The 55,773-nt window shown below is 69.4% G+C and carries 53 protein-coding genes (1 of these 53 only partly in view); 21 read left to right on the top strand and 32 right to left on the bottom strand.

From position 1 onward, the window contains the following. Window positions 1-143: the 5' portion of a hypothetical protein gene (locus tag J8J14_RS17940; protein WP_209380918.1), read on the bottom strand. It extends 208 nt beyond the left edge of the window; the window shows 143 of its 351 coding nt (coding positions 1-143); it begins with the start codon at window positions 141-143; the stop codon falls past the left edge of the window. A 107-nt stretch (window positions 144-250) separates the two neighbouring features. Here J8J14_RS17940 and J8J14_RS17935 point away from each other — a divergent pair, with 107 nt between their 5' ends. Continuing rightward, window positions 251-469: a hypothetical protein gene (locus tag J8J14_RS17935; RefSeq protein WP_209380963.1), complete on the top strand. Its 219-nt coding sequence runs from the start codon at window positions 251-253 to the stop codon at window positions 467-469. On the opposite strand, the gene terL is transcribed toward J8J14_RS17935, so the two are convergent. From terL to J8J14_RS17880, 11 genes are all read right to left on the bottom strand, one after another. Continuing rightward, complete coding sequence (gene terL, locus J8J14_RS17930) at window positions 466-1,908, bottom strand: phage terminase large subunit (protein WP_209380917.1); 1,443 nt, start codon at window positions 1,906-1,908, stop codon at window positions 466-468. The genes J8J14_RS17935 and terL overlap by 4 nt on opposite strands. Then, the gene (locus J8J14_RS17925; RefSeq protein ID WP_209380916.1) at window positions 1,892-2,203 is read right to left on the bottom strand and encodes a hypothetical protein; all 312 of its coding nucleotides are present in this window, start codon (window positions 2,201-2,203) and stop codon (window positions 1,892-1,894) included. The genes terL and J8J14_RS17925 overlap by 17 nt, the downstream gene beginning before the upstream one ends. Then, window positions 2,200-4,482: a hydrolase gene (locus J8J14_RS17920; protein ID WP_209380915.1), complete on the bottom strand. Its 2,283-nt coding sequence runs from the start codon at window positions 4,480-4,482 to the stop codon at window positions 2,200-2,202. The genes J8J14_RS17925 and J8J14_RS17920 overlap by 4 nt, the downstream gene beginning before the upstream one ends. A 36-nt stretch (window positions 4,483-4,518) precedes the next feature. Further along, window positions 4,519-4,959 carry a hypothetical protein gene (locus J8J14_RS17915; protein ID WP_209380914.1) on the bottom strand — a complete coding sequence of 147 codons (441 nt, stop codon included), beginning with the start codon at window positions 4,957-4,959 and terminating at the stop codon, window positions 4,519-4,521. Continuing rightward, a complete protein-coding gene (locus J8J14_RS17910) occupies window positions 4,959-6,839 on the bottom strand; it encodes a hypothetical protein (protein ID WP_209380913.1) in 1,881 nt (626 codons plus the stop codon). The genes J8J14_RS17915 and J8J14_RS17910 overlap by 1 nt, the downstream gene beginning before the upstream one ends. Window positions 6,840-6,843: 4 nt before the next feature. Further along, complete coding sequence (locus J8J14_RS17905) at window positions 6,844-7,410, bottom strand: hypothetical protein (protein ID WP_209380912.1); 567 nt, start codon at window positions 7,408-7,410, stop codon at window positions 6,844-6,846. A gap of 256 nt (window positions 7,411-7,666) precedes the next feature. After that, window positions 7,667-8,500 (bottom strand): phage capsid protein, encoded by an 834-nt coding sequence (locus tag J8J14_RS17900; RefSeq protein ID WP_209380911.1) that lies wholly within the window; start codon window positions 8,498-8,500, stop codon window positions 7,667-7,669. 430 nt (window positions 8,501-8,930) lie between these two features. Further along, a complete protein-coding gene (locus J8J14_RS17895) occupies window positions 8,931-9,674 on the bottom strand; it encodes a capsid assembly protein (RefSeq protein WP_209380910.1) in 744 nt (247 codons plus the stop codon). Then, window positions 9,671-11,110 carry a portal protein gene (locus J8J14_RS17890; protein WP_209380909.1) on the bottom strand — a complete coding sequence of 480 codons (1,440 nt, stop codon included), beginning with the start codon at window positions 11,108-11,110 and terminating at the stop codon, window positions 9,671-9,673. Before J8J14_RS17890 ends, J8J14_RS17895 begins: the two co-directional genes overlap by 4 nt. A gap of 190 nt (window positions 11,111-11,300) precedes the next feature. Continuing rightward, on the bottom strand, window positions 11,301-11,819 hold the full coding sequence (locus J8J14_RS17885) for a hypothetical protein (RefSeq protein WP_245215923.1): 519 nt from the start codon (window positions 11,817-11,819) through the stop codon (window positions 11,301-11,303). A 14-nt stretch (window positions 11,820-11,833) separates the two neighbouring features. Further along, window positions 11,834-12,280, bottom strand: coding sequence for a hypothetical protein (locus J8J14_RS17880; RefSeq protein ID WP_209380908.1), 447 nt, complete (start codon window positions 12,278-12,280; stop codon window positions 11,834-11,836). Window positions 12,281-12,404: 124 nt separating this feature from the next. Between J8J14_RS17880 and J8J14_RS17875 the strand changes: the two genes are divergently transcribed. Then, on the top strand, window positions 12,405-13,040 hold the full coding sequence (locus J8J14_RS17875) for a S24 family peptidase (protein WP_209380907.1): 636 nt from the start codon (window positions 12,405-12,407) through the stop codon (window positions 13,038-13,040). A 9-nt stretch (window positions 13,041-13,049) separates the two neighbouring features. On the opposite strand, the gene J8J14_RS17870 is transcribed toward J8J14_RS17875, so the two are convergent. Both J8J14_RS17870 and J8J14_RS17865 read right to left on the bottom strand, forming a co-directional pair. Then, window positions 13,050-14,984, bottom strand: a complete 1,935-nt coding sequence (locus J8J14_RS17870) for a phosphatidylglycerol lysyltransferase domain-containing protein (protein WP_209380906.1) — start codon at window positions 14,982-14,984, stop codon at window positions 13,050-13,052. Then, window positions 14,981-16,612, bottom strand: a complete 1,632-nt coding sequence (locus J8J14_RS17865) for a lysine--tRNA ligase (RefSeq protein ID WP_209380961.1) — start codon at window positions 16,610-16,612, stop codon at window positions 14,981-14,983. Before J8J14_RS17865 ends, J8J14_RS17870 begins: the two co-directional genes overlap by 4 nt. A 217-nt stretch (window positions 16,613-16,829) precedes the next feature. Here J8J14_RS17865 and J8J14_RS17860 point away from each other — a divergent pair, with 217 nt between their 5' ends. Further along, complete coding sequence (locus J8J14_RS17860; RefSeq protein WP_209380905.1) at window positions 16,830-17,837, top strand: aspartate-semialdehyde dehydrogenase; 1,008 nt, start codon at window positions 16,830-16,832, stop codon at window positions 17,835-17,837. A 120-nt stretch (window positions 17,838-17,957) separates the two neighbouring features. Here J8J14_RS17860 and J8J14_RS17855 read toward each other — a convergent pair whose 3' ends face one another. Then, entirely contained in the window at window positions 17,958-19,457 is a 1,500-nt protein-coding gene (locus tag J8J14_RS17855; protein ID WP_209380904.1) for a catalase, read from the bottom strand. 171 nt (window positions 19,458-19,628) lie between these two features. Continuing rightward, window positions 19,629-20,726, bottom strand: a complete 1,098-nt coding sequence (gene fbaA, locus J8J14_RS17850) for a class II fructose-bisphosphate aldolase (RefSeq protein WP_209380903.1) — start codon at window positions 20,724-20,726, stop codon at window positions 19,629-19,631. Window positions 20,727-20,873: 147 nt separating this feature from the next. Between fbaA and J8J14_RS17845 the strand changes: the two genes are divergently transcribed. Both J8J14_RS17845 and J8J14_RS17840 read left to right on the top strand, forming a co-directional pair. After that, the gene (locus J8J14_RS17845) at window positions 20,874-23,696 is read left to right on the top strand and encodes an ATP-dependent DNA helicase (protein WP_209380902.1); all 2,823 of its coding nucleotides are present in this window, start codon (window positions 20,874-20,876) and stop codon (window positions 23,694-23,696) included. A 50-nt stretch (window positions 23,697-23,746) separates the two neighbouring features. Next, window positions 23,747-24,187 (top strand): tellurite resistance TerB family protein, encoded by a 441-nt coding sequence (locus J8J14_RS17840; protein WP_209380901.1) that lies wholly within the window; start codon window positions 23,747-23,749, stop codon window positions 24,185-24,187. Window positions 24,188-24,508: 321 nt separating this feature from the next. Here the strand turns inward: J8J14_RS17840 and J8J14_RS17835 are convergent, their stop codons facing one another. Continuing rightward, the gene (locus J8J14_RS17835; protein WP_209380900.1) at window positions 24,509-24,676 is read right to left on the bottom strand and encodes a hypothetical protein; all 168 of its coding nucleotides are present in this window, start codon (window positions 24,674-24,676) and stop codon (window positions 24,509-24,511) included. A gap of 235 nt (window positions 24,677-24,911) precedes the next feature. On the opposite strand from J8J14_RS17835, the gene J8J14_RS17830 reads away from it, so the two are divergent. After that, window positions 24,912-25,409, top strand: coding sequence for a hypothetical protein (locus J8J14_RS17830; protein ID WP_209380899.1), 498 nt, complete (start codon window positions 24,912-24,914; stop codon window positions 25,407-25,409). A gap of 48 nt (window positions 25,410-25,457) precedes the next feature. Here the strand turns inward: J8J14_RS17830 and J8J14_RS17825 are convergent, their stop codons facing one another. From J8J14_RS17825 to groES, 3 genes are all read right to left on the bottom strand, one after another. Further along, entirely contained in the window at window positions 25,458-25,667 is a 210-nt protein-coding gene (locus tag J8J14_RS17825; RefSeq protein ID WP_209380898.1) for a cold-shock protein, read from the bottom strand. A gap of 97 nt (window positions 25,668-25,764) precedes the next feature. Then, on the bottom strand, window positions 25,765-27,411 hold the full coding sequence (gene groL / locus J8J14_RS17820; RefSeq protein WP_209380897.1) for a chaperonin GroEL: 1,647 nt from the start codon (window positions 27,409-27,411) through the stop codon (window positions 25,765-25,767). Window positions 27,412-27,462: 51 nt separating this feature from the next. After that, a complete protein-coding gene (groES, locus tag J8J14_RS17815) occupies window positions 27,463-27,762 on the bottom strand; it encodes a co-chaperone GroES (protein ID WP_073137048.1) in 300 nt (99 codons plus the stop codon). A gap of 268 nt (window positions 27,763-28,030) precedes the next feature. On the opposite strand from groES, the gene J8J14_RS17810 reads away from it, so the two are divergent. Further along, a complete protein-coding gene (locus tag J8J14_RS17810) occupies window positions 28,031-28,306 on the top strand; it encodes a Usg-like family protein (protein ID WP_209380896.1) in 276 nt (91 codons plus the stop codon). Between the two features lie 79 nt (window positions 28,307-28,385). Here the strand turns inward: J8J14_RS17810 and J8J14_RS17805 are convergent, their stop codons facing one another. The 3 genes from J8J14_RS17805 to J8J14_RS17795 are packed head-to-tail and all read right to left on the bottom strand — an operon-like array spanning window position 28,386 to window position 30,836. After that, window positions 28,386-29,318, bottom strand: coding sequence for an AEC family transporter (locus J8J14_RS17805; protein ID WP_209380895.1), 933 nt, complete (start codon window positions 29,316-29,318; stop codon window positions 28,386-28,388). Between the two features lie 4 nt (window positions 29,319-29,322). Then, complete coding sequence (gene gmk, locus J8J14_RS17800) at window positions 29,323-29,946, bottom strand: guanylate kinase (RefSeq protein WP_209380894.1); 624 nt, start codon at window positions 29,944-29,946, stop codon at window positions 29,323-29,325. Continuing rightward, window positions 29,943-30,836: a YicC/YloC family endoribonuclease gene (locus J8J14_RS17795; RefSeq protein ID WP_209380893.1), complete on the bottom strand. Its 894-nt coding sequence runs from the start codon at window positions 30,834-30,836 to the stop codon at window positions 29,943-29,945. The genes gmk and J8J14_RS17795 overlap by 4 nt, the downstream gene beginning before the upstream one ends. 30 nt (window positions 30,837-30,866) lie before the next feature. On the opposite strand from J8J14_RS17795, the gene J8J14_RS17790 reads away from it, so the two are divergent. Further along, entirely contained in the window at window positions 30,867-31,691 is an 825-nt protein-coding gene (locus J8J14_RS17790; RefSeq protein ID WP_209380892.1) for an SDR family NAD(P)-dependent oxidoreductase, read from the top strand. Here J8J14_RS17790 and J8J14_RS17785 read toward each other — a convergent pair. After that, complete coding sequence (locus tag J8J14_RS17785; RefSeq protein ID WP_209380891.1) at window positions 31,630-32,448, bottom strand: TerC family protein; 819 nt, start codon at window positions 32,446-32,448, stop codon at window positions 31,630-31,632. The two genes, J8J14_RS17790 and J8J14_RS17785, sit on opposite strands and share 62 nt — an antisense overlap. A 174-nt stretch (window positions 32,449-32,622) precedes the next feature. Here J8J14_RS17785 and rutA point away from each other — a divergent pair, with 174 nt between their 5' ends. After that, window positions 32,623-33,708, top strand: coding sequence for a pyrimidine utilization protein A (gene rutA, locus J8J14_RS17780; RefSeq protein WP_209380890.1), 1,086 nt, complete (start codon window positions 32,623-32,625; stop codon window positions 33,706-33,708). A gap of 73 nt (window positions 33,709-33,781) precedes the next feature. Here the strand turns inward: rutA and J8J14_RS17775 are convergent, their stop codons facing one another. The 8 genes from J8J14_RS17775 to J8J14_RS17740 all read right to left on the bottom strand — a co-directional run bounded on the left by J8J14_RS17775 (window position 33,782) and on the right by J8J14_RS17740 (window position 40,199). Further along, window positions 33,782-34,678, bottom strand: a complete 897-nt coding sequence (locus J8J14_RS17775; protein WP_209380889.1) for a DMT family transporter — start codon at window positions 34,676-34,678, stop codon at window positions 33,782-33,784. Window positions 34,679-34,697: 19 nt separating this feature from the next. Further along, on the bottom strand, window positions 34,698-35,699 hold the full coding sequence (gene mltG, locus J8J14_RS17770) for an endolytic transglycosylase MltG (RefSeq protein WP_209380888.1): 1,002 nt from the start codon (window positions 35,697-35,699) through the stop codon (window positions 34,698-34,700). Between the two features lie 80 nt (window positions 35,700-35,779). Beyond that, complete coding sequence (gene fabF / locus J8J14_RS17765; protein WP_408896276.1) at window positions 35,780-37,090, bottom strand: beta-ketoacyl-ACP synthase II; 1,311 nt, start codon at window positions 37,088-37,090, stop codon at window positions 35,780-35,782. A gap of 124 nt (window positions 37,091-37,214) precedes the next feature. Next, window positions 37,215-37,454: an acyl carrier protein gene (locus tag J8J14_RS17760; protein ID WP_043830727.1), complete on the bottom strand. Its 240-nt coding sequence runs from the start codon at window positions 37,452-37,454 to the stop codon at window positions 37,215-37,217. A gap of 196 nt (window positions 37,455-37,650) precedes the next feature. Beyond that, complete coding sequence (gene fabG, locus J8J14_RS17755; RefSeq protein WP_209380886.1) at window positions 37,651-38,388, bottom strand: 3-oxoacyl-[acyl-carrier-protein] reductase; 738 nt, start codon at window positions 38,386-38,388, stop codon at window positions 37,651-37,653. Then, on the bottom strand, window positions 38,388-38,834 hold the full coding sequence (locus J8J14_RS17750; protein WP_245215922.1) for a GNAT family N-acetyltransferase: 447 nt from the start codon (window positions 38,832-38,834) through the stop codon (window positions 38,388-38,390). Before J8J14_RS17750 ends, fabG begins: the two co-directional genes overlap by 1 nt. A 20-nt stretch (window positions 38,835-38,854) precedes the next feature. Then, window positions 38,855-39,814, bottom strand: coding sequence for an ACP S-malonyltransferase (fabD, locus tag J8J14_RS17745; protein WP_209380885.1), 960 nt, complete (start codon window positions 39,812-39,814; stop codon window positions 38,855-38,857). Window positions 39,815-39,914: 100 nt separating this feature from the next. Beyond that, the gene (locus tag J8J14_RS17740) at window positions 39,915-40,199 is read right to left on the bottom strand and encodes a hypothetical protein (protein WP_245215921.1); all 285 of its coding nucleotides are present in this window, start codon (window positions 40,197-40,199) and stop codon (window positions 39,915-39,917) included. Between the two features lie 251 nt (window positions 40,200-40,450). On the opposite strand from J8J14_RS17740, the gene J8J14_RS17735 reads away from it, so the two are divergent. The 12 genes from J8J14_RS17735 to J8J14_RS17680 form a co-directional block, all read left to right on the top strand. Then, window positions 40,451-42,673, top strand: coding sequence for a TonB-dependent receptor (locus tag J8J14_RS17735; RefSeq protein WP_209380884.1), 2,223 nt, complete (start codon window positions 40,451-40,453; stop codon window positions 42,671-42,673). An 85-nt stretch (window positions 42,674-42,758) separates the two neighbouring features. Continuing rightward, window positions 42,759-43,442: a Fe2+-dependent dioxygenase gene (locus tag J8J14_RS17730; protein WP_209380883.1), complete on the top strand. Its 684-nt coding sequence runs from the start codon at window positions 42,759-42,761 to the stop codon at window positions 43,440-43,442. Between the two features lie 165 nt (window positions 43,443-43,607). Continuing rightward, the gene (gene rpsF / locus J8J14_RS17725; RefSeq protein ID WP_209380882.1) at window positions 43,608-44,078 is read left to right on the top strand and encodes a 30S ribosomal protein S6; all 471 of its coding nucleotides are present in this window, start codon (window positions 43,608-43,610) and stop codon (window positions 44,076-44,078) included. Window positions 44,079-44,084: 6 nt separating this feature from the next. Then, window positions 44,085-44,363 carry a 30S ribosomal protein S18 gene (rpsR, locus tag J8J14_RS17720; RefSeq protein WP_209380881.1) on the top strand — a complete coding sequence of 93 codons (279 nt, stop codon included), beginning with the start codon at window positions 44,085-44,087 and terminating at the stop codon, window positions 44,361-44,363. 16 nt (window positions 44,364-44,379) lie between these two features. Next, window positions 44,380-44,946 (top strand): 50S ribosomal protein L9, encoded by a 567-nt coding sequence (gene rplI, locus J8J14_RS17715; RefSeq protein WP_209380880.1) that lies wholly within the window; start codon window positions 44,380-44,382, stop codon window positions 44,944-44,946. 154 nt (window positions 44,947-45,100) lie between these two features. Further along, on the top strand, window positions 45,101-46,381 hold the full coding sequence (locus J8J14_RS17710; RefSeq protein WP_245215920.1) for an SAM-dependent methyltransferase: 1,281 nt from the start codon (window positions 45,101-45,103) through the stop codon (window positions 46,379-46,381). A gap of 16 nt (window positions 46,382-46,397) precedes the next feature. Next, window positions 46,398-47,930 (top strand): replicative DNA helicase, encoded by a 1,533-nt coding sequence (locus tag J8J14_RS17705; RefSeq protein ID WP_209380879.1) that lies wholly within the window; start codon window positions 46,398-46,400, stop codon window positions 47,928-47,930. Beyond that, complete coding sequence (alr, locus tag J8J14_RS17700; protein ID WP_209380878.1) at window positions 47,923-48,996, top strand: alanine racemase; 1,074 nt, start codon at window positions 47,923-47,925, stop codon at window positions 48,994-48,996. The genes J8J14_RS17705 and alr overlap by 8 nt, the downstream gene beginning before the upstream one ends. A gap of 56 nt (window positions 48,997-49,052) precedes the next feature. After that, the gene (locus J8J14_RS17695; protein ID WP_456307527.1) at window positions 49,053-49,832 is read left to right on the top strand and encodes an MlaE family ABC transporter permease; all 780 of its coding nucleotides are present in this window, start codon (window positions 49,053-49,055) and stop codon (window positions 49,830-49,832) included. Then, entirely contained in the window at window positions 49,829-50,611 is a 783-nt protein-coding gene (locus J8J14_RS17690) for an ABC transporter ATP-binding protein (RefSeq protein ID WP_209380877.1), read from the top strand. Before J8J14_RS17695 ends, J8J14_RS17690 begins: the two co-directional genes overlap by 4 nt. 203 nt (window positions 50,612-50,814) lie before the next feature. Further along, a complete protein-coding gene (locus J8J14_RS17685; protein ID WP_209380876.1) occupies window positions 50,815-52,404 on the top strand; it encodes a hypothetical protein in 1,590 nt (529 codons plus the stop codon). Window positions 52,405-52,983: 579 nt separating this feature from the next. Continuing rightward, a partial coding sequence (locus J8J14_RS17680; RefSeq protein ID WP_342452484.1) for an Ig-like domain-containing protein occupies window positions 52,984-55,773 on the top strand: 2,790 nt, incomplete at its 3' end.

Raw genomic sequence — 55,773 nt, 5'->3', positions numbered from 1 at the left:
TGGGAAAGGTCCTGCAGCGGCACGCCATCCGGCGCCTGCGCGATGCTGCGGCGGAGGGAGTGAAGCATCCAGACAAGGATGGCCATCAGCGGGGTTTCCACCGCCGCGGCGATCCAGTGCGGCTCAGGGGGAAAGGACAGCATGGGTCCTCCTTCGGGGAAGGCGCCGGGTTGCGGGGTGGCGCGGGGTTGATCGCGCGGGCTGGCACCCCGACTTGCCGGGGCACCATGAGGGATGCATTGAGCGGCTGATGTGGAACGAGCCCTATCTTGAGACCTGCTGCCGGGCAGCGCTGCACCGGCTGTTCCTGACGCATGGCGGCACCCGCCCGGCGGGGTTGCCGGACGAGCCCTGCCTGCGCCGCCTCTGCACCATGGGCTTCGCGGATGAGGTCTCGCCCGGGCGCTTCGCCATGACCGCTGACGGGGCAAGGCGCCATGCGAGCGAGGTGCTGAAGAAGGCGGCCTAGCCGCGCCAGGACATCCCGCGCGGCGCCGGAGGAAGGGCGGGCAGCCGCACCGGCTCGGCCAGCAGGCAGCCCGCCACCGCGTCCAGCGCATCGTCCCGCACGCCGTCCGAGCCCGGCTTCCATTCCGCCATCTCGCGGGGGAAGGCGGTGCGGAACACGGCCTCATGCGCGTGCAGGCGGCGCGCGGCCATCACCGGGTCCAGCGCCCCGAGGATACGCTCCTGCTTCGCCCTGTGGCTCGCATGCTCCACCACCGTGCAGGCGGCGCCGGCGCGGGCCATCTCCCGCCGGAGCAGGGGTGGCAGGAACTTGCCGATGCCGTTCGTCTCCACCCGCACCACGGGCAGCAGCAGGTCCTTCGCGATGGCCGCGACGCGGCGGCATTGCTGCGTGGCCGGGTCGGGCTCCCCATCCGGGTCCTGGGTGATGTAGGCGAGGCGGTGGAGGTAGTGGTTCCCCTCCCCATCCGCGAAGGTGGCGGCAAGGACGCTGGAGTCACCCTGCCCCGGCCTCCCATAGGCCGGGTCCCAGAACCCGCCGCCGGAGACGAGGCGGCGCCCGAGCAGGGAGAGGATGGGACGGCCATTCGCCTCCCGGTAATCCGGCTCCTCTCCGTACCGGACGATGAGCGCGGGATCGAGCCGCGCGGTGCCGGAGGAGGCGCATTCCAGCATCATCTGCCGCCGGAACGGCAGCGGCCCCACGCGGTCCCGCAGTGTCTGGATGGCCTCGCGCGGGAAGCGCTCCGGCCAGGCGCTGCGCCCGACGGGGTTGAGCAGCGGGATGCGAAGGCGCCGGTAGCCGGCAAGGAAGGCACCCTCCGCCTCGGCCGGGGCATAGAGGCTTTCGGCGCAATGCGGCGTGCCGACATAGAGGATGGTGCCGCCAGGGGTGAGGATGAACTCGCATTCCCCCAGGCGCTCGCGTAGCTCCTCCCGCTTGCCCGGCGTGTCGCAATTCCCGGCCACCTCCACGTCGTCGCAGATGATCAGCTCCGCCCGCGCGCCTGTGACATTGCCGGTAATGCCCTGGGCGAGCATGGAGGGCTCGCGGATCGCGCCCGCGCGTCTCACCGTGAAGCGATCGGAGGCCCAGCTCTCGTCGCCGCCGAGAAGATGGCGGCAGAGCGGGTGGCGTTCGACGATGCGGCGCACGGTCGCCACCATGCGCGCGGCCAGGCTGTGATCCGCCGCCAGCACGAGGATCCGCAGTTCCGGCTGCACCGAGAGCCGCCAGGCGCACCAGAGCCCGACCAGCGTGGACTTGCCGCAGCCGCGGAAGGCCATCAGCAGCAGGCGCCGGTCTCGGCCCGCATGCCGCGCCATGAGCCATCGCGCGATGCGGCGATGCACGCCGGGGGTGTTCACGCCGGCGCGCAGGTTCCAGGCATAGAGGAATTCCAGGAAATCGTGCTCCGTCGCCTCAGGCGGTGTCGTCATCCTCCGTGTTCTCCTCGCCGTTTTGGTCTTCCTGTTCGGCCAAGCGGATGGAGCGCCGCGCCTCGGCGAGCAGCGTGCCCGTTTCGGCCGCCGCCTCCGGCTCCGCGCTGCCGCGGTTCAGCTTCATCAGGTGCTCCAGATGCGCGAGCGCCGCGCGAGCCGCCGCGTGGTGGGCGGTGAAGGCCTTCGGATCCTCATGCGTCCCCGGGGCGGGGCCGCGCGCGACGAAGGCCTCGTAATCCGCCACCACCTTGCGGATGGCGCGGCGCAGCTCCTCGGGCGAGAGCGGCGTCACGACTTCACCGCCCGCACGCGCACCGTGCCGGCATTGAGGTCCACCGCCGCGCCGCTGCGGTTCCAGGCCGTCACCGTCACCACATCCTGCGCGCCCACCTGGGCGAGGAAGATGAGGCCGGAGGTGGAAAGGCTGAAAGCCGCCTGCACGAAGTCCCCGGGCCGCACGCCGGGGCATGGCACGTTCAGCTGCGCCGACCCTCCCGCCGCGATGGAGGGGGGATCCCAGGCCATTTCGGCCTTCAGCTCCCGCACGCCATGCGGCAGCTCCGGCGTGCCATAGAGCACGGCCGGACTCTGCGAGGGATCGCAGGCCAGGCGCATGCTGCGCAGCTCGTAATCCGTGCCGATCCGCGCCACGCCGATGATGGCGGTCTGCACCTGCGGGGCCAGCCGCACCACCTGCAGCCGGGTGAGATTCGCGTCGTTGCTGTCCGCATTGCCCTGCCACCAACGTGGCCCGGCGGCATAGGTGAGCGACATGCCGGAGGCCCGCACCATCTCCCCCTCGGCCGGGGTCAGCAGCACGCCGCCGGCACCGAAGCACTGGACCACCATGCGCGGGTCATCGGCATCCACCGCCAGGGCGAACTCCTTGCAGCGGCGCGCATCCACCACGAAGCCGAGGCCGCGCCCCCCTGTCAGCATCACGCCACGGTCCGTCAGAACGTAGCTGTCCAGCGCGGGGAAGGCGAAATGCGGGATCTGCGTGGGCGTGCCGCTGACATTGGTGGAAAGGCATGCCAGCTTCTCGAAGCCCGTCTCGGTGGCGTTCCAGCGGATCGCCGCGGCCCGCAGGTTGGGAACCTCTGCAAGGCTGCGCGTGAATTCGCGGTGCGCCGCGCCCTGGTGCAGCGCCCGCACGATGCTCCCCACGCGGGTGGAGGTTCCCGTGTAGTCGATCTCGATCCCATAGCCCTGGCTGGCCCAGGCCACCTCATAGACATGGTCCTGCGCCCCGGCGGTATGGCGGGCGACATAGGGGTCGCAGCCCTCCATCCGCATTCCGCGCGCGAGGATGGCGCGCGAGTTCACCTGAACCAGGAAGGGAATGCCGTCTATCGCCCTGTCGCGCGACTGCAGCTCGAAGGCGGGCCCGTCGAAGACATGCCGGTTATGCGCCACATAGGCGCCTGGCGCGGCGGAGAATCGGATGCCGTAGCGGTCCTTCTCCGGATAGGTGGCCAGGGAATGCGCGAAATGGCCGCCGTGATAGCGGACCGAGGTGTTCCACCCCGCCGCGCTTGCCGTGCGGATGTCCAGCCCATAGCGGTTATCCACGATGCGGCCGAGATGGAGAACGCTGTCCTCGAAGCCGCGCTCCACGCCCAGGGTCTGCACGCCGATGGTGAACATCTCCACCTGGCGTATCTCGATCAGCGCGGAATCCTGGTTCCGGATGAGAATGCCGATGTCCCGCTCATCCTCCCAGGAGGAGATGGCGGCGCGCAGCACGCGCAGGCCCTGGTAGATCTTGGCGCGATTGCGGATGGCCGCCCCATCGCCCAGTGTCAGCGCCGCCTCTCCGCCCGGCCCGGCATAGAGGATGGCGCCGCGCATGGAGAGGCCCGCCGCCGCCCCCGGCAGTGTCAGCGGAATGGTGGAGCGGAAGGTCCCCTCCCCGATGTCCAGGAACTTGCCTGAAGCGGCTGCCGCATTCATGGCGGCCTGCAGGGCCGGCCCGTCATCCGCCACGCCATCGCCGGCCGCGCCGAAATCCCGCGCCGAAAGGCGCTCGGCCAGCTTGTCCTCCACGGTGCGCGGAACGCCGCCGGGAAATGGCGCGGACAGGGTTGCTTCCCCGCGGGAGAAGACGGCCACATTCCCCAGGCTGTCGAAGCCCAGAAGCCGGTTCGCGCGTGCCGGGCGCGGCGGCAGCACGAATTGTCCGCCCACCTCTCCAGGCCCCTGGCGCAGCGCGCCGCCTGCATCCTCGCGCAGCTCCTGCAACGCGGCCATCTGCCGGTCCAGCTCGTCATTCAGCGTGTTCGCGCGCAGCACCCCATTGGGCTGGTAGTCGGTGACGCGCTCCATCACCAGCCGGCGGCGCAGCACCAGCCTGGCACCGGCTGCGGGCGGCAGGGCGAAGGTGACGATGCCGCCATCCGACCGCCCCGCGCCCGAGACGGCAAAGCCGCTCGCCAGGCGCAGCCCATCGACATGGACCTCGATGTCCTCGGCCGCGAAGACGGGAAAGGGATAGACGAAGGCGGTCTGCGCGCCATCGGCCACGTATTGCACGCGCGGCGCGACGTCGCCGATGCGGATATGCTCGGCCATGGGATTCTCCGGTTCTGCCGCAGGGGCGTGTTCAGCTCAGTCCAGAAGGCTTTTCACGGCGCCACCGAGGCTGCGCCCCGCGCTCACCCAGTTCCGCGCGGAACCATCCTGGTCGAGCAGGGATCTGCGGTTGGCCGTGAGCCGCGCCGAGTAGGTGGCGTCATCCGCCTCCTGCGCCTGCCGCGCGGCGCTGCGGAGCCCGGCGGAGAAGGCCGCGCCCGATCCATCCTCCGGGTTCACGCCGCCAGCCGCCAGCCGCGTGCGCGCGGCGGCGATCCCGCGTTCGAGCGCCCGCTGCCGCTCGGCGCGGGCCTGCGCGGACTGGGCGCCGAGGATCTGCTCCTGCGCTTCCTGCCGCAGCAGCGTGTTCTGCTGCTGGATCGCGGCGTTCCTCTTCTGCCGCTGCGCCTCGGTCACCTGCGAGTAGATGGAGGCGCCGGTGGCGGCGAGCGTCACGACGGGGGCAAGCTGCGCCATCAGTCGGTCGTCCTCGTTTCGGTTGTCACGGAAAGCAGAGTGAAGGCCAGCGGCGCGTCGCCCTCGATCCGCCAGAGCGGCGCGAGGGAATTCCGCCTCCATCCCAGGCCGCGCAGGGTCACGTCACCGGTGAAGAGGGGCGGCGCGGCGTCGAGCATGGGCGTGTCCAGCCGCCGGAAGGGCACGGGCCGCGAGCCCCGGCCGGTATCGACCGAGAGCGCACCCGTCTCCAGCAGGCGGAAGGTGATGGCCACCAGCCGCACCGGCCCCATGCGCGCGCCGGTGCCGGTAGAGGTTTCCGGCGGCATCGGCTCCACGACATGGGTGAAAGGCAGCCCGGCCTGCACGGCGCCCGCGGGCGCATCGAGAGTGACGACACCCCCCAGCACCACCGCCCGATCCCGCGGCGCCCCATCCGCGAGAAGCGCGACCGCGCGCCCCTCCAGGTGATCCAGCCCGGACCAGGCAAGGCCATCCGCGCTGCCATGCGCCGGCACGGCCGCATCCAGCCGCAGCGCATCGTCGAAACGCTCCAGCCGGAAACGCCCGCCGCGCTCCACCACCGCATAGACAGTGCCTTCCATCTCCGCGAGGGAGTGGAAGGCGCCGTCGGTCTCCTGCCGGGTCCAGCCGGTTACAGCCTCGGCACGGTAGATGGTCAGCGTGGCCAGGCTGCCATCCTGCATGGCCAGATGCAGCAGGCGGCGCCGGGAATCATAGGCCATGGACACCGGCGCCCGCATCAGGTGCCGCGCCACCAGCGCCAGGTCCTCGGCCTGATAGGCCTGCTGGAGATCGGTGTAGGAGAATTCGTGCACCGCGCGCCCGGACCGGGCCACGAAGACCGTCGATCCATCCACATCCAGGGGCGGCACACTGCGCTCCACCGGAGAACCCACCCGGGTCTGCCGCGTCACCTGGATCGAGGAGGGCGTCAGCGGGTCGCCACTGACCATCCATTCCGCACCGGAGGTGAAGACCTGCAGGTGCCGCCCGGCGAAGACGGCGCGGATCGCGTTCAGCTGGTCCGAGACAAGGCCGAACTCGATCGCCTCGTCATCCAGCCCCTCGCCCGGATCGAAGTTGTCGTATCGCGCCGTGCGGGAGAACCAGAGCCGGTTCGGCAGGTCACGCGAGCCGCCCAGCACAAGGCGCGCCTGGTGGAAGCAGGCGCTCACCGGCCAGCCGCGCACCGCGCTGAATGCCGATTCCTGCCATGCCGTGCTTGCCTCCATGGAGGCTGGCGCTTCGAGAATCTGCGCCGTCACCATCGATGCACTGTTCACCGCGGTGATGGAAAGGCGCCCCACGCCGATCCGCAGCTGCGCGCCGACATGCCCGGGCAGGAACACATTCTCCGAGGCCGTCACGCTCACCACCCCAGCCGTGCCGCTGGGCGTGAGCGAGACGCTTCCCGGCGCATAGCGGAAGAAGGGCTGCGCCGCGAAGGCGAAGGGGGTCATCACCCAATGCCCGGCATCGTTCCTGCGAACGGCCTGGGGCGGCATGGCCGGGTGCAGCAGCAACAGCGTCCCCCCATCCTGGGTGAAGGCGATCTGCGGCAGCATGGCCGCCGTCCAGGGCGCATTCATCTCGGCCACGGGCTCATCGCCCCGGAAGATCCTCAGCCCGTGCTCCAGCAGCACGAGAAGAAAGGCCTGCTCCGTGCTGAACTCGAAAGGCACCAGCCGCGCAGCGCCGGGCAGCATCGACAGGTGGCGCAGGCCCGGCCTGCGCTCCACGCCGCCCGTGGGCTGGATGAACATGTTGCGCAGCCGCATGGCGCCGCTGGACCAGGCGGGCACATCGCCGCGCCCCAGCAACTCGGGCGCCAGCTCCCCCGCCGTGAAGGTGGTTTTCGCGCGCTTGATGATGGGCATGTGCTCAGCCCCGCACGCCAAGGAGCGGGAAATCCTGGATCGCCTTCGGCGTCGCCTGCTGGCTATCCGCCAGTCTTGCCTGGCGCAGCTCCGCCTCCGCGATCCGGTGCAGCATCTCCGCCCGCGTGGCGCTTTCCGTCAGCGGCAGGCAGAACTCCGCCGCCAGCCGCGCCACCAGCGCCGCGGCGAAGAAGGCGGGAAAGGCGCTCTCCTCCGGGCGGAACACATAGGTCAGCGTCACCTGGAACGCATCCGCATGCAGCCGCCCTTCATGGATGCGATAGATGACCCCCCGCCCCCGCCCGCTGCCTGCGGAGATCGCCCGCAACAGGTCGGGCGGAAGCTGGAAGGCGTTCGCCATATCGGCGACCGGGGAGGCGGCCAGCCGGTTCAGCGCCATCTGCCCCGTGGCGAAGGACCAGGGATGGCAGGAGAGCAGCGCATCCCGCGTGCCCGGGTAGAGATTGGCCGCCACCTCCGCCTCGGCCGTTCCCTCCTCGAGAGAGGCGATCGGCTGCGCGCCAAGCTTGAGCAGCGCGCGCGAGCAGAGGGCGAGGGCGGAAAGCGCCATCGGTTCGATGCTCCCTGTGTCGGGTTTCGTCGGGGAAAAGAGGGGCGCGGGGCCGGTGCCAGCGCCGACGCGGCCGCGAACGTCGCGCCGGCTCCGGCGCGGAACAGGCGGCGCATCGCGGGCCACCGGCCCCGCGCGTGGCGCACGCCGGCCGGGAGGCCCGGCGCGCGCATCGTCTCGTCATTGGTGCAAGGGCCGCGCAGGACGATTCCTCGTCGCGCGGCCCTATGTCACGCGCCCGGGCGCAAGCGGGCCATCACTCCGCCGCGCGCATCCGCACGATGCCCGCATCGTCGACCAGCACGGCGCCCTGGCTCATCATGTTGTTCACGAAATGCGCCGCGCGGTCGCCATGCCAGGTGATGTCGGTGGTCACGTCCTGCGCCACCGCATGGCCGATCGCGGTGCGGTGATAGAAGTAGCAGAAGCGCAGGTTGCCGCTCCTGGTCAGGCCGGAATGCGGCATCCACAGCGCGCCGAGCCAGCGCTTGGCCTGCATGCCTTTCCAGGGCAGGTCCGCATCGCCGACATACTGGGCATTGGCGAATTCCTCGATCTGCAGCAGCTGGCTCCACTGCTTCCAGCCCACCACCGCGAAGCGGTTGCCGTCATCCGGCACATCGGCGGCGCCCAGCTTCTCGAAGGCCAGCAGCACCTTCGCCCGGGTCAGCCCATCTGTATCCGTCGTGCCGGCCGCGCTGCCCACGGCCTCCTGCGTCGCGGTGTCGAGCGCGGCGATGATCAGCTCGTCCGTCTTGCGGCCCAGCGCATAGGCACCGGCATTCGCCACCACCGCGCGCTCGTCCAGGTTGGTCTTGATCTCGTCGAGCTTATCGACCCACTCGCCCGCATAGTAATCCTGCAGGAAGCACTCGACCGCGGAGTAGTCGAGGTTCATCACCGGCACGACGCCGTTGCGCGCCTTGGCCGCGGCAACGCCCTTGCCCACGCGGGGGAAGACGGTGGAGGCGCCATGAACGCCGGTCTTGGAACGCACCGTCGGGCGCAGCTTGCTGCCCTGGCGCTGGAAGGCCTCATGCACCTCGGCCTGGAACTGCTTGACGAAAGCCTGGTCGATCGTGGCGGACACGCAGGTCCTCCTTCGGAATGGGTTTCGGCGCTGCTGGTGGGATGCGGCCGCCCGGTTGGCGCGGGGCCATTCCTGGCTCCGGGGCCGGGCGGCTCGCGGAACGGCGCGCGCATGCCCGGCCCGCTGGGCCAGGCAGGTTGTTCACGCCGGGAGAGGTGGAAACGAAAAAGGCCCCATCCGCCGGGGCGGAGGGGCCTTCAGAAAAGAAAACGGGGGCGGGCGGCACCAGGGGGATAGTAGGGGTGCCACCCGCCCCCGTGGCCGGACCGCACGAGGGGGGATGCGGGTCCGGCGGCGAACGGGGGTCACCCTTTGGGGGGATGCAGTCAGTGACCGCCCGTCGCAGTGAGGCATCGGAAAAACGCGATGACCCGACTCGGGTTTCAGAACCTTAGCGGAGATTCCTGAATGCCTGATTGAAGGAATTGCATCACCCTGTCGTGAGGCGCCGGAAGCCCTCGGTCACGCGCTTCACGAAATCGGGCTCGCGGGATCGCCAGTAGCGCGGATCCCGCATCATCCGGCGGAGCGCGGCCTCGTCCGCCGCCTCCGGCGCCTCCGCCTGGCGCGCCAGGCCTGGCTCGCCCCGCTCCATCATGCGGTGCAGCGTGATCACCCCTTCAGCGGTGGTGGAAAGAGCCCCCATCACCTCCTCAGGCAGGTTCGCGCGGCCCCAGGCGGCGATCTGCCGCGCTGTGCGCCGGTACCGCTCCTCGCCGCCGAATTCGCTCCGCAGCCGATCCCGCTGCCGCTCCGCCTCGAACTGGGCGGCCGCTTCGGCCACGATCGGCAGCAGCCGCTCGGCCGCCAGATCATAGGCCAGCTGCACCTGGGCCGGGGTAAAGCCCGCACGGTGAAAGGCGGCATTCACCTCCACGTCCGGCCCCACCAGCGCATGCCTCGGCTCCACGCAGTACTCCTCCGCGCTGTCGGGCACGCCGATGGCGCGCCGGAAGCGCAGCCGCTCCTCCTCCGGGGCATCATCGCCCGGCGGCGCGAAGCGCGCGGAGAGCTTGCGCTCCAGCTCGCGATAGGACTTGAGAAGCGCCTCCACGCGCAGTGCCCCGCGCTCGGCATCCCAGAACTTCTCCGGCACGTCCTCCGGCCGCGCCGCGGTCACAGGTGGCAGCTCCGCCCTGGCCTCGGCCTCCACCTCCAGCAGGTTCTCACTCATCCGATGCGTTGCTCCTCCAGGGGTGCCGGCGTGGCGGCGATGGCCGGGGGCGCGAGGATCGCGGCCGGCGCGGAAAGCGTGCGGGCGAGGTGCCGCGCCGCCGCGGGAAGATCGACCACGGCGGAGGCCGCGGGCCCCAGCGCCGCGACGGCCTGCAGGAACAGCATCGTGTTCGCCGCATCCGCCCGGCCCTGCACCCGGGCCAGCGGCGACTGGTAGGCGATGCGCGCCTCCTGCCCGTCCAGCAGGATGGGCGGCACCTCCCCGCGGCGGCGCAGGATGGAGAGGCAGCGCGCCACCAGCGGCGTCAGCAACTCCGCCTGCAGCCGGCCATAGGTGGCACCCAGCAGCCGCGCGGTTTCCCCGCTGCGCTCCAGCACCTCCGTCGCCGTCATGCTCGCGCGCTGCGGCGCCGAGAGCCGGTCCGCCAGCAGCGCCGCGCGGATGCGCTCCCTCATGTCCGAGAGAACAAGCTGCGACACGTCGAAGGAGCCCGCCGCCTTCAGCGGCGTCAGCCCCGAGGAGCCCACCGCTTTCGGGATGATGGAACCCGGCTCCAGCCGCACCGTCGCGGGATTCAGCACCCCGTCGTCATCGGCCTGCCAGATGCCGGTCGCGGCGATGGAGGCGTTCTTCAACACCAGCTCCACCACCTTGTTCGCGGTACGGATATCCGGCAGCGCCTTCATCACCGGCCCGCGCCCATAGGTTTCGCCCGGCACCTTCATCCATCGGAAAGCCAGGAACGGGCATTCCTCAAAGCGTCCCTCGGCCAGCGGCAGGGCGCGCCCGTCCCGCTCCAGCACCGCCGCGTAGCGTGGGCCGCCACGGCCGGGCCAGACCACCTCGATCACGCGCTGCGCCGCCTCTGGATCATCGGCCCGGAACAGGTCCGGCGGCAGCACCGCGCTGGGGTAGCGCCCGATGATCCCGTCCGCCGTCATCCGGAGCAGCCGGAAAATCGTGTCCAGCCGTCCGGAAGCTCCTTCCTCCAGCACCGCCTCGCGCAGCGGCACGGCGGTGAAGCGCAGCGCCGAGGCCTCGCCCGGCGGAGCCTCCTCAACCAACACCACGCCGGTGCCGGCCACCACAAGGTCGAGGAAGGCCTGGTGCATCTCCTGCGCGAAATTGGACCTGTCCAGATGCCCCTGCAGCACCTCCGCTGCCCGCTCCAACACGGCGGCCAGGGCAGGATCAGCCGCCTCGTCCACCGGCGCCAGCCCGAACCAGCGCGACCAGGGCGGGGTCAGCTCCGCCAGCAACGAGGCCGCCAGGTTTTCCGCCGCATCCGCGGCCGTGCCGTCATGCAGCGCAGGGCCGCCGGTGCCCGGCGTGCTCGCCAGCACATGCTCGTAGCAGTCGCGCCACACGCCCTCCCAGGGGCGGCGGCGCTCCAGCGCGCGCTCGGCGCGGGCCAGGATCTCCTCCGGCGTCATGCCCCAACCCCTCCCTCGGGGTGCGGCGGGGAAGTGGTGCAATCGCCCATGCGCCGGCTCGCTCCTGCTCTCGGATGCCCCGGCCCGGACAAGCAAAGGCCCGGCACCGGAAGGGTCCGGGCCGGGCCTGAAATCCTGGGATCGGGGAGGAAGGCCACCAGGCGCAACTCGCCCGTTGACGAGAGGGGTTCTATCCGATCATCCCGCCGTCGTCAAGAACATTTTCCTGTTTATGCGGAATTTTCTCCATGGCTCGGTAAAAGCCATAGGGCGTCAGCGCGAAAGGGGCGCAGGGCCCCAGCAACGCCCGGCACAGCGACACGCAGGAAAAAGGCGCGACCGCAGGCCAGGCCCGCGCCGGCGAGCCCGGCCGGTAGGGACCAAGCACACGGCACCCTGCACGCCGCCAGAAGCCCGGCAGGTCGAACCCGGCATCCACTGCCAGCCGCGTCACCAGCAAGCGTCCGGAGAGCGGATCCAGCACCGTCCACCCGTCCTCGTCGCGCAGCGCCGCGAAGCAGTGCCGGAAGCCCGGCCGCAGCAGCCGCATCCAGCCCTGGTCCGCGCCGCCGCCAAAAGCAATCCAGAGGCGCTGCGGCCGCGACTCCGCCACGCGCCGGTGCCCGGCCCCGGAAACGCCACCGCCGCCCCGGTATCCCGGAGCGGCGGCCAGCAGGTCTGGGGCCGGCACGATCGGTGCCGAGATCATGGGCGTCTCCCGGCTCAGGGCGTCCGCGGCGCGGCGAAGGGCAGAACGCCCGGCTCGCCGGCCTCGCGCGGCTCCCGCCCCGCCACGATCCCCTTCACCCGCAGCGGCCAATCCAGCCGCTCCATCGCCTCGCGCCAGAGCCGGTGGTCGCCACGTTCACGCAGCACGCCCGGATCGGGCGCGACGCCCCGCTCTCCCCAGATCCACATGATCCGCGCATGGGCAAGGTCGATGCGCCGGTGCCGGTACAGGCGGTCCAGGCACTTCACCACATCGTCGGGCTCGCAGGGCCGCGCCACCAACCCGCGGCCGGAGACGATGCGCGCGCCGTCGCGCCGCGCGACCAGCGCGGCCATGGTCCAGAACCACGCCTCCTCGGCATCGCTGAAGGGCTGCACCCTGTCGAGACTCGACAAGGCCGGTGTTGTGGTGCGGAGCGCACCGGAAATGGGACGGGTCATCGGGGGCTGATCCTCGCCGGTTGTGAACGAAGCGCGAACATCAACCCACGCCGTTGTGACCGTCAAGCCCAATCTGAGATGTAATTCCTGTTGCCCACAGACTCCTCGCCTATAAACTGGAGCCATGCAGCACAGCGACATCTGGCGTGCACTCGATGCCCTGGCGGCGGAGAACGGCCTCTCGGCCTCGGGACTCGCCCGCAAGGCAGGGCTCGACCCCACGGCCTTCAACCCGTCCAAGCGGATCGGGCCCGATGGGCGGGCGCGCTGGCCCTCGACGGAAAGCGTGGCCAAGGTGCTCGCCGCCACGGGTGCCGGCATGGATGAATTCGCCAGCCTCATCACCGGCAATATCCGCCCCGCCGCCCGCCCCAGCCGCCGCATTCCCCTGATCGGCCTCGCCCAGGCCGGCAGCTCCGGCTATTTCGACGATGGCGGCTACCCCGTCGGCGGCGGCTGGGACGAGATCAGCCTGCCCGAAGTCGGCGATCCCAACGCCTATGCGCTGGAAATCAGCGGAGACTCGATGGAACCTGTGTTCCGGGACGGGGATGTCATCATCGTCTCGCCCAGCGCCCCGGTCCGGCGCGGAGACCGCGTGGTGGTCCGCACCCGGGGCGGAGAGGTCATGGCGAAGGAACTGCTCCGCCAGTCCGCCAAGCGGATCGAGCTCGCCAGCCTTAACCCAGCCCATCCCAATTACAGCTTCGACCTCGAGGAGCTGACCTGGATGCACCGCATCGTCTGGGCCAGCCAATAGGCCGCCGGTTCAGTCCCCCGCCGCCCCGCTCGCCAGAAGGCGCAACACCGCCTGGGGATCCCGGTCCCCGGAAAGGGCCATCACCGTCCCGTTCGGCATGGTCACGGCCGCCATTCCAGCCTGCTCATAGGCCCGCAGCATGTGCTGCCCGACATGTGTGAAGGCCGGCGCCACCCCGGCCACGTCGCACAAGTCCCGAAACCGCCAGATCGCGTTGATCCGCGCCTCCGGCGAGCCACCCGGGTCGCCTTCCGCCACCCACACGCCTTCCAGCCGGCGGAAGGCGAAACCCGCCCGCCCGCCATCGGCGAAAACCACCCCATCCGCATGGGGCGGCACCCGCGCCCCGAGCGCCATCAGCCGTGCCTGCGCCGATTCGTCATAGTCCTCGGCGCGGATCCGCGCCGGGCGAAGCAAGCGGAAGGTGGCGAAGAGAAGCAGCGCCACCGCTACCGCAACGGCGAAGCGCAGCGGCGCCGGCGTCCCCGGCTCCGTCACCACCTCCACCCAGGTCGCGGCCGCGGAAACCCGGCCCTGATAGGCCAGCGCAGCCAGGGTCAGCCCGCAGATCACCCCCGCCGCCAGCGAGAAGACGCGGGACCCCGTCAGCGGCTCCCCCGTCAGCCGCGCATCCCGGTAGAAGGCGTGGCGCATCGCCGTCAGGAACAGCGCGGTCCCGAGATACCCGGCCGCCACCCACCACGGATCCCCACGCACCACCAGGATGGCCACGCCGTTCAGCAGCAGCAGCAGCCCCGCCCACCAGGCGATGCGCAGCCGCCGCAGCATCCCGTAGGAAACCGCCAGCAGCAGCGAGCCGACGATGGAAGCCGCGAACTGGCTCGCCAGCGCCGCCCATTCCCCGCCCCACGCGGCTATATCCGTTCCCCGCGCGGGCAAGGCCCCCACGAAAAGCAGCACCACCCCACCCAGCCCCGCAAGGCCCGCGAGAACCGGCACCTCCAGCGCACCCGTCACCCGCGTCTCGGCCTGCATGCGCCCCATCACGGGTCGCCTGTTGCTCAGCTCGAACGCCGCGAAGAGGCCGCCGGCCAGGAACAGGGGCACGATGTAGTAGAACAGCCGGAACAGCAGCACCGCCCCCACCACCTGGGCAGAGGGCAAGTAGGGCTCCAGGCTCAGCAGGATGAAGCCGTCGAACACGCCCAGCCCGCCCGGCACGCTGGCCGCCAGCCCGGCGGTGTAGGCCGCGATATAGATCCCGAGGAACTTCCAGAAGGTCAGCCCCGGCGCCTCGGGCAGCAGCGCGTAGAAGATGGCCGCCGTCACCGCCACGTCCACGCTCGCAAGCGCCACCTGCGCCAAGGCCATGCGGAAGCCCGGCAGGTCGATCTGGTGGCCGAAGATCTTGAAATGCGGCCAGAAGCGCGACAGCACCACATAGGCCGTCACGATAAGCCACATCGCCACGCCAATCGCCTGCGCCACCCAGTCCGGGATCGCCTCGCTGTCCCCCACCCAGGGCAAAACGGAAGGCTCCAGCACGAGCACCAGCCCGCCCAGCGCGAAGCCCCCCAGCCCGAAGGTCAGGGAGGTAAAGGCGATGACCTTCGCGATCTCAAGCGGCGTCAGTCCCCAGGCCGCATAGAAGCGGTACCGCACCGCCGCGCCTGAAACCGCCGCAAAGCCCAGGTTGTGCGCCAGCGTATAGGCGCAGAAGGAGGCCAGCGACGTCCGGAGATAGGAGATCGGCTTGCCCGCATAGACCGAGCCCAGCCGGTCATAGATCGTCAGCACCGCATAGGCGATGAGGGTCCACCCCCCCGCCACCCAGAGCTGGCGGGCCGGCGTGTTCTCCAGCGCCAGCCCCACATCCGCCACCGACAGGTTGCGGAATTCCCGCTGCACGACGTAGAGCGCCCCCACCAGCAGGATCAGCCCGAAGACGGTCGGTCCGTGCTTGCGGATCAGCGCCCAGCTCATGCGGCGTCGGCGCCTCGTTCCAGCGTGCCCTCGATCAGGGCCACGGTTTCAGGGATGCCGTAGAGCGCAACGAAGCCGCCGAAGCGCGGCCCCTCCTCCTGCCCCAGCAGCACCTGGTAGATGGCCGCGAACCAGGCCCGCGAAACCCCGGGGCGGGACGGATCCTTGCCCGGCTGCAGGAAGGGCTCGCGCCGCCCGGCATCATAGACCAGGTCCTGGATGGCCCCCGGCCGCTCCGCCGCGGGCAGCGCCTCGATCCGCGCCTGGTTCTCCCGAAGCAGCTGCGCGAGGTGCAGCAGCGCCTCCCGCTCCGGCTGCGTCGCCGGCCGGAAGCGCTTCGTCGGCTTCACCATGTCCCGGTAATAGGCCGAGGCCCGCTCCACCAGCACCGCCAGCATGGGCGAGGCTTCCGGCGTCGCCTCCGGCGCGTGCCGCCGCAGATAACCCCACAGCATCTCCGGCGTCTCGGCATTCGCCGCCACGGCCAGGTTCAGCAACAGGGTGAAGGTGATCGGGCTTCCCGCCCCGTTCGGCAGCGCCCCGCCATGGATGTGCCAGGCCGGGTTCGCCGGATCGGCGGCCACCCGCAGCTTCTCCACATTCGCCAGGTACTCGTCGGTCGCCCGGGGAATGACATCGAAATGCAGGCGCTTCGCCCGCCCGGGCTGCTGGTACATGAACAGCGAAAGGCTCTCGGGCGGCGCATAGGTCAGCCACTCCTCGATGGTCAGCCCGTTGCCCTTGCTCTTGCTGATCTTCTGCCCCTGGGCATCCAGGAACAGCTCATAGGTGAAGCCCACCGGCGGCTCCCCGCCCAGCACACGGCAGATCTGGGAGGACAGCTTCACGCTGTCGATCAGGTCCTTGCCGGACATCTCGTAATCCACGCCCAGCGCGTACCAGCGCAGCGCCCAGTCCGCCTTCCACTGCGCCTTCACATGCCCGCCCGTGACCGGCGTCTCGTAGCGCTCCCCCGTCTCCGGGTCGCGCCAGACCACCGTCCCGGCATCGGGCCGCACCTCCTCCATCGGCACCTGCATCACCAGCCCGGTCCTGGGGTGGATCGGCAGGAAGGGCGAATAGGTCGCCCGCCGGTCCGGCCCCAGCGTCGGCAGGATCACCTGCCGCACCTCCTCATGCACCGCCAGCATCCGCAGCAGCGCCTCATCGAACCGGCCGGAGGAGTAGTAGTCGGTCGAGGAGGCGAACTCGAACTCGAAGCCGAAGGCCTCCAGGAAGGTCCGGAGACGGGCGTTGTTATGCGCCCCGTAGCTCTCATGCGTCCCGAACGGATCCGGGATCCGGGAGACCGGCTTGCCCAGGTTGGCCCGCAGCAGCTCCGGGTTCGGCACGTTGTCCGGCACCTTCCGCAACGCATCCATGTCGTCCGAAAAGGCCACCAGCCGGCTCGGCAGCCCGGTCAGCCGCTCGAAGGCCCGCCTCACCCAGGTGGTCCGCGCCACCTCCCCGAAGGTGCCGATATGGGGCAGGCCCGAAGGCCCATAGCCCGTTTCGAACAGCGCCATCCCCTTGGCTTTCACCGAGGCACGGTCGGCCACCTTCGCGGCCTCCTCGAAGGGCCAGGCGCGGATGTCGCGCAGGGAGGGATCGGCGGGGAGAGCTTCCATGGCGGCGCCCACATGCCCCCGCGCCCCCGCCGGGTCAACGCGCATGGGGTGAAAGACCGTTGCGCGCTCGAAGCTGGGGCATCCCTGACCCCCGGAACACGCGCCTCGCATCCGCCCTCGCCGCCTGTATAAACCCCGATGCCACACTGGCAGGGGTGGGCCTGCGCCCCTCTCCGGGCGCCCCGCCCCCCAACAACGCCTCGAAGGATGGATGGTCATGCGCGTTGGGGTTTTCGGAGCGACGGGCGCGGTCGGCAAGGAACTGGTGCAGGTCCTGGGGGACCGCGGCTACCCGGTGGCCGAGCTGCGCCTTTTCGCTTCCACCCGCAGCGCCGGCACCCGAATTCCCACCCCCTTCGGGGAGAAAACCATCGAGGTATACGACCCCGCCAGCCCGCCGAAGCTGGACCTGGCCCTGCTCGCCGTCTCCGGCGACTGGTCCAAGGCCCATGCCAGGCAGCTGGTCGCGGCCGGCGCCGTGGTGGTGGACAACTCCTCCGCCTTCCGCCTGGAGGATGATGTTCCGCTGGTGGTGCCGGAGGTGAACGCCGCCGCCGCCCAGGGCGCGCGCCTCATTGCCAACCCGAACTGCACCACCGCCATCCTGGCCGTGGCCCTGGCCCCGCTCCACGCCGAGTTCGGCCTGAAGCGCGTCATCGTCTCCACCTACCAGGCCTCCTCCGGCGCGGGCGCCGAGGGCATGGAGGAGCTGGAGGCGGGGCTGAAGGAGCTGCTGGTCAACGGCACCCAGCCCAGGAACAGCGTCTTCCGCCACCCGCTGCCGATGAACCTCATCCCGCATATCGATAGCTTCCAGCCCAATGGCTACACGCGGGAGGAGATGAAGGTGACATGGGAAACCCGGAAGATCATGGGCCTGCCCGATCTTCCCATCTCCTGCACCGCGGTCCGCGTCCCGACGCTCCGCGCCCATGCCGAGGCCGTGACGATCGAAACCGAGCGCGCGGTGACGCCCGAAGCCGCCCGCCGCGTGCTGGCCACCGCCCCCGGCGTGAAGCTGGCGGATGACGTCGAGAACGCCGTCTATCCCATGCCGCTGACCGCCAGCGGCCGCTACGATGTCGAGGCCGGCCGCATCCGGCAGAGCCTCGTCTTCGGGGATCACGGCCTCGACTTCTTCGTCTGCGGCGACCAGCTGCTGAAGGGCGCCGCCCTGAACGCCGTCCAGATCGCCGAGGCCTTGCCCGCCGAGCTTGTCGCCTGATCCGCCTTTCCAGGGACCTGGCAGGAGCATCCACGCAGAAGGGGGCGGAGAGGATCACCTCTCCGCCCCCTTTCCCTTCCGGGCTTCAGGACCACCCGGCGTGCCGGGCGGCCGCCCGCGTTACTCCGCCGCCTGGCGGGACGGCATGGAAATCCCCAGCCCCTGGGCCACCCGGCTGCCATACTCCCGATCCGCCTGCATGAAGTAGCAGACCATCTTCTCCTGGATCACCCGCTCGCATTGCGAGAGCGCGCCCACGAGATTCTTCACCAGATCATCACGCTCGAAGTCGGAGAAGATGCGCCAGCGCTCCCCGGCCTGCTTGAAGTCGTTGGTGCGCTCGATCTTCTGGCGCCCGACCTCCCCGCTCACCTGGATCCGCGGGGGCGGTCCCAGCCGCGGCTGCTCCACCAGCCCGTTGAAGTTCGAGGGCTCGTAGTTCACGTGCTTGTTGGCGCCCTGCTCCGCGCCATCCACGTGGTAGCTCATCTGCCCGCCGCGCTGGTTGGTCGCGAAGGGGCATTTCGGCGCGTTGATCGGCAGCTGCAGGTAGTTCGGCCCCACGCGGTAGCGCTGCGTGTCCGAGTAGGCGAAGGTCCGCCCCTGCAGCATCTTGTCATCCGAGAAGTCGATCCCGTCCACCAGCACGCCCGTGCCGAAGGCCACCTGTTCGACCTCGTTGTGGTAGTCCACCGGGTTCCGGTTCAGCTGGATGTGCCCGACATGCAGGAAGGGAAACTGCTCCTCGGGCCAGAGCTTCGTGACATCCAGCGGATCCCAGTCCAGCTCCGGATGCTCGTCGTCGCTCATCACCTGGATGAACATGTCCCATTCCGGGAACTCGCCGCGCTCGATCGCGTCGTAGAGATCGCCGGTGGCGTGGTTGAAATCCTTCGCCTGGATGGCCTCCGCCTGCTCCTGCGTCAGGTTGCGCACGCCCATGCGCGGCTGGAAGTGGAACTTGCAGAGAACCGTCCCGCCCTCGGCATTCACCAGCTTGTAGGTGTTCACCCCCGAGCCCTGCATCTCGCGGTAGGTCGCGGGAATGCCCCAGGGCGAGAAGAGGTGGGTGATCATGTGCGTCGCTTCGGGCGTGCAGCTCACGAAGTCGAAGAACCGGTTCATCATCTGCCGGTTGTGGATCGGATCCGGCTTGAAGGCGTGGACCATGTCCGGGAACTTCATCGGGTCACGGATGAAGAACACCTTCAGGTTGTTCCCCACCAGATCCCAGTTGCCGGTCTCCGTATAGAACTTGATGGCGAAGCCTCGCGGGTCGCGCAGCGTCTCCGGGCTGTGCCCGCCATGGATCACCGTGGAGAAGCGCAGGAAGATCGGCGTCTCGGTCCCCGCAGTGAAGACCTTCGCCCGGCTGTATTTCGAGATCGGATCGTCGCCGGCCTTGCCGGTGGGCACGAAGATCCCGTGCGCCGCCGCGCCGCGCGCATGCACCACCCGCTCGGGGATCCGCTCGCGGTCGAAATGGCTCATCTTCTCGAGGAATTGGTAGTCCTCCAGAACCAGCGGCCCGCGCGAACCCACGCTGCGCGTGTTCTGATTGTCGAAGACGGGGTGGCCCTGGCGCGTGGTGAGCCCCACGCCGCGCGGCTTGTCCGACATCTCGATTCTCTCCCTGCAAGGTCGCTTTAAGAACGCGACGCTAGGGAGGTAGTCCGAGGGGGTGAAATACAAAGGGCCTCTGCGCCCCATAAGAAAGGCCTATCGTCATATAAACGACAGGCACTTTCACCTTATCGAGAGGGCAGGAGCGTAGCCCCCGCCCCTTCAGCGTCAGCCTGCCAGGCTGCGCCCGGCCGAACCCAGATCCGCGAAGGCCTCGTCCAGCCGCTTCGCCACGCCCTTCTCGCCGGCGCGGAGCCACTTGCGGGGATCGTAGAGCTTCTTCTGCGGCTTGCCCGTGGCAGGGTCGATCTGGTGCTTGAAGGCCACCGGATTGGCCTCGACATAGGCGCCCACCGGCGCCGAGAAGGCGAACTGCGTGTCCGTGTCGATGTTCATCTTGAACACGCCATAGGACACGGCCTCGGTGATCTTGTCCTTCTCCGAGCCCGAGCCGCCATGGAACACCAGGCTCATCGGCTTCTCGCCGCCGCCGAACCTGGCGGAAACCGCCTCCTGCGAAGCCTTCAGGATCTCCGGCCGCAGCTTCACGTTTCCAGGCGCATAGACGCCGTGAACGTTGCCGAAGGATGCCGCGACGGTGACATGGCCGATCGGGGAGAGGATCTCCCAGGCCTTCAGCACATCCTCGGGCTGGGTGTAGAGATGCGCATTGTCGGCGCTCTCCTCGATGTCATGCCCGATGCCGTCCTCCTCGCCGCCCGTCACGCCCAGCTCGATCTCCAGGCTCATGCCCAGCGGGGCCATGCGCTTCAGGACCTTGGCGCATTCCTCGATGTTCACGTCCAGCGGCTCGGCCGAAAGATCGATCATGTGGGATGAGAAAAGCGGCTGGCCCGTCCGCTTCATGTGCTCCTCGCCATGGTCGATCAGCGCGTTCACCCAGGGCAGCAGCGAACGGTCGGCATGGTCGGTGTGCAGCACCACGCAGATCCCATAGGCCTTGGCCAGGGTATGCACATGCTGCGCCGCCGAAACCGCACCCAGCACGCGGGCCGCATCGGCGTCCGGGCAGCCCTCGCCGCCGAAGAAGCGCGCACCACCGTTGGAGAGCTGGATGATCACGTCGGCCTTGTTCTTCGCCGCCGCCTCCAGCACCGCATTGATGCTGTTCGTGCCCACCACGTTCACCGCCGGCAGCGCATAGCCGCCGTCACGGCAGGCCTGAAGCAGCGTCTGGTAATCGGCGCCGGTGACGACGCCCGGCTTCAGCTTCGTGGCGGCACCCGCCGGCGAGATATGGTTCACTCTGCGATTCCTGCCTTGTTAAGTTCGGGGATCTGGACCTGCCCCTTAATATAAGAAGCGCGCCGCCGCCCGAAGTCCCCAACTGAAATATCATTCGCGCGCGGGCGCGGACTCCCCCCCGCGAACAAAGCGGGTATAGAGCCGCCGATGCCCCCTGCTTCGGCCACTCCCCGCCTCTTGCTGCCCGAAGCGCCTGCCCTGGTTGCCGGAATTGGCCGCGCTACCCTCCTCACCCCGGATGGCGAGATCGAAACCCTCCCCACCCAGGCGCTGGCCCGGCGCCTCACGGATCTTCCGCCCCCGCTCCTCATCCATGCCCCCGCCACCGCAAGGCGCCTGAACCTCGCCCCCTTCCCGGTCGCCTACGATCTGCTGGAGCTCTTCGCCTTCGTCCTCCCGGCCCAGCTCGCCGCCCCCACCCCGCGCGGCCTGGCCCTGGCGCTGGACATGGAGCCGCCCAGGGACGACGAGGCCGCCGCCATCCTCCTCCCGGAGATCGCGACCACCCTCCTTCGCCACCTCGCCACCAACCGCCACCACCTCCTGAACCGCGACGTCGCCCAGCTCGCCGCCCGCCTGCGCGACGCGTCCGACTGGGTCTGGGCGCCCAGCATCCTCGCGGCGTCAGGCCAGCCCGAGGCCAAGGCCTCCACTGACGCGCTGAAGGTGTGGCGACGCCTGCCGGAATGGGAGGAAACCGCCCCTCCGACCCCGCCCGCCTCCCTGCCCGTCGCCCCGCTGGAAGCCCGCAAGCGCCTGGCCGAAATCCTCGGCGCGGATTCCGAGACCCGCCCCGCCCAGGCCGACTACGCCTCCGCCGCCGCCCTTGCCTTCGCCCCGCGCGAGGCCGAGGGCCAGCCGCAGCTCGTCCTGGCGGAAGCCGGGACCGGCACCGGCAAGACCCTGGGCTACATCGCCCCCGCCTCCCTCTGGGCCGAGCGCAACGGTGCCCCCGTCTGGGTCAGCACCTATACCCGCAACCTCCAGCGCCAGATCGACCAGGAACTCTTCCGCCTCTACCCCGATCCGGAGGAACGCCGCCGGCAGGTCGTCATCCGCAAGGGGCGGGAAAACTATCTCTGCCTGCTGAACCATGATGAGGCGGTCAGCGGCGCCATGCCTTCCCGCCTGCTGGCCCTCTCCCTCGTCTCCCGCTGGGCCGCCGCCACGCGGGACGGGGACATGCAGGGCGGCGACTTTCCCGGCTGGATCGCGGAACTCTTCCCCTGGGGCCATGTCGCCGGCCTGACAGACCGCCGTGGCGAATGCATCCACTCCGCCTGCCCCCATTGGCGCCGCTGCTTCGTGGAGCACTCCATCCGCCGCGCCCGCACGGCCCGGCTTGTCATCGCCAACCACGCCCTGGTCATGATCCAGGCAGCCCTTGGCGGCGGCGAGGACCGCCCTCCCCTTCGCTACGTCTTCGACGAGGGCCATCACCTCTTCGATGCCGCCGACAGCGCCTTCTCCGCCGAGGTCAGCGGCGGCGAGATGGCCGAGCTGCGCCGCTGGCTTCTGGGTGCCGAAGGCGCGCGCGGCCGCGCCCGCGGCCTGCGCCGCCGGCTGGAAGAGGTTACCAGCGACCACCCCGCCCTCCTGCCACTGGTGGACGAGGCCCTGCGCCATGCCGGCAGCCTCCCCGGCCCCGGCTGGTCCTCCCGCCTTGGCGAAGGCGACAATCGCGAGAGCTACGAGGGCGAGGACGGCCTTCCCGGCCATCCCGCCGAAACCAATCCGGGCGAGGCCTTCCTCCGCACCATCATCCTCCAGGTCTTCGCCCGCTCGCCCGAGGCCGATGCCGGCTACGATGCCGAATGCGACCTTCACCCCCTCAACCCCGGCGTCGCCGGGGCCGGGGCAGCGCTGGAGAAGGCCCTGGAGTTGATCGAAACCCCGCTCCGCGCCCTGCACGCGCGCCTGACCGGCCTGCTGGAGGACCCGGATGCCGAGTTGGAGACGGGCGATCGCATCCGCCTGGACACCGCCCGGCGCACCGTGGACCGGCGCGGTCTCCGCCCCCTTTCCGCCTGGCGCGCCATGCTCAAGACGCTGGCCGAGCGCCCGCCCGAACCCGGCACACGCCCCGTCCATGTCGATTGGCTCGCCATCACCCGGCGCGAGGGCCGCGTGATCGACGCCGCCCTGCACCGCCACTTCCTGGACCCCACCCAGCCCTTCGCCGCCACCGTGGCTGCCCCTGCCCATGGCATGCTCATCACCTCCGCCACGCTGCGCGACAGCGGCGAGGGCGACCCGGAGCATGCCTGGGAGGAAGCCGAGACCCGGACCGGCGCGATCCACCTGCCGACCCCGGCCATCCGGGCGGCGCTGCCCTCCCCCTTCAACTACCCCGACCAGACCCTCGCCATCGTCGTCACCGACATCGCCCGCGAGGGGCCCCAGGCCGCCATGGCCATGGAACAGCTCTTCCGCGCCTCCGGCGGCGGCGCCCTCGGCCTCTTCACGGCCATCCGCCGCCTGCGGGATGCCCATGCCCGCATGGCCCCGGGGCTGGAGGCCGCCGGCCTCCCCCTCTACGCCCAGCATGTGGACGCGATGGACAACTCCACCCTGGTGGATGTCTTCCGCGCCGAGGAGGATTCCTGCCTTCTCGGCACGGATGCCCTGCGGGACGGCGTGGATGTGCCCGGCCGCTCCCTCCGCCTCCTGGTCTTCGACCGCATCCCTTGGCCCCGCCCCACCATCCTGCACCGGGAACGCCGCACCCATCTCTCCGGCGCCCGGCCCAAGGCCTATGACGACGCCATCGCCCGCCACCGGCTGCGACAGGCCTTCGGCCGCCTCATCCGCCGCGCCGATGACCGCGGCGTCTTCGTGCTGCTGGATGCCCGCGCCCCCAGCCGCCTGCTCCTGGGCCTGCCGGAAGGGGTGGTTCCCCAGCGCATGGGCCTGGCCGAGGCGGTTCGCGCCACGCACCACTTCCTGAATGGTGATCGGCCCAACGATTGACGCGCCGGGGCCGGCGGGCGAACCCTCTGCCCAAGATGGACACGAACATCATGGACACCGCTCCCACCCCCGCCCCGATCCCCACGCGCTTCTCGGCCCAGGAGGCCCTGATATGCGCGATGGTGCTGATGGGGGTGAGCGACCGCGGCATGACCGATGCCGAACTGGCTGCCATGTCGCGGCTGGTGCGGGAACTTCCCGTCTTCAGCCAGTTCCACGCCAGCGAGATCGACACGGTCACCGACGTCGTGCTCTCGCTGCTGGACCAGTCGGACGGCCTGGACCGCGCCTCGGAGATGATCCGGGACGCCCTGCCCCCGCGCCTCCGCGAAACCGCCTATCTCCTGGCCTGCGAAATCGCAGCCGCCGACGGCGACGCCACCCAGGAGGAACTGCGCTTCCTCCAGGACTTCCGCATCGCCCTCGACATCGACCGCCTCATCGCCGGCGCCATCGAGCGCGCCGCCAAGGCACGCTTCCAGGTCATCTGAAGCTCTGGCCGGGATTGCGGCCGGATTCCTGAACTGCCGGTTCCCGGAGAGGGCTCTGCCCTCTCCGGACCTCACCCGCCAAGGGCCTGAGGCCCTTGGAACCCCGTCTGGCTGCCGCGGATACGATGCAACACGGGGTTTTTGAGGTCTCATCCTGCACTTGCAGTCGCCTCCGGTCATGGACCGGAGGCGCACCATCAGCGGAACCGCTCCAAACTTCCAAAAGAAGATGATGGTGAGGGGTCCGGGGAGAGGAAGAATTCCTTCTTCCTCTCCCCGGGACAGACCACCAGAGCAGGACAGAACAAAGCGGAGTCGAGACTACTTATGCTGCCCGGCATTCCCGGTGGCGCCGGTGCGGGTCGCCGTCGGAGCACTACCAGGCTGGGCCGTGCCCGAGGAGCAGGCACTCACCAGAAGCACCGGCCCCATCAGGGCCACGGCAATGGTGAGCAGGCGCAGGCGTTGGTTGAGGCGGGTGGAAAGCATTGTGCCGGATCCCATCCAGGTCATGACGGATTCGCCTCCGCCACCTTGGCTGGCCGCCCCGTCAGCAGCCTAAACCCCGCTCCGGCCGGGTGGCTGCAACGCCCACCTGCCGTCTGCCCGGGATCGTCACAACGTGTTCCGCGGGCCCTGCCCCGGCGCGATCCTGAACCGGAGGTCACGGCAACAACCCCCGCACAACCGCGTTGCAGCCAAGACGTCCCGCAGGGAGTTTGGCATGTCCGAAACACAGAACCCGCAAGTCCACTCGCATGTCGTGGCGACCTTCGCCACGCGCGAAGCCGCAGAAGCGGCCATCCAGTACCTGGATGCTGATGCGATCCCGCGCGACCGGATCGCCGTCCGCACCGCCGAGGTGACGCAGGAGCCGCCCCGCCCGCCGAACGAGATGGAGGGCCGGGTCCAAGAGGATGAGCAGCGCAACCTGCGCAGCATGAGCGCGCAGCTCGCCGGGTCGGGTGCCGGAATGGCTGCCGCGGGGGCCGTGGTGGCGACCGGCGGCGCCGCCCTGGTCGCTATCGCCGCAGCCGCGATCGCCGGAATCGGCGCGGCCGCCGCGACCGAGGGCGTGGCCTCAGCCGCCAGCCCCGACGTGAAGCCTGAATCCGAAAAGGCCGCCGCCGCCGTGGTGGTGGCCGCCGCGGATACGAACCAGGCGGAACGCGCCAAGGGCGTCTTCAACAAGAGTTCCGCCCTGCGCGTCTGGCAGGAGTAACCAGACCGTCCGGATGCGCCTGCCGGCGCATCCGGGCCGGCGCATGCCTTACCCGCGCTTGATCCAGGTCACGATCGGCGCCGGCTTCTTCGGAAGCTGCGTCGCCTCATAGGTAATCTCCTCACCCTTCTTCAGGTCGCGCCGCCCGGCTTCCTCCACCACGCTGGAGTGAACCATCACGTCTGGCCCCCCATCATCGGGCCGGATGAAGCCGTAGCCCTTATGCGCCTGGTACCAGACCACCACTCCCGTCGGCATCGCGCTCCCTCCTGCCGAAATACCTGCATCCTACAACGAAAAAGGGCGGCCCGTTGCCGGACCGCCCCTCTTCGTCACGAAGACTGGTCTTCTGAAATCAGAAGTCCATGTCGCCCATGCCGCCCATGCCGCCGCCGGGGCCACCGGCCGGAGCAGCCGGCTTCGCCGGACGCTCGGCGACCATCGCCTCGGTGGTGATCAGCAGGGAGGCCACGGAAGCGGCGTCCTGCAGGGCGGTGCGCACGACCTTGGTCGGGTCGATGATGCCGGCCTCGACCAGGTTCTTGTACTGGTCGGCCTGGGCGTCATAGCCGTACTCGTAGGTGCTGTCGCGGAGGACCTCACCGGCGATCACGGCGCCGTCCTTGCCGGCGTTCTCGGCGATCTGCTTCAGCGGCACCTGGATGGCGCGGCGAACGATCTCGATCCCGACCTGCTCGTCGTTGTTCAGGCCCTTGAGGTCGGCCAGCTTCAGAGAGGCGCGCAGCAGGGCCACGCCACCACCCGGAACGATGCCCTCCTCGACGGCGGCGCGGGTCGCATGCAGCGCGTCGTCGACGCGGTCCTTGCGCTCCTTCACCTCCACCTCGGTGGAGCCGCCCACGCGGATCACGGCAACGCCGCCCGCGAGCTTGGCCAGGCGCTCCTGCAGCTTCTCGCGGTCGTAGTCCGAGGTGGTCTCCTCGATCTGCGCCTTGATCTGCTCCACGCGGCCCTGGATGGCCTCCTTCTCGCCGGCACCGTCGACGATCGTGGTGTTCTCCTTCTCGATCCGCACGCTCTTGGCGCGGCCGAGCTGGTTCAGCGTCACGCTCTCGAGCTTGATGCCGAGATCCTCGGAGATCACCTCACCGCCGGTCAGGATGGCGATGTCCTCGAGCATCGCCTTGCGGCGGTCACCGAAGCCCGGGGCCTTCACGGCGGCGATCTTCAGGCCGCCACGCAGCTTGTTCACCACGAGCGTGGCCAGCGCCTCGCCCTCGATGTCCTCGGCCACGATCACCAGCGGACGCCCGGACTGCACGACGGCTTCCAGCAGCGGCAGCATCGGCTGCAGCTGGGAGAGCTTCTTCTCGTGGATCAGGATGTACGGGTTCTCGAGCTCGGCGATCATCTTCTCCGCATTCGTGATGAAATACGGGGAGACATAGCCGCGGTCGAACTGCATGCCCTCGACGACGTCGAGCTCGGTCTGGATGGACTTGGCTTCCTCGACGGTGATGACACCCTCGTTGCCGACCTTCTCCATCGCCTGCGCGATCATCTCGCCGATCTCGGTCTCGCCGTTGGCGGACAGAGAACCGACCTGGGCAACCTCGGCGGAGGTCGTGATCTTCTTCGTCTTCGCCTGCAGGTCGGAGACGATCACGGTCACGGCCTTGTCGACGCCGCGCTTCAGATCCATCGGGTTCAGGCCGGCGGCAACCGCCTTCGCACCCTCGCGGATGATGGCCTGGGCCAGCACGGTCGCGGTGGTGGTGCCGTCACCGGCCAGGTCGTTCTGCTTCGAGGCCACTTCGCGCACCATCTGCGCGCCCATGTTCTCGAACTTGTCGGCCAGCTCGATCTCCTTGGCGACGGTCACGCCGTCCTTGGTGATCCGCGGCGCGCCGAAGCTCTTGTCGAGCACGACGTTGCGGCCCTTCGGGCCCAGCGTCACCTTCACGGCATCGGCCAGGATGTCCACGCCGCGCAGCATGCGCTCGCGGGCATTGGCGCCGAACTTGACGTCCTTCGCAGCCATCTGAATGTCCTTTCTTGTGTTGGAAAGCGCCGATCAGTCCCTAGCGGGAGATCAGGCGGCCTTCTCCACGATGCCCATGATGTCGGACTCCTTCATGATCAGGAGCTCCTCACCATCGAGCTTGACCTCGGTGCCCGACCACTTGCCGAACAGGATGCGGTCGCCGGCCTTCACGTCCAGCGCCACGATCTGGCCCTGCTCGTTGCGCGCGCCGGCGCCGACGGACACGACCTCACCCTCCTGGGGCTTCTCCTTGGCGGTGTCCGGAATGATGATGCCGCCAGCGCTCTTCTCCTCGGCCGTCACGCGACGGACGAGAACGCGGTCGTGCAGGGGACGGAACTTCGTCATGCGGTCCTCTCCTGAGCCTTTGTCTTGGGATGAACCCGGCCGGTGACCCGATGCCCTGCAACGCCCTGATGGGCCGTCGTTAGCACTTGCCCCCGGTGAGTGCCAACGATCTAGGGCATCGCCCCCCAACGCGTCAAGCCCGGCAGCACTCGGAGACGGAGAGTGCCAAATCATTGATATGAAACATTTATTGTCGCCAGAGCTTCATACCTCGTGGCACCATCTGCCCCGGGCGGCATCGGGCCGCCCGTGTTGAGGAGCAAAGGACATGCATCTCCGGGGTATCGAGCACGTCGTCCGCATCCCCGACTGGCACCTCACCACGGCCGAGATTCTCTACCGGCTGCCCGACCATCCCGCCGTGCTCCAGTCCTTTATCTGGCAGAAGGTCGATCGCGCCCCGACCTTCCCCGAGCTGCACGGATTCCTTGAATTCTGGCGCAAGGACATCGAAGGCCAGCTCCATTCCGTTCGCGTCGCCTCCGCCGCCCTCTGGCGCCCGGCGGAGTTCACCTTCGCCGAGGGCATGCTCAACCTGCACTGATTCGCGGGCGGCCGCATTGCCGCCCCGCCACTCCAGGGCCGGCCCGCCAAAGCCACGGGGCAGCGCGGTTGCCGGTCCCTCAGCGCGCGAGGATCCCCAGCACCAGGGTCAGCGTCACCACCGACAGCATCGTGCCCAGCAGCACCGCCGCCCCCGCCCGCTCCATTCCCGTGGCGTATCGGCGGGACATCAGGAAGGCATTTGCCCCGGTCGGCATGGCCGCCATGATCACGGCCACCGCCAGCTCCAGCGGCGCCAGCCCGGCGAAGCGCCCGATCACCCAGACCACCGCGGGCAGCACCACCAGCTTCAGCAGGTTGATCGCCATCGCATCCGGCCAGTCCCGCCGGATCTGGAAGTCCCGCAACGAGGCACCGAGGCAGAAGAGCAGCATCGGGCTCGTCCCCCCGCCCAGGATCTCCAGGAAGCGCCGCAGGAAGGGCGGCGGCACGGGCAGGAAGGCCGCCCAGACATTGCCCAGCAGCACCGCCATCACGATGGGGTTCCGCACCACCGAGCGCAGCGTGGTGGCCAGCACCCGCAGCGGCGAAGCGCCCGCGCTCATCCCCATCTCCGCCACGATGGTCGTCAGCGGCAGCATCAGCAGGGAATAGAGGCCGACGATGGCGGTGGCGGGCGCGATCCCCTCCGGGCCGAAAGTCGCCAGCGTCACGGGCACGCCCATCATCAGCGTGTTCCCGAAGGCGCAGTTCACGGCGAAGAGCCCCGATTCTGTCAGGCCCCGCCGCGCGACGAAGCGGTACAGCAGCAGCGCCAGCGCATAGACCAGCAGCACGCCGGAAAAGAAGGCGATTTCCAGGCGCCCCCCATGCCCCACCACGCCCCCGCCCGAGGCCGCGGAAACAAAGAGCAGCGCCGGGGCGCAGAGCCAGAACGCGAAGTCGTTGATCCCCCGCAGCGCCTCGTCCGACAGCATCCGCCGGACCCCGGCGACATAGCCGAGGCCGATCAGCAGGAAGACCGGCGCGACAAGGCCGAGGACCCCCAGCACGCCCCTAGCCCAGCCCCGCCACGAAATCGCCGAGCCAAAGATTGCGGGAACGCGCCGTGCGCGCCGCCCGCAGGATGGCGGCCACCGTCTCCACCGTCTCCGGGAAATCGGCGTTGATCAGCACATGGTCGAAGTCCCGCCAGTGGGAGGCATCCTCCCGCGCCTTGCCCATGCGGCGGACGATCTCCTCCTCGCTGTCCTGGCCGCGCGCGCGCAGCCGCCGCTCCAGCTCCGCGATGGAAGGCGGCATCAGGAACACGCCCACCACGTCCCCCGGCATGGATTCCTGCAGCAGCCGGTGTCCCTGCCAGTCCACGTCGAATAGCACGTCCCGCCCCTCGGCCAGCGCCGCCTCCACGGGTGCGCGCGGCGTGCCGTAGCGCCTGCCATAGACATGGGCGCTTTCCAGGAAATGCCCCCTGGCCTCCATCGCCTCGAACTCCTCGGGGCTGTGGAAGAAGTAGTGCACGCCATGCACCTCGCCCGGCCGCGCGGCGCGGGTCGTGGCGGAGATGGACAGGGAAAGCTCCTTCTGCCCCGCTAGCAGGGCACGGGAAACGCTGGTCTTGCCCGCGCCGGAAGGCGCCACCAGCACCAGGCACAGTCCACGCCGCTTCATCTCAGTCATTCCACATTCGCCGCCTGCTCGCGCAGCCGCTCGATGGCGGCCTTCACTTCCAGGGAAATCCGCGTCAGCGCCAGGCTGCCGGATTTCGCGCCGAGCGTGTTGGCCTCCCGCCCGAATTCCTGGGTCAGGAACTCCAGCTTCCGCCCGATCGGCGCGGCTTCGCCCAGCAAGCCCCGGGCCGCCTCCACATGCGCCCCCAGCCGGTCCAGTTCCTCGCGCACATCGGAACGCGCGGCCAGCAGCGCCACCTCGGCCGCCAGACGGTCCTCCGGCACGCGCCGCTCGCCCTCCAGCAGCTCCGCCAGCACGCCGGCAAGCCGGTTGCGATGCGCCTGCGGCTGCCGCGCCGCCTCGGCCACGGCCTGGGTCCGCAATGCCTCGATCTCGTCCAGCAGCGTGGCGAGGATGGCATGCAGCCGCGCCCCCTCCCCTGCGCGGGAGGCGAAAAGATCCGCCAGCGCCTGCCCGAACCCCTCCATCACCGCCGCCCGGCGCGCCACCTCGGCCGCCTCGTCCGGCACCTCCACCTCGGTCCGCAACACGCCAGGCAGGGCCAGGACCGCCTCCGGCCGCGGCGCTGCCGAGCCCGGCATCCGGGCGGACAGGTCGGCCACCAGGGACATGGCCCGCTCCAGCGCCACCGGATCCACCACCAGCCGCGGCGCCCGGTCCTCCCGCTTCACGGTCAGGTTCGCGGTCACGTTGCCCCGGGCGAAGCGCGCCGAGGCCGCCTCCCGCAACGGCGCTTCCAGCGCATCCAACCCGGGCGGCAGCCTCAGCCGCACATCCAGCCCGCGCCCGTTGACGCTTCGGAGTTCCCAGGTGAAGGGATTGCCATCCGGCAGGGTGCCGGTGGTGCGCGCGAAACCGGTCATGGATCGGATGGCCATGCGCGGCCTTCTGGGGCGGGAGAAGGCGTGATGCAAGGCACCAGCGCAACCGAACGTGATCCTTGGCCCTGGCGCCGCGTGGCCATCACGGGCGCCTCCTCGGGGCTTGGCGCCGCCCTGGCCCAGGAAGTCGCGGCCCCCGGCCGCCACCTCCACCTTTCCGGCCGCGACGCGGCCCGCCTCTCCGCCACCGCCCGTGCCTGCCGCGCTGCGGGCGCCGAGGTGCGGGAAACCGTCTTCGACGTGACAGACGCCAAATCCGCCGAAGCCTGGATCGCCGGCATGGAAGGCCTGGACCTCCTCATCGCCAATGCCGGCACCTCCGCCGGAACGGGCGGCACGCGGGAGGCGCCGGACCAGGTGGCCCGCATCTTCGCCGTGAACCTCACCGGCGCCCTCAACACCATCCTGCCCGCGCTGGAGATGATGCGCGCCCAAGCCCCGGGCCCGGACGGCATCCGCGGCCGCGTGGCCGCCATCTCGTCCATCGCGGCCTTCATGGCCTCGCCCGGCGCCCCGGCCTATTGCGCCTCCAAGGCCGCCCTCCAGCGCTGGACGGAAGCGACCGACGCAACAGCCCGGCATGACGGCATCCGCCTCCACGCCATCTGCCCCGGCTTCATCCGCACGCCGATGACGGCGCCGAACACCTTTCCCATGCCCTTCCTGATGGAGCCGGGGGACGCCGCACGCCGCACCCTCTCCGGCATCGCGCGCGGCAAGGCGCGGGTGGTCTTCCCCCGCAGCCTCTATGCGGCAGCCCGCCTCGGCGGCGCGCTGCCCGCCGCCTGGCTCAGCCGGCTCCCGGCGAAGGCCGCTCCGCCCGAGCCGCCTCCGCCACCGCCGCCTGGGTGAGCGAGGCCTCCCCCGGCGCAGCCAGGGTGGAACTGCCCGGGCTCACCGTCCGCCGCGATTGCGACCGCCTGGCCCAGACATTCAGCGCCTCGACCCCCGCCGCGAAGGCCATGGCCGTGTAGACGAAGCCCTTGGGCACATGGAAATGGAAGCCCTCGCCCAGCAGCACCATCCCGATCATCACCAGGAAGGCCAGGGCCAGCATCACCACGGTCGGGTTCTTCTCCATGAAGTTGGAAAGCGCATCCATCGAAAGCAGCATCACGGCAACGGAGACCAGGATCGCCACCACGATCACCCACATCACCTGCGTCAGCCCCACCGCGGCCAGGATGCTGTCCACGCTGAAGACCATGTCGATCAGGATGATCTGGAAGATCGTCGCGCCGTAATTCGCCGTGACCTGGTTGGCTTCCTTGGCATGGGCCTGGGAGTCCGGATCCACGCGGTGATGGATCTCGATCACTGCCTTGCCGATCAGGAACAGCCCGCCCGCGATCAGGATCAGGTCCTTGCCGGAGAAATCCATCTCCCAGACGCTGAAAAGCGGCTGGGTCAGAGAGATCAGCCAGCCCACCCCCGCCAGCATGGCCAGGCGCAGCACCACGGCCAGGCCCAGCCCAATCAGCCGTGCCGACCGCCGCCGCTCCACCGGCAGGCGGTTGGTGAGGATGGCGATGAAGACGAGGTTGTCGATCCCGAGGACCACCTCCATCCCGATCAATGCGGCAAGCGCAATGAGAACTTCGGCGTCCACGGCGGCAACATGTCCTTCCGGTAATGTATCCCGCTTCTATGGGGCGGCAGCAGCAGCTCTGGAAGGCCGCGCGCAGCGCCTCTCCATCACATCGCGGAAAGTGGCACCGCCGCCGCCTGGAACGGGAATTGCTGAGCAAAGCCGTTTCCACCTTACCCAGGGAGCCATGCGCGCATGGACATCGGCGTCTTCATTCCGATCGGCAACAACGGGTGGCTGATCTCCGCCCATGCTCCCCAGTACAAGCCGAGCTTCGATCTGAACCGGCAGATCGCCCTGAAGGCCGAGGCATACGGGCTCGACTTCCTCCTCTCCATGATCAAGCTGCGGGGCTTCGGCGGCGCGACGCAGTTCTGGGACTACAACCTGGAATCCTTCACCCTCATGGCCGGGCTCGCAGCCGTCACGAAGCGGATCAAACTTTTCGCCACGGCCGCTTCCCCCACCCTGCCGCCGGCCATCATGGCCCGCATGGCCGTGACCATCGATTCCATTGCCCCGGGCCGCTTCGGGGTGAACCTCATCACCGGCTGGCAGCGCCCCGAATACGCCCAGATGGGCCTCTGGCCCGGGGATGAGCATTTCGCCCGCCGCTACGACCATCTTTCCGAATACGCCACCATCATCCGGGAGCTCTGGTCGACCGGGCGGTCGGACTTCAAGGGTGACCACTTCCGGATGGATGACTGCCGGCTCCTCCCCCTGCCCTCACAGCGCATCCCCATCGTCTGCGCCGGGCAGAGCGGTGCCGGGCTGGAATTCATGGCCGAGCACGCCGACTATAATTTCTGCCTGGGACAGGGCATCAACACCCCCGGCGCCCTCGCCCCCGTCACCGCCCGCGTGCAGGCCGCGGCGGCGAAAACCGGGCGCAAGATCGGCTCCCTCGCCCTCATCATGATCATCGCCGCCGAGACGGACGAGGCGGCCATGGCGAAATGGGAACACTACAGGGCCGGCGCCGACACCGAGGCCCTGGCCTGGATGGCCGGCCAGGCTGCCGCCGACACGCGCTCCGGCAGCGACACCAATGTCCGCCAGTATTCCCTGCCCGAAGGCGCCATCAACCTGAACATGGGCACGCTCATCGGCTCCTACGCCTCGGTGGCCCGCATGCTGGACGAGATGTCGGAGGTGCCCGGCCTCTCCGGCGTGCTCCTCACCTTCGACGACTTCCTCGATGGCATCGAGGCCTTCGGCCAGCACATCCAGCCGCTGATGCGCTCGCGGGACCCTGCCCGCGCCCTGGCGCCGGCCTGATCATCCCGCACGGCGCATGACAGCGTTCCCCCGCCCGCCGAGGGACGGCGACGGGGGAACGCCGCCAAGGGAACTACTGCCCCCGGCCCTGCCCGCCTGTGGCCAGCCAGACCCCGAGCAGCACGACCAACCCTCCGAGCATCACCCGCGGCTCCGGCCATTCCCCCAGCAGCATGGCCCCGAACAGGGCCGCGAAGCCGGGCTGCAGGTAACCCGTCATGGCCGCGTCCGTGGCCCGCGCCCGTTGCGCCAGGGAGAGGAAGAGCGTCACCGGCACCGCCGAGCCGAAGACCCCGGCCCAGGCCACCGCCGCCCAGACCTCCCAGGGCTGGTCGAAGCCGGAAAGCGGCTCGAAGGCCAGGGCCAGCGCCAGCGCGCCCAGGGCGCTGACCCCCTGCTGCCCGGCGGCCAGGGCCAGGGCACCGCCCGGCCGGGTACGCCGCACATAGACCGTGCCCGTGGCATAGGAGAGCGCGACCACCAGCATCACCGCCCCGGCCAGCAGCCCTGCCCCTGCCCCCAGAAGCGCGGACGGGCCCAGGATCACGCCGATCCCGGCGAAGCCCACCGCCATCCCGGCCAGGGTCCGGGGCCCCGGCCGCTCGCCCGGCAGGAACAGGAAGGCCAGCAGCGCCACGAAAAGCGGCGTCGCGGACTGGATCAGCGCCACCGTCGCGGCGGCGAGGGTCAGGAGCGCGAAGGCCGTCAGGCAGTTCGGCAGCCAGCCATTGGTCGTGCCGATCACCAGGCCGGCCCGCCAGTTCCACCGCTCCATCCGCAAAGCGCCGGTCAGCAGGCCGAAGACCACCAGCAGCAGCACCGCGACGGCGGCGCGCCCGGCCGAAAGGGCGAAAGGCGGCATGGAACGCGCGGCCAGCCGCACCACCGGGAAGGAGGTGGCCCACATGGCCGAGATGAGCACCAGCCGCCACCAGAGCGGCCATCCCCGCAACGGGCCGCCAGGGGTCACGCCTGTCCCGCGAGGGCCCTCACCGCGCCGGTGCCGGGGCGGCCGGCGCCGCGGCCCGGCCGCGCTCGATCTCCCGCCAGCGCGCCACGTTGCGGTTATGCTCATCCAGCGTGCGGGCGAAGGCATGCCCGCCGCTGCCATCGGCCACGAAATAGATCAGGTCGGTCGTGTCCGGGCGCGTCACGGCCCGCAGCGCCTCCTTGCCCGGGGAAGCGATGGGACCCGGGGTCAAACCCCGGTTGCGATAGGTGTTGAACGGGTGGTCCCGCTCCAGATCGGCCCGGCTCAGCGGCCGGTCCAGGGGCGCCCCATCCGCCGCGGCATAGGCCACGGTGGGGTCCGATTGCAGCGGCATCCCCCGCCGCAGCCGGTTGATGAACACGGAAGCCACGCGCGGCCGCTCCGCCGCCACCGCCGTCTCCCGCTCCACGATGCTCGCCAGCACCAGCGCCTCGCGCGGGGAGGAAATGGGCAGGTCCGGCGCCCGGTTGGCCCAGGCCTCCTTCAGCGCCTCGTCCATGGCGGCGCTTGCGCGGCGCACGATGGCGGCGCGGGTGTCACCCCACTGGTAGGTGTAGGTCTCGGGCAGAAGGTCGCCCTCATCGATCGGCGGGGTATCGCCCACCAGCCCCTCTGCGCGGTCGAGCAGGGCGGTGATCTGCCGGGCCATCAGCCCTTCGGGGATCGTCAGCCGGCGCTGCACGGGCCGCGCGGTGCGCAGCACGGCCAGCACATCCCGCAGCGAGGCCCCGGCCGGGAAATTATACTCACCAGCGCGGAGGGGCCCCTGCATCCGGGTGGCCCAGGCGGCCGCCATGAAGGCGCGCGCATCGGCCACGATGCCCCGCTGCTCCAGCGCGGCCCCGATCGCCTCCATCCCGCCGCGCGGGACGACGAACTGGGCCTGCTCGGCCAACGGGCCGGGCTGCTCATACACATGCCGGCCGTAGAGGAAGGCGCCGCCCCCGGCCAGGCCGAGGAGCAGCACCAGGATCAGCAGGAACCGGATCGCTCGTCCCATCGGCGTGCCGCCCCCTGGCTATCCAGGACGATGGTGCCAGCCTGGCGCGAGGCGCGCCAGACGGCGGCGCCCGGCCTGAATCAGGCCGCCGCCTTGAACAGGATGGAGGCGTTGGTGCCGCCGAAGCCGAAGGAGTTGGACAGCGCCACTTCGATCTTCCGCGACTGGGCCTCATTGGCCACCCGGTCGATCACGGAAGGCTTGGAGGGCTCGGTCAGGTTCAGCGTCGGGGGCGCCACCGCGTCGCGGATCGCGAGGAGGGAGAAGATCGCCTCGACAGCGCCGGCCGCGCCGAGAAGATGCCCGATGGCCGACTTGGTCGAGGACATGGCGACGCCCTTGGCGTCCTCCCCGAACAGCCGCTCCACCGCCTCCAGCTCCAGGTCGTCGCCCAGTGGCGTGCTGGTGCCATGGGCGTTGATGTACTGGATGTCGGCAGGACCGATGCCGGCGGAGCGCAGGCAGGCCGTCATCGCCCGGTAGGCGCCCTCATGGCCCTCGGCCGGGGCGGTGATGTGATAGGCGTCGCCGGACATGCCGTAGCCGATCACCTCGCCATAGATCTTCGCGCCACGCGCCTTCGCATGCTCGTATTCCTCGAGCACGAGCACGCCCGCGCCCTCGCCCATGACGAAGCCGTCGCGCTCCTTGTCCCAGGGGCGGGAAGCCTGTGCGGGGGTGTCGTTGAAGGCGGTGGAAAGAGCGCGGGAGGCGGCGAAGCCCGCCATGCCCAGTTCACTCACCGCCGCCTCGGCGCCGCCGGCCACCATCACGTCGGCGTCGCCCAGCGCGATCAGCCGCGCGGCATCGCCGAGCGCATGCACGCCCGTGGCGCAGGCCGTCACCACCGAGTGGTTCGGCCCCTTGAAGCCGTATTTGATCGAGACATGGCCCGAGGCCAGGTTGATCAGGGCGGAGGGAATGAAGAAGGGCGAAAGCCGCCGGTGCTTCCCGGCGCCGATCTGGAGCGAGGCCTCATAGATCGTCTGCAGGCCGCCAATGCCGGAGCCGATCATCACGCCGGTGGCGTGGCGGTCCTCCTCCGTCTCCGGAACCCAGCCCGAATCCTCGACCGCCTCGGTGGCCGCCACCAGCGCCAGCTGGATGAAGCGGTCCATCTTCTTCTGGTCCTTGACGGGGATCCACTCCGCCAGGTCCAGCCCGCCATCGGCCTTCGTGCCATTCGGCACGATGCCCGCGATCTTGGCGGGGATATTCGTGACGTCGAAGCCCTGGATGGCGGTGATGCCGGATTCCCCGGCCAGCATCCGCTTCCAGACATTCTCCACGCCCAGCCCCAGCGGGCTGGCGATGCCCATGCCGGTGACGACGACGCGGCGTGGGGCCGTGAGCTGACCGAACACTCTCGCTACTCCCTCCCGCGCCTGGATCCGGCTGGCATCCGCGCCAGGTCCCGGAGCCCGGGCGGCGGCCGGCATGCGGCACCGCCCCGCGCGTCATTGGCAAAGGCGGGCCGGCCCAGGGTTGGTCCCCGGGGCCGGCCCAGCGGCCCGATCAGGCCGTCTTGTGCGCGTCGATATAGGTGATGGCGTCGCCGACCGTGGTGATCTTCTCGGCCGCGTCGTCCGGGATCTCCACGCCGAAAGCCTCCTCGAAGGCCATGACCAGCTCGACCGTGTCCAGGCTGTCCGCGCCCAGGTCGTCGATGAAGGAGGCCTCCGGGGTCACCTTCGCCTCCTCGACGCCGAGGTGCTCGACCACGATCTTCTTCACCTTCTCGGCGGTTTCGCTCATCGCGCTTGCTCTCTCCTGATGGCGGTTGACCGCCGGAAACCCTTTTTGCCGCCGGGCAGGCATTCGAACGAGCCCGGACGCAGGGCGCGGGCCTTAGCACGGCTGTTTCCCAGGGCCTAGACCGAAGGATGGGCCGCGCGCAGGCCAGATCAAGGACCGTTGTTCCCGCGCCGCATATCAGACCCCCTGCGGGGTCTCAGATCATCGCCATCCCGCCATTCACATGCAGGGTCACGCCCGTCACCCAGGCCGCCTCGTTGGAGGCAAGGTAGGTCACGGCCGCCGCGATATCCTCGGAGGCACCCATCTTGCCCATGGGGATGCGCCCCATCAGCGCCGCCTTCTGGGCGTCGTTCAGGGCATCGGTCATGGCGGTCTTGATGAAGCCCGGGGCCACCACGTTCACGGTCACGCCCCGCGGCGCCACCTCCTGGGCCAGGGCCTTGCTCATCCCGATCAGCCCGGCCTTGGCCGCGGCGTAGTTGGCCTGGCCCGGATTGCCCGTCACCCCCACGATGGAAGCGATGGAGATGATCCGGCCCGTACGCCGCTTCATCATCCCGCGCAGAGAGGCCCGGGCCAGGCGAAAGGGGGCGGTGAGGTCCACCTCGATCACGTCGGACCAGTCCTTGTCGCCCATCCGGAGCGCCAGCCCGTCCCGGGTCAGCCCGGCATTGTTCACCAGGATGTCCAGCCCGCCGAACTCGGCCTCCACCTTCTCCACCAGGGCGGCGGGGGCCTCGGGGTCGGAAAGGTCGGCCGGGGCCACCAGGACGCGCTCGCCCAACTCCTGCGCCAGGCTGGCCAGCTCCGCCTCGCGCCGCCCGGTGATGGCCACCTTCGCCCCCTGGGCGTGCAGGGCCCGGGCGATGGCGGCGCCGATCCCCCCCGTGGCGCCGGTGACGAGGGCGGACTTGCCGGTCAGGTCGAACATCAGGGTGCCTCCAGAGGCGCGCCGTCGAGGCGCTTGGCAAGGGAATAGCGCGTGTGGCCGGGCGGGCAGTCCTGCAGCCTGCCCACCACGGAATAGCCCATCAGGGCGTAGAAGCCGGGGGCCTGGAAGGAATAGGTCTCCAGCCGCACGCCGATGCAGCCGCGCCGCGCGGCCTCCTCCTCGGCCATGGTGAGCATCTCCCGGCCGAGCCCGGCGCGCCGGTGCTCCGCGGGAATATGGAACAGCTCGACATAGAGCCAGCCGGAATAGCTGCGCCCGACCAGCCCGCCGAGCGGCGCGCCGGAATCGTCCCGCAGCACCACGCTCAGCGGGGTGGAATCGAAGGAACCCGGTCCCGAATGGGCTTCATTGAAGGCCCGCAACCCGTTCCACACGGCATCCCGCGCCGCCGGGGCCGGCTGATCCTCCAGCGTGATCCGCGTCATGATCCGTGCTCCCCAGGGGCTCAGATGGACTTCAGCACCGCCTCGATCTCGGCCGGCGTCCCGCAGGCCATGGCGGTCGCCTCGGGGGCGTTGCGCTTCATCAGCCCGGTCAGCACCTTGCCCGAACCGACCTCGACGAAGGTGTCGCAGCCCATGGCCGCCATGGCGGCCACGCATTCGCGCCAGCGCACCGTGCCCGTCACCTGCTTCACCAGCAGGTCCCGGATCAGGTCGGGATCCGTCGCCTTCGCCGCGGTCACGTTCGCCACCACCGGCACCAGCGGGGCCTTGGGCGGGTTCCGCTCCAGCGCCTCGCCCATGGCATCGGCGGCCGGGGCCATCAGGGAGGAATGGAAAGGCGCGGAAACCGGCAGCAGCATGGCGCGCCGGATGCCCTCGGCCTTGGCGATATCCACCGCCCGCTCCACGGCGGACTTGTGGCCGGAGATCACGACCTGCCCGCCGCCATTGTCATTGGCGGCCTCGACCACCTCGCGCTCGCCGGTCTCGGGGTTCTCGGCGGCACGCTCGCAGATGGCGCGGGCCTGCTCCATCTCGGCGCCCAGCAGGGCGGCCATGGCGCCCGTCCCGGCCGGCACCGCCTTCTGCATCGCGTCGCCGCGCAGGCGCAGAAGCCGGGCGGCCTGGGGCACGTCGAAGGCCCGCACGGCGGCCAGCGCGCTGTACTCGCCTAGCGAATGCCCGGCCACCAGCGCCACGCGGTTCTTCACATCCAGCCCGCCCTCGGCCTCCAGCACCCGCAGCACGGCGAGCGACACGGCCATCAGCGCCGGCTGGGCATTGGCGGTCAGGGTCAACTCCTCGGCCGGCCCCTCGAACATCAGGCGGGAGAGGTTCTGCTTTAGGGTCTCATCGACCGCCTCGAACACCTCCCGCGCGGGGGCGAAGGCGGCGGCAAGGTCGCGGCCCATGCCGACAACCTGGCTGCCCTGGCCGGGAAAGACGAGCGCAAGGGCCATGGTGACGCGTTTCCTGCTTGTTGAGCAAAGCAGGGCACCGCTACCCCGCCGTGGCGCGGCGGGGTAGCGGCGGCGTCACCGGACTGTCAACCTGCGAGGATCAGTAACGGTGGCGCGCCCCGCGCGGCGGACCCACCCAGACCCGGCGGCAGCGCTCGCGCTCCACGCGCACGGGGCGGCCATAGCGGTCCCGGCGATGAACGACCACCGGACGGCAGCGATTGACCCAGCGCACGTCCTGCAGCAGCCCGGAATCCGCCTGGGCCAGCATGGCGGCGCCCATCATCGGGGCGGCAGAGGCAGGCGCGGCCTGAACGGCCGGGGAGAAGCCGCCGATTCCAGCCGCCAGTCCGGCGACCAGGGCGAAGCGCGAAAGCCATGACATGGCAGAATCTCCTTGCTGTCGGGGCCCGTTGGCCCGGGCTCCCACCTATCCTGCAGCCTGGGAAGGCAGCTGAACGGCAGGAAAAAGGCACGCCGTGGCAATAAGTTGCTGGTCTGCAACGCGTCCTGCACAACGCAATTGATAGTCACGCGCAACCTTGACGCATTGTAATCCCGTCAATTAAGAGCGCTTCGCATTAGCAGAATCGGCGGGGTCGCAGCAGGATGAGTCGCGCAACCAAGAAGGGGGCCGTGGCCCCCAACACGGCCCTGGTGGCCAGCCTGAGCCTGGGCGCGGCCATGGCGGGCGGCGCGGCCTTCGCGCAGGTCGCGACCAGCCCCGCCCCGGTCGCCGTGCCCGAGGTTGCGGTTACCGGAACCCGCCCCGCCAACCAGCTCCAGGCCCCTACCGGCAACCCGCGCCTGCCCGCCAGCATCCAGGACACGCCGCAGACCATCAACGTGGTCTCGCAGGAAGTGCTCCGCGAGCAGACCGTCACATCGTTGGAGCAGGCGCTGCGCAACGTGCCCGGCATCACCTCCACCATCGGTGAGGGCAATGGTGGCGTCACCGGTGACCAGTTCCGCATCCGCGGCTTCTCCGCCCAGAACGACGTGCTGGTGGATGGCCTGCGCGACTTCGGCTCCTACCAGCGCGACACCTTCAATATCGAGGACGTGCAGGTTCTGAAGGGCGCGTCGGGCTTCGCGGTCGGCACCAGCTCGATCGGCGGCGGCATCAACGCCATCACCAAGCTCCCCGGCCTGGAAAACCGCTACTCCGCCACCGCCACCGGCGGCATGGGCCCCTTCGCCCGCTTCACAGCCGACATCAACCAGCGCATCGGCGAAACTATTGCCATGCGCCTGAACGTCATGGGCCAGAGCAGCAGCCTGGTGGACCGTGACAACATGGACACGCGGCGCTGGGGCGTCGCCCCCTCCATCGCCTTCGGCCTCGGCACGCCAACCACCTTCTCGGTGGACTACATGCATTACGAGGACCGCCGCACGATCGACAGCGGCACGCCCATCCTCTACCGCGGCCTCAACGCCATCGGCCGCCCGGCGCCGGAATATGGCGTCAGCCGGTCCAACTGGTACGGCATCCGCAACGACCGTGACGAGACGATGGTGGACCGGCTGACGGCCCGCTTCGCACACAGCTTCGGCAATGGGCTGAGCATCACCAACGACACCCGCCTGACACGCGTGGACCGCGACACGGCACTCAGCGCCGTGAGCTGCGGCACGAACAACACCAGCCTTTCGGCTTACGACAACAGCTGCTCCGGCCAGTTCTTTCACGGCCTGAACCCCACCCTCGCTTATGGTGGCGGGAGCAACGCGCCCTACAACCAGGTGAACGAGGCCATCCAGAACCTCACCACCGGCACCGCGCGCTTCACCACCGGCCCGGTCCGCCACGAGCTGACCGCCGGCATCGACATCGTGCGCGAGACGGTGGACCGCACCGCCTTCCCCTACTCCCCCACACGCCCGGCTGTGACGCTCCTCAACCCCTATACGAACAACGACCTGATCCTGGGCACGGGCGCCGCGAACAACCAGCGCGACACGGAATCGACCAATCTCGGCCTGTTCCTGAATGAGCGCCTGTGGCTTCTCCCCACACTCTCGGTCTATGGCGGCTTCCGCTGGACGAATTATGACCTGAATTACCGCGCCGGCGCACCGGGCGCTGCGCCCAGCCAGGACTTCAGCATCAGCAACAGCTTCTGGGATCCGCGCGCGGGCATCATCTGGGAACCGACGCCGAACCAGACCTATTACTACTCCTACTCCACCTCCACGACGCCGCCCGGCACCTTCTTCACCACCTTCCCGGCTGCCGCCGTCAACTTCGACAACAATCTCCAGCCGGAGCGAAACACCAACCATGAGATCGGCGCCAAGGTCAGCCTGCTCGACAGCCGCCTGGGCCTGACCGCCGCGCTGTTCCATGCGGAGAAGGGCAACGCCACCTATCTGGACGCCGACACGAACGAAGTCTCCGCCACCGGCGACCGCCAGCGCGTCCGGGGCGTGGAACTGGGCGTCACCGGCCGCATCACGCCTGCATGGAACATCAACGCCGCCTACACCTATCTGGACAGCGAGACGACGCGTTCCGAGAACGCCGCGAACCGTGGCCGGCGCGTGCAATATGTGCCGGAGCACTCCGCCTCGCTCTGGACCACTTATGACGTCGCGCAGAACACCCCCTACAACGTGACGGTGGGTGCCGGCGTGTTCTACCGGAGCAAGGTGTTCCTGGATGCGGCGAACACGGCGGAGGCGCCGGCCAGTTTCAGCCTGGACGCGATGGTGCAGCACAAGATCAACCAGAACCTCACGGTGCGGGTGAACGGCTACAACCTCACCGACCGCACGAACTACGAGGGCTTCTTCGGCAACCGCGTCACCGTGGCCGCCGGCCGCACGGTGCTCGTCTCCCTCGCCGCGGATTTCTGATCACCCTGCCTGACGGCGGGCGGCCGGGGTGGCAGATTGCCGCCCCTGGCCGCCCGCTTCCTTTTCACCTGCCCGGAGCACCCCGATGCTCGTCCGCATCCCCCAGGTCCTCACCGCCGCCGAGGTGGCCTATTGCCGCGAGCGCCTGGAGGCCGCCGCTTGGCAGGACGGCCGCGCCACCGCCGGGGAGCAATCCGCCAAGGTGAAGCACAACCTGCAGGTTCCCGCGGATTCGACGGAGGCGAAGGAACTGGGCGATCTCGTCCTCCGTGCCCTCGGCCGCAACGCGCTCTTCGCCACGGCGGCCCTGCCGCTGCGCGTGCTGCCGCCCATGTTCAACCGCTACGACGCAGGCATGACCTTCCAGGCCCATGTGGACAACGCCATCCGCGCCATTCCCGGCACCGGCCAGCGCCTCCGGGCGGATGTGTCCTCCACCCTCTTCCTCACCCCGCCGGAGGATTACGAGGGCGGCGAGCTGGTGGTGCAGGACACCTATGGCACCCATGCGGTGAAGCTGCCGGCGGGGGACATGGTGGTCTATCCCTCCACCAGCCTGCACCATGTGAACCCGGTCACGCGGGGCAGCCGCTGGGGCTCCTTCTTCTGGACCCAGTCCATGGTGAAGGAAGACGGCCAGCGCGCCTTCCTCTACGACATGGACATGGGCATCATCGCCCTGCGCCAGGACCTGCCGGATGACCATCCCGGCGTGCTGGCCATGACCGCAGCCTACCACAACCTGCTGCGGCGCTGGGCGGAGATCTGACCCCGGGGGGCAGGGCAGCCTGACACAGGCCTTGCCCCTGCCCCACCAATCCCCTATACGCCCCCGCCACCCTGCCGGGCGCGAGGCATCGCGCGCGGCTATGCCCTATTCCTGGCCGCCGCATCCCGCGCCGGCCCCGGGGCTGAGACATCCGAAGGGATAGAGATGCCGCTTTATGAAACCGTGCTGATCGCGCGGAACGACCTGACGCAGGCGCAGGTCGAGGCCATTGCCGATCAGGTGACCGAGATCGTCGGCGGCGCCGGCGGCGAGGTCCGCAAGCGCGAGTACTGGGGCCTCCGCGGCCTCGCGTACAAGATCAAGAAGAACCGCAAGGCCCACTACATGCTTCTGGGCCTGGACTGCCCCGCGGACGCCGAGAAGGAGGTCGCGCGCCAGCTCGGCCTGCACGAGGACGTGCTGCGCCACATGACGCTGCGCATCGAGACGATCGACGACGCTCCCTCCGCCATCCTGGCGAAGCGCGGCGAGGATCGCGAGCGTGACCGCGGCTTCCGCGGCCCCCGCCCCGCCGGCCGCTTCGGCTCCGGCCGTGGCCGCGAGCGCGGTGACGACCGTGAGGAGTTCCGCGCCCGTCCCCGCGACGAGCTCGATGGCAACGGCGGCGAGGAGTAAGAACTGATGTCCGACACGACCGATCTCTCCCCCGCCGCGCGCCGCCCGGCCGTCGGCGCCCGCCGGCCCTTCTACCGCCGCCGCAAGTCCTGCCCCTTCTCCGGCCCGAACGCGCCGAAGATCGACTACAAGGACGTGCGCCTGCTCTCCCGCTTCCTGAGCGAGCGCGGCAAGATCGTGCCTTCCCGCATCACGGCGGTCTCCGCCAAGAAGCAGCGCGAGCTGGCGAACGCCATCAAGCGCGCCCGCTTCCTGGCGCTGCTCCCCTACGTCATCAACGACTGATCGGGAGCACGGCACCATGATCGACGTCATCCTGATGCAGCGGGTCGAGAAGCTCGGCCAGATGGGCGACACCGTGAAGGTGAAGCCCGGCTATGCCCGCAACTTCCTGCTGCCCTCCGGCCGCGCCATCCGCGCGACCAAGGACAACCTCGCCCGCTTCGAGCAGGAGCGTGCGCAGCTTGAGGCCCAGAACCTCAAGCGCCGCGAGGAAGCCGAGCGCGTGGCCGAGCGCATGGAGGGCCTGCAGGTCGTCCTGATCCGCTCCGCCGGCGAGAGCGGCGCCCTTTACGGCTCCGTCTCCGGCCGCGACATCGCGGACGCGACGAAGGATGCCGGCCTCACCATCACCCGCGACCAGGTCATCCTGGAGCAGCCGATCAAGACGCTGGGCCTCACCACCGTCCGCGTCGCGCTGCACCCGGAAGTCTCCATCCCGGTGATCGTGAACGTCGCCCGCTCCCCGGAAGAGGCCGAGAAGCAGGCACGCGGCGAGGACCTGCGCGCCGAGCAGGAGGCCGAGGAGGCTTCCCTCGAGGCCGAGCTGGCCGCCGAGCTCTCCGAGCTGGGCGCCGCCCGCGAGTAACCAGGTCGCGCAACAGGCGCGAGAACGGAATGGCCACGCCTGCAAGGGCGTGGCCATTCGCATATCTGGCCATCACGCCTCCGTGACCAAGACAAGGGTCAGTTGAACAGGCCCCCATGCGGGCACAGCCTCCCGGCACAAGGGAGGTTCGGCCTTGCTGATCCATTCCATCCTTTCCCGCCTGATCCGCCAGGGTACGCTTATCGTCCGCTACCCCGATGGTTCCACCCGCACGCATCGCGGCGCCCGCCCCGGTCCGGCCGCCACCATGCATATCCGGACAGCCAGCGCCGCCCGGCGCCTTGTCTGGAGCCCCTCCCTGGCTTTCGGGGAAGGATTCATGGATGGCGAGATCGAGCCGGTCGATGGCTCCACCATCCATGACGTGCTGGACCTGCTGATCCTCAATCTGGCCGATGGGGGCACCCATCCGGCCATGCGCCTGGGCGAGGGGCTGCGCTGGATCGGCCGCCGGCTGCTGGACCTGAACACCACCCGGCGCAGCCGCCGCAACGTGGCGCACCACTACGACCTGAACGGCACCCTCTATTCCCTATTCCTGGATGCGGACCGCCAGTATTCCTGCGCCTATTTCCTCACGGGCAACGAGTCGCTGGACGAGGCCCAGGCGCTGAAGAAGCGGCACCTCGCCTCCAAGCTGCGGCTCGACCGCCCGGACCTGGAGGTGCTGGACATCGGGTGCGGCTGGGGCGGCCTCGCCATCACCCTGGCGCGCGACCACGGCGCCCGTGTCACCGGGCTCACTCTGTCAGCGGAGCAACTCGCCGAGGCCCGCTCCCGCGCCGCCGCTGCCGGCCTGTCGGACCGGGTCCGCTTCGAGCTGATGGATTACCGGGACTGGAAGCAGCCGGTGGACCGCGTCGTCTCGGTCGGCATGTTCGAGCATGTCGGCATCAACCACCACACCGCCTTCTTCCGCACCGTGAAAGCCGCGCTGAAGGAGGACGGGGTGGCCCTGGTCCATGCCATCGGCCAGTCCGGCGGGCCCGCGACGACCAATCCCTGGCTGAGGAAATACATCTTCCCCGGCGGCTACTCCCCAGCCCTGTCCGAGGTGGTGCCTGCGGTGGAAAAGGCCGGGCTCTGGATCACGGATATGGAGATCCTGCGGCTGCACTATGCCATGACCATCGCCCATTGGCGGGCCCGCTTCGCCGCGAACCGCAATGCCATCAAGTCGCTCTATGACGAGCGGTTCTGCCGGATGTTCGAGTTCTATCTCTCCGCCTCGGAGCTGGCCTTCAGGCGCTGGGGCCACATGAACTGGCAGCTCCAGCTCACCCGCCAGGTGGAGGCCCTCCCCCTCACCCGGGACTACATGTTCGAGGCCGAGCGGGCGGCGGCTTATCCACATGATCCACCGCCATCCACAGCGGCCCGGATGGAGGTGGGACGGGACGTGGAGCCCGCCTAGGGCTACACTGCCCGGCATGAACGCTTTCGACGCCATCCTGCAGCCCGGCTCCGAGCCCGGCGGCAACGGCATGCTGGGGCTTTCCCAGCGCCTGCCCCCCTCGAATATCGAGGCGGAGCAGGCCCTGCTGGGCGCCCTGCTCGCCAACAACAAGGCCTATGAGCGCGTCTCCGAATTCCTGGCCGCGGAGCATTTCGCGGACCCGATCCATGGCCGGATCTTCCATTCCGTCCAGCGCCGGATCGAAGCCGGCCAGCTGGCCGATGTCGTCACCCTGCGCGCCGAGTTCGAGCATTCCGGCGTGCTGGACGAGGTGGGCGGCCCCGCCTACCTGACCCAGCTGCTCACGGCCATGGTCGGCATCATCAATGCCGGCGAATACGGCCGCGTCATCTTCGACTGCTTCCTGCGCCGCCAGTTGGTCGATCTCGGCGAGGTGGTGGTGAACCGCGCCTTCGGGGCGGAGCCCGAGCTGGACGGCAAGGCCCAGCTGGAGGCCGCCGAGCAGGCCCTGTTCAACCTGGCCACGGATGGTTCCTCCGACGGCGGCATGGTCAGCTTCGAGAAGGCGCTGACCACGGCGGTGGAACTGGCCGAGCGCGCCTTCACCACCCCCGGCGGCGTCTCCGGCCTCTCCACCGGGCTGCGGGACCTGGACAGCAAGCTGGGCGGCCTGCACCCCTCGGACCTGCTGATCCTCGCTGGCCGCCCCGCCATGGGCAAAACCGCGCTGGCCGTGAAGATCGGCTTCGGCGCAGCCAAGGCGGTGCAGCGCGAAGCGCTGGAGAAGGACCCGAACGCGGTGGTGCGCGGGGGCGTGGCCATCTTCTCCCTGGAAATGAGCGCCGACCAGCTCGCCACCCGTATCCTCTCGGAGCAGTCGCGGGTTTCGGGCGACCGCATCCGGCGCGGCGACATCTCCCAGCGGGATTTCGACAAGTTCGTGGAGGTGAGCCGCGAGCTCGCCTCCATGCCACTTTTCATCGACGACACCCCGGCCATCACCATCTCGGCGCTGCGCACCCGCTGCCGGCGGCTGATGCGCACCAAGGGGCTGAACCTCATCATCGTGGACTATCTGCAGCTGATGCGCCCCGCCGCGGGGACCCGCCCGGAGAACCGCGTGCAGGAAATCAGCCAGATCACCCAGGGGCTGAAGGCGATCGCGAAGGAACTGTCCGTTCCCGTCATCGCCCTTTCCCAGCTCTCCCGCCAGGTGGAGAGCCGTGAGGACAAGCGGCCGCAGTTGGCCGACCTGCGTGAATCCGGCTCGATCGAGCAGGACGCCGACGTGGTCATGTTCGTCTATCGCGACGAATACTACCTCGCCCAGAAGATGCCGAAGGAACTGAACTTCGACAACGGCGAGAAATACACGGAAGCTCTGGACAAGTGGCAAAAGGACATGGAGCAGGCTCATAACAAGGCCGAGCTGATCGTGGCCAAGCAGCGCCACGGCCCCACGGGCACCATCCGCCTCTTCTTCGAGGGCGAGTTCACCCGCTTCGGCGATCTCGAGCAGACCCACGACCAGGAAGATTATGGCTGAAACCTCCGGCGTCCTGACGATCGACCTGGACGCCATTGCCGCCAACTGGGCCTCCCTGCGGGCACGGCATGCCGGGATGGGCGGGGGCGAGGTGGGCGCGGCGGTGAAGGCCGATGCCTACGGGCTAGGCGCCGCCCGCGTCGCCCCGGCCCTGGCCGCCGCGGGCTGCCGCCACTTCTTCGTCGCCCAGCTCTCCGAAGGCATGGCGCTCCGCCCCGCCCTGGGGCCGGAGCCGATGATCATGGTGCTCAACGGCTTCCCGCCCGGCGCGGATGAGGAAGCCGGGCTCATCCCGGTACTGAACAGCCCGGGCGACATTGCCGCCTGGTCCGGCACCGGACGGGACGTGCTGCTGCACCTCGACACCGGTATGGCGCGGCTCGGCCTCACCCCGGCCGAGGCGGAGGCGCTGGCCGCGGATCCTTCCCCCCTCAAGGGCATGCGGGTCCGCTACGTGATGACCCATCTGGCCTGCGCCGACGAGCCGCAGAACCCGATGAACGCCACCCAGGCCGCCCGCTTCGCCGCCCTTCGCGCCCGCCTGCCGACCGCCCCCTTCTCCTTCGCCAATTCCGCCGGGCTGTTCCTGGGCCGCGACTTCGCCTCCAGCCTCGCCCGCCCGGGCTGCGCGCTCTATGGCATCAACCCCACCCCGGGCCGGCCCAACCCCATGCGCCCGGTGGTGCGGCTCTCCGTGCCGGTGCTGCAGGTGCGGGACATCCCGGCCGGCACGCCGGTGGGCTACGGGGCCAGCTGGGTGGCCCCGCGCCCATCCCGGATCGCCACCGTTGCCGCGGGCTATGCCGATGGCTATCTCCGCTCCCTGTCCGGCCGGGCGATCGGCCGGCACAACTGGCAGGATGTTCCCCTGGTCGGCCGCGTCTCCATGGACCTCTCCACCTTCGACGTGACGGACCATCCGGCCATCACGCCCGGCTCGATGATCGAGCTGATCGGCCCCGGCAATTCCGCCGACGAGGTGGCCCTTCAGGCCGGAACGATCGGGTATGAGGTGCTGACCGCCCTGGGCACCCGCTATCGCCGCGCCTATACGCAGACAGCGTGACCCTCTATCCCCGCTCCATCGCCTCGGCCCGCCCCGCCCTGGCCGCAGCCGGAACCCTGGCCCTGGGCTGGCTCGGGGCGCTGGGGCAGCTTGTCCTCGCGCTCTGCCGCAAGCTGGGCGCGGTGGTGCTCTTCGCGGCGGAAGGGCTGAGCCATGCGGTGCGCCCGCCCTTCCATCCCCATCTCTTCCTCCGCGCCTTCCTGGAGGTGGCCTATTTCTCCCTGCCGGTGGTGGGGCTGACGGCGGTGTTCACGGGCATGGTGCTGGCGCTGCAATCCTATTCCGGCTTCTCCCGCTTCGGGGCGGAGGGCGCGGTGGCCAATGTCGTGGTCCTCTCCATCACGCGGGAGCTCGGGCCGGTGCTGGCCGGGCTGATGGTCGCCGGCCGCATCGGCGCCGCCTTCGCGGCCGAGATCGGCACCATGCGCGTGACCGACCAGATCGACGCGTTGACCACCCTTTCCACCGACCCGATGAAGTACCTCGTCACCCCGCGCCTGCTGGCAGGCATCGCCGCCATGCCGCTGCTGGTGCTGGTGGCGGATGTGCTGGGCGTGATGGGCGGCTACCTGATCGGCACGATGAAGCTCGGCTTCTCCAGCGGCACCTATCTCAAGGCCACCTTCGACTTCCTGCAGGTGATGGATGTGGTCAGCGGCCTGGTGAAGGCTGCGGTCTTCGGCTTCATCGTCGCGCTGATGGGCACATGGTGCGGCTACAACTCGCGCGGCGGGGCACAGGGCGTGGGGGCCGCGACCACCACCGCGGTGGTCTCCTCCTCCATCCTCATCCTCGCGCTGGACTATGTGCTGACCGAGGCCTTCTTCGCCCGATGAGCTGGAGCGACGAAACCCCCAAGATCCGCCTGCGCGGGCTGCGCAAGGCCTTCGGGAGCAAGCAGGTGCTGGATGGCGTCGATCTCGACGTCATGCCCGGCCATTCCATGGTGATCCTTGGCGGCTCCGGCTCGGGCAAGTCCGTCACCATCAAATGCATCCTCGGCCTCATCACCCCGGATGAGGGCATGATCGAGATCGATGGCCAGAACGTGCTGGCCATGACCCCGCGCGAGCGGGAGGCGGTGCTGGACCGCACGGGCATGCTCTTCCAGAACGGTGCCCTCTTCGACAGCCTGCCGGTCTGGGAGAATGTCTGCTTCAAGCTGCTGGCCCAGAATCGCATCACCCGCCCCCATGCGCGGGACCGGGCGGCCGAGGTGCTGGCCAGCGTGGGGCTGGATGCCAGCGTCGGCGACCTCTCCCCTTCCGAGCTTTCGGGCGGCATGCAGAAGCGCGTCGCCCTGGCCCGGGCCATCGCCTCCGAGCCCGAAATCATCTTCTTCGACGAGCCGACAACCGGCCTCGATCCCATCATGGGGGCGGTGATCGATGGGCTGATCGTGGATTGCGTGCACCGCCTGGGCGCCACCGCCGTGACCATCACCCATGACATGGCCAGCGCCCGCCGGATTGGCGACCACGCCGCCATGATCCACAAGGGCCAGATCGTCTGGACCGGTGACGCGGCGACACTGGGCGAGACCGGCAACCCGATGGTGGACCAGTTCGCGCGCGGCGAGCGCGAAGGCCCCATCGCCATGGAATTGCGGCGCTGAACGCCTGAGGGCGGGACAGGCCCGGCGGGCCAGATCAAGAAGGGCGGAGAGGCCTGAGCCTTCCTGGCCCGTGCTTCGTTCTGGGATCGCCGCCCTCCGGGCCGGCCTTTATCCCGTCTATCGGGACAGGTCCCATGGCGCGCGCCTGTCGTGGCAAGATGCCGGCGGTTACGGAGAAGGGCAGACCGGAATTGGACACCCATATGAAGTCTGAGGCGCCGGCGCGCCGCCCTGCCCCGCACCCGGCGACGCGCACTGATCTCGACCAGGTGTTCGGCCATATGGCGCCGGACCGCCTGACGGTCCTGCTCCTCTCCTATCTGTTGCTGCCCGGCCTTCTCTTCCTGGCGGGCTGGACGGCGCCCTGGGTGGCCCTGCCCACGGCGCTGGCTGGCCTCGCCGCCCTGGTCCTCGCTCCGGGCTGGAGGGGCGCATGGCCCCTTACGGCCCGGATGACCCTTCTCTGCCTCGCGCTCGGGCTTCTCTGGGCCGGGGCCACGGGGGCGCATCATCTCGTCTACGCCACGGCGGACTGGCAGGTGCGGGATGCCGTGCTGCGCGACCTGGGCGCCGGTCCCTGGCCTGTCGGCTATCTCGACCCGGATGGCACGCAATGGCTGCTGCGCGCGCCGCTGGGCTTCTACCTGCCGGCCGGGCTGGTCGGGCGCTTCGCGGGCTTCCATGCTTCCCAGGCCGCCCTTTGGCTCTGGACCGGGCTCGGCTTCGGCATCCTGCTGATGATGCTGGCGCTCCTCGCGCGCAGGCTGGCGCCGGATCGGCGGCACCGGGCCTTCGCCGTGCTGGTCCTGGTTTTCGTGCTGTTCCATGGCCTGGACCTGCTGCCCAATATCTGGCTCGACTGGGATTTCGGCATGGGTCCCCTGGCAAGCTGGGGGCGAGGCGGCGAATGGTGGGCGCGCCTGTTCCAGTATTCCGGCCATGTCACTGGTATTCTCTGGGCGCCTAACCATGCCATGCCGGCCTGGCTCCTGGCCGTGCTGTTGCTTCGGCATGGGGCACGGGCCGAGTTCCCCGGCCAACTGGCCTTGCCCCTGGCGGCCGGCGCATTCTGGAGCCCGGTGGCCAGCGCCGGCGCCGCCCTGCTGATCGTGCCGCTGCTGCTGGCCCGCCACGGGCCAGGACTGATCCGCCGGGGCATCACCCCCGCCAATCTTCTCGCGGCGGTCTTCGCGGTGCCGGTCTGCCTGTACCTGGTCGCAGGCTCCGCGGAGGTGCCGCACGGGCTGCTCTGGGTGGTGCATCCGCACTGGAGCACTCCCCTGCTCTGGGCACTCTTCCTTCTGCTGGAGGTGCTGTGCTGGGCCATCCCGGCCTGGCTGCTGGTGCAGGGACGCATCCTGACCGTCTCGGTGATTCTGCTCTGTCTCGTGCCCGCCTATGTCTTCGGTCCCGGCAACGAGATGACCGCTCGTGGCGGCATGACGCCGCTGGCCGTGCTGGCCGTCGCCGTCGCGGCGGCGCTGCTCCGCCCCGCGACGAGCCGCGCCCAGCAGGCCGCGCGACGGGTGATGCTCGCTTTCGCGGTCGTGGCCCTTGGCGGCGCGGTGATGGAGGCGAGCCTCCTGCTGAAGCGGCCCTGGCCCGCCAGTGCCGAATGCTCCCTGACCGAGGCGGCGCGGCATTCCGTCTTTGCCCGCACCACGGACTGGGCGCATTACCTTGCCCATTGGCCGGAGGCGAGCCTGTCCGGCTGGATGCGGGAGCCGCCCCTGCGTCCCTCAGAGCGGGAGGCCGGCGGAGCGCCTTGCTGGCCGGAGGGAAGAGGCCCCTGACCGCGCGGATGCTGGGAACGGCTGCGGCACGGCCGGACGGGACGCGGTGGTGACAGGCAGTCCTGCCCGCTGCGTCTCAGCTCTCCAGCACCGCTGTTTTTCCAGGGCCTGCCTTCCGCTCATGTTTTTGTGAAGACCGCTCCTGGCGGCTAACTCCACCACGCTCGCACCATCCTGCGGTGCCGGCTCGGTCTTGAATGCCGGAGCTGTGAAAGCCCGCCCAACAGCGGGTCTTTGCTGACACGGAAGAAACCGTGCCCAACTGTCAAAAATCCAGGCACCGCCTCCATCAGCGCCACATCATTTAGGCGAAAGCCGACACCGCCGCTCAACTTCCTGGCGAGAGATAAACCTATCGTGCCTGACGGGGCCGTGATTTCGTCGCACGAAGCGTGTTGAGGCAAGGTTAATGAAACAGGGGTGTCGCCGCCCCCGGCGCTGTCGGGTTTTTCTTGGCTTTGGATAAGACCAGCCTTGATACCACCCGGGCGTCGCTGACTGGTTTCGACCGAGCCGCCTCGCGAGGACCAGAAAGCATTGAGGCTGACGAGCGGTTTGGAGGACAGTGCATTGGCCTTGGTGGTTCAGAAGTCGGGCTCGGAGTTTCTCGTCAACACGCAGACGGCCAGCGGCCGTTACGTTCCCTCGATCACCGGCCTGTCGGATGGCAGCTTCGTGGTCACCTGGCAGGATTTCAGCGGCACGCTGGGAGATGACGACGCCAGCAGCATCAAGGGGCAGATCTTCAGCGCCACGGGCGACAAGATCGGCTCGGAGTTCCTCGTCAACACCGAGATAGCTGGCGTCCAGGCCCTCCCCACGATCACTGGCCTGGTCAATGGGGGCTTCGTGGTCAGCTGGTATGATTTCGGCGGCACGCTGGGGGATTCGAGCGGCACCAGCATCAAGGCGCAGGTCTTCAGTGCCACGGGCGACAAGGTGGGCTCGGAGTTCCTCGTCAACACCCAGACGGCGAGCGACCAGTACCTCCCCACGGTCACGGGCCTGACCAATGGTGGCTTCGTTGTCAGCTGGCTGGATATCAGCGGCGCGCTCGGGGATGGCGATGGCGCCAGCATCAAGGCGCAGGTCTTCACCGCCACGGGCGACAAGGTGGGCTCGGAGTTCCTCGTCAATACGCAGGCCACAAGCGGCCGCTACGTTCCCACGATCACTGGCCTGACCAATGGCGGCTTCGTGGTCAGCTGGCAGGATCTCAGCGGCACGCTGGGGGATTCGAGCGGCACCAGCATTAAGGCACAGGTCTTCAACGCCGCGGGCGACAAGGTGGGCTCGGAGTTCCTCGTCAACACCCACACGTCCAACGACCAGTCCCTCCCCACGATCACGGGGCTGAGCAATGGGAACTTCGTGGTCAGCTGGTTCGATCTCAGCGGCACGCTGGGGGATTCGAGCGGCACCAGCATCAAGGCGCAGATCTTCAACGCCAGCGGCACCAAGATCGGCTCGGAGTTCCGCGTCAACACCGAGACGAATCTGAGCCAGATCTCCCCCACGATCACGAGCCTGGCGAATGGCGGCTTCGTGGTCAGCTGGCATGACTTCAGCGGCACGTTGGGCGATTCGGCCGGGGCCAGCATCAAGGCGCAGGTCTTCAGCGCCACTGGCGCCAGGATCGGCTCGGAGTTCCTCGTCAACACCCAGACGACCGACGACCAGCTCACCCCGGCGGTCACGGGCCTCGCGAATGGGGACTTCGTGATCACCTGGTACGACAACAACGTGACGCAGGGGATCCGCGGGAGCATCAAGGCGCAGATCTTCGAGGTCGTGGAGCCGAACGCGGCTCCCGTCGCCGAGGATCAGGCGAAATCCGCCGCGGAGGACACGCTGATTTCGGGTCAGGTGATCGCCACTGATCTGGATGGCGACGCTCTGACCTATGCCCTCGTGCAGGGAGCGCGGGATGCAAACGGCAACCCGGTTGCCGGGCTCACCTTCGGTGCGGATGGCCAGTACAGCTTCCAGGGACCGCAGGACTTCAACGGGACCGTGACCTTCACCTACACGGCAAGCGATGGGTCCGGCACCTCCGCCCCGGCCGAGGTCACCCTGACCATCACGCCGGTGAACGACGCGCCCAAGGCCGAGACGATCACGGCGAACGGCGCCTCCGGCACGGCCATCGCCGTGACGCTGCAGGGCACGGATGTCGAGGGCGCGCTGCAGGGCTTCGTGCTGGCGAAACTGCCGGCGGGCGGAACGCTGTATCTGGATGCCGGCCTGACGCAGCCCGTGGCCACGAACACGCTCTATGCGCCACAGGATGGCGGGCGGCTCACGCTCTACTTCCTGGCGGCCAGCAACTTCACCGGCACGGTCGATTTCGACTACACGGCCAGCGATGGAAGCCTGAGCAGCCCGGCGGCGAATGTGTCCATCACGGTGATGCCACCTGGGCAGGTCATCGTGGGCACGGCGGCTTCGGAAAGACTCGTCGGCATGGCGGGGAACGACCGGATCTCCGGTGAGGCCGGGAACGACACCCTGCTCGGCGGTGGCGGCTCGGACACGCTGGTCGGCGGGTTGGGCATGGACAGCCTGGATGGTGGAGAGGGCGTGGACACGCTCGACCTCTCCGGCGCGACGGGTCCGGTGGCAGTGAACCTCTCGAAGACGGTCCTGCAGAACATCGGCGCCGACCAGGGCCGCGACCTCGTCCTGAACATCGAGAACGTCATCGGAAGCGCCTTCAACGACAGCTTCGCCGGTTCCAACCTGGCCAACCTCCTCCAGGGCCGTGGCGGCAATGATCGCCTGTTCGGCTTCGGTGGGGCCGATACGCTCGAGGGCGGGGATGGCAACGACCTGCTCGATGGCGGGGTGGGAGCGGACAGCCTGTTCGGCGGTGCGGGCGACGACACCTATGTGGTGGACAATGCCGGGGACGTGGTCAGCGAGGCCGTGTCGCCGGGAGTGGATGCGGGCGGGCTGGACACGGTCAAGGCCTCGATCAGCTTCGTGCTCGGCGAGTTCTTCGAGAATCTGACCCTGATCGGCGCCGCTGACCTGACGGGGACGGGCAATGCCCTGGGCAACCGCATCGCCGGCAATAACGGAGCCAACCTCATCCAAGGCCTGGACGGCAACGACACCCTGCTCGGCGGGCGCGGCGCGGACACGCTGGAGGGCGGGGCAGGCGACGATGTCTTCCTCTATCTGGACCTTGGCGACCGGCTGGATGGCGGGTCGGGCACCGACACCCTCGACATGTCGAGGATGGTCTCGCGGTCCTGGATTTATCTGGACGGCACGGACGAGAAGGGTGTTGCGCAGAGCAACGCCTTCGCGGCCACGGGCACGGTGCTGGTCTCGGTCGAGAACATCGTCGGCTCGAAGGGCTTCGAT

The sequence above is a fragment of the Pararoseomonas baculiformis genome, assembly GCF_017813395.1.
In the GTDB taxonomy this organism is placed as follows: Bacteria; Pseudomonadota; Alphaproteobacteria; order Acetobacterales; family Acetobacteraceae; genus Roseomonas; species Roseomonas baculiformis.
Note: the sequence above shows the minus strand (reverse complement) of the source record. Positions and strands in the feature narration are given on the sequence as shown.

Bases quoted from the DNA above. Each gene is read 5' to 3' on its own strand.
- rplI (WP_209380880.1), top strand. From the start codon at position 44,380: ATGATCGACGTCATCCTGATGCAGCGGGTCGAGAAGCTCGGCCAGATG.
- J8J14_RS17855 (WP_209380904.1), bottom strand. From the start codon at position 19,457: ATGTCGGACAAGCCGCGCGGCGTGGGGCTCACCACGCGCCAGGGCCAC.
- J8J14_RS17865 (WP_209380961.1), bottom strand. From the start codon at position 16,612: ATGGAAGCTCTCCCCGCCGATCCCTCCCTGCGCGACATCCGCGCCTGG.
- J8J14_RS17835 (WP_209380900.1), bottom strand. From the start codon at position 24,676: ATGCTTTCCACCCGCCTCAACCAACGCCTGCGCCTGCTCACCATTGCC.
- J8J14_RS17750 (WP_245215922.1), bottom strand. From the start codon at position 38,834: ATGACGCGGATCACGCTGGAGGATCAGCCGGCCCCGGCGGCGCGGGAT.
- J8J14_RS17705 (WP_209380879.1), top strand. From the start codon at position 46,398: ATGAACGCTTTCGACGCCATCCTGCAGCCCGGCTCCGAGCCCGGCGGC.
- J8J14_RS17905 (WP_209380912.1), bottom strand. From the start codon at position 7,410: ATGGCGCTTTCCGCCCTCGCCCTCTGCTCGCGCGCGCTGCTCAAGCTT.
- rutA (WP_209380890.1), top strand. From the start codon at position 32,623: ATGGACATCGGCGTCTTCATTCCGATCGGCAACAACGGGTGGCTGATC.
- J8J14_RS17840 (WP_209380901.1), top strand. From the start codon at position 23,747: ATGGACACCGCTCCCACCCCCGCCCCGATCCCCACGCGCTTCTCGGCC.
- fabG (WP_209380886.1), bottom strand. From the start codon at position 38,388: ATGTTCGACCTGACCGGCAAGTCCGCCCTCGTCACCGGCGCCACGGGG.
- J8J14_RS17885 (WP_245215923.1), bottom strand. From the start codon at position 11,819: ATGATCTCGGCACCGATCGTGCCGGCCCCAGACCTGCTGGCCGCCGCT.
- terL (WP_209380917.1), bottom strand. From the start codon at position 1,908: ATGACGACACCGCCTGAGGCGACGGAGCACGATTTCCTGGAATTCCTC.
- groES (WP_073137048.1), bottom strand. From the start codon at position 27,762: ATGACGAAGTTCCGTCCCCTGCACGACCGCGTTCTCGTCCGTCGCGTG.
- mltG (WP_209380888.1), bottom strand. From the start codon at position 35,699: ATGGGACGAGCGATCCGGTTCCTGCTGATCCTGGTGCTGCTCCTCGGC.
- rpsF (WP_209380882.1), top strand. From the start codon at position 43,608: ATGCCGCTTTATGAAACCGTGCTGATCGCGCGGAACGACCTGACGCAG.
- J8J14_RS17790 (WP_209380892.1), top strand. From the start codon at position 30,867: ATGCAAGGCACCAGCGCAACCGAACGTGATCCTTGGCCCTGGCGCCGC.
- J8J14_RS17845 (WP_209380902.1), top strand. From the start codon at position 20,874: ATGCCCCCTGCTTCGGCCACTCCCCGCCTCTTGCTGCCCGAAGCGCCT.
- J8J14_RS17810 (WP_209380896.1), top strand. From the start codon at position 28,031: ATGCATCTCCGGGGTATCGAGCACGTCGTCCGCATCCCCGACTGGCAC.
- J8J14_RS17915 (WP_209380914.1), bottom strand. From the start codon at position 4,959: ATGGCGCAGCTTGCCCCCGTCGTGACGCTCGCCGCCACCGGCGCCTCC.
- J8J14_RS17825 (WP_209380898.1), bottom strand. From the start codon at position 25,667: ATGCCGACGGGAGTGGTGGTCTGGTACCAGGCGCATAAGGGCTACGGC.
- fabD (WP_209380885.1), bottom strand. From the start codon at position 39,814: ATGGCCCTTGCGCTCGTCTTTCCCGGCCAGGGCAGCCAGGTTGTCGGC.
- J8J14_RS17860 (WP_209380905.1), top strand. From the start codon at position 16,830: ATGCGCGTTGGGGTTTTCGGAGCGACGGGCGCGGTCGGCAAGGAACTG.
- J8J14_RS17875 (WP_209380907.1), top strand. From the start codon at position 12,405: ATGCAGCACAGCGACATCTGGCGTGCACTCGATGCCCTGGCGGCGGAG.
- J8J14_RS17795 (WP_209380893.1), bottom strand. From the start codon at position 30,836: ATGGCCATCCGATCCATGACCGGTTTCGCGCGCACCACCGGCACCCTG.
- rpsR (WP_209380881.1), top strand. From the start codon at position 44,085: ATGTCCGACACGACCGATCTCTCCCCCGCCGCGCGCCGCCCGGCCGTC.
- J8J14_RS17895 (WP_209380910.1), bottom strand. From the start codon at position 9,674: ATGAGTGAGAACCTGCTGGAGGTGGAGGCCGAGGCCAGGGCGGAGCTG.
- J8J14_RS17880 (WP_209380908.1), bottom strand. From the start codon at position 12,280: ATGACCCGTCCCATTTCCGGTGCGCTCCGCACCACAACACCGGCCTTG.
- J8J14_RS17740 (WP_245215921.1), bottom strand. From the start codon at position 40,199: ATGTCATGGCTTTCGCGCTTCGCCCTGGTCGCCGGACTGGCGGCTGGA.
- J8J14_RS17685 (WP_209380876.1), top strand. From the start codon at position 50,815: ATGAAGTCTGAGGCGCCGGCGCGCCGCCCTGCCCCGCACCCGGCGACG.
- J8J14_RS17935 (WP_209380963.1), top strand. From the start codon at position 251: ATGTGGAACGAGCCCTATCTTGAGACCTGCTGCCGGGCAGCGCTGCAC.
- J8J14_RS17920 (WP_209380915.1), bottom strand. From the start codon at position 4,482: ATGGCCGAGCATATCCGCATCGGCGACGTCGCGCCGCGCGTGCAATAC.
- J8J14_RS17890 (WP_209380909.1), bottom strand. From the start codon at position 11,110: ATGACGCCGGAGGAGATCCTGGCCCGCGCCGAGCGCGCGCTGGAGCGC.
- J8J14_RS17760 (WP_043830727.1), bottom strand. From the start codon at position 37,454: ATGAGCGAAACCGCCGAGAAGGTGAAGAAGATCGTGGTCGAGCACCTC.
- J8J14_RS17730 (WP_209380883.1), top strand. From the start codon at position 42,759: ATGCTCGTCCGCATCCCCCAGGTCCTCACCGCCGCCGAGGTGGCCTAT.
- J8J14_RS17690 (WP_209380877.1), top strand. From the start codon at position 49,829: ATGAGCTGGAGCGACGAAACCCCCAAGATCCGCCTGCGCGGGCTGCGC.
- J8J14_RS17830 (WP_209380899.1), top strand. From the start codon at position 24,912: ATGTCCGAAACACAGAACCCGCAAGTCCACTCGCATGTCGTGGCGACC.
- groL (WP_209380897.1), bottom strand. From the start codon at position 27,411: ATGGCTGCGAAGGACGTCAAGTTCGGCGCCAATGCCCGCGAGCGCATG.
- J8J14_RS17870 (WP_209380906.1), bottom strand. From the start codon at position 14,984: ATGAGCTGGGCGCTGATCCGCAAGCACGGACCGACCGTCTTCGGGCTG.
- gmk (WP_209380894.1), bottom strand. From the start codon at position 29,946: ATGACTGAGATGAAGCGGCGTGGACTGTGCCTGGTGCTGGTGGCGCCT.
- J8J14_RS17910 (WP_209380913.1), bottom strand. From the start codon at position 6,839: ATGCCCATCATCAAGCGCGCGAAAACCACCTTCACGGCGGGGGAGCTG.
- alr (WP_209380878.1), top strand. From the start codon at position 47,923: ATGGCTGAAACCTCCGGCGTCCTGACGATCGACCTGGACGCCATTGCC.